Annotated in this window: 54 protein-coding genes, 1 tRNA gene and 1 other RNA gene (1 of these 56 only partly in view); 36 read left to right on the plus strand and 20 right to left on the minus strand. The window is 73.7% G+C overall.

Annotation, left to right across the window (positions count from 1 at the left end; all coding sequences use genetic code 11):
• Nucleotides 1-389: 389 nt before the first annotated feature.
• Nucleotides 390-755 (plus strand): VOC family protein, encoded by a 366-nt coding sequence (locus BLR12_RS25395; protein WP_091382342.1) that lies wholly within the window; start codon nt 390-392, stop codon nt 753-755.
• 3 nt (nt 756-758) lie between these two features.
• On the opposite strand, the gene BLR12_RS21440 is transcribed toward BLR12_RS25395, so the two are convergent.
• Nucleotides 759-1,079 carry a GYD domain-containing protein gene (locus BLR12_RS21440; protein WP_091382345.1) on the minus strand — a complete coding sequence of 107 codons (321 nt, stop codon included), beginning with the start codon at nt 1,077-1,079 and terminating at the stop codon, nt 759-761.
• A gap of 112 nt (nt 1,080-1,191) precedes the next feature.
• Between BLR12_RS21440 and BLR12_RS21445 the strand changes: the two genes are divergently transcribed.
• From BLR12_RS21445 to ssrA, 5 genes are all read left to right on the plus strand, one after another.
• Complete coding sequence (locus BLR12_RS21445) at nt 1,192-2,175, plus strand: GNAT family N-acetyltransferase (RefSeq protein ID WP_255363693.1); 984 nt, start codon at nt 1,192-1,194, stop codon at nt 2,173-2,175.
• Complete coding sequence (locus tag BLR12_RS21450) at nt 2,172-2,597, plus strand: protein-tyrosine phosphatase family protein (RefSeq protein WP_091382658.1); 426 nt, start codon at nt 2,172-2,174, stop codon at nt 2,595-2,597. The genes BLR12_RS21445 and BLR12_RS21450 overlap by 4 nt, the downstream gene beginning before the upstream one ends.
• A gap of 10 nt (nt 2,598-2,607) precedes the next feature.
• Nucleotides 2,608-3,480 carry an SCO6745 family protein gene (locus tag BLR12_RS21455; RefSeq protein WP_091382348.1) on the plus strand — a complete coding sequence of 291 codons (873 nt, stop codon included), beginning with the start codon at nt 2,608-2,610 and terminating at the stop codon, nt 3,478-3,480.
• Between the two features lie 456 nt (nt 3,481-3,936).
• Entirely contained in the window at nt 3,937-5,076 is a 1,140-nt protein-coding gene (locus tag BLR12_RS21460; RefSeq protein ID WP_091382350.1) for a magnesium and cobalt transport protein CorA, read from the plus strand.
• A gap of 58 nt (nt 5,077-5,134) precedes the next feature.
• Nucleotides 5,135-5,511, plus strand: a transfer-messenger RNA (tmRNA) gene (gene ssrA, locus BLR12_RS21465).
• 99 nt (nt 5,512-5,610) lie between these two features.
• On the opposite strand, the gene BLR12_RS21470 is transcribed toward ssrA, so the two are convergent.
• Together BLR12_RS21470 and BLR12_RS21475 are read right to left on the minus strand one after the other, a co-directional pair.
• Nucleotides 5,611-7,317 (minus strand): lytic transglycosylase domain-containing protein, encoded by a 1,707-nt coding sequence (locus tag BLR12_RS21470; protein ID WP_091382352.1) that lies wholly within the window; start codon nt 7,315-7,317, stop codon nt 5,611-5,613.
• A gap of 90 nt (nt 7,318-7,407) precedes the next feature.
• A complete protein-coding gene (locus BLR12_RS21475) occupies nt 7,408-9,510 on the minus strand; it encodes a SpoIIE family protein phosphatase (protein WP_255363694.1) in 2,103 nt (700 codons plus the stop codon).
• A gap of 179 nt (nt 9,511-9,689) precedes the next feature.
• Here BLR12_RS21475 and BLR12_RS24735 point away from each other — a divergent pair, with 179 nt between their 5' ends.
• The gene (locus BLR12_RS24735; protein WP_166527754.1) at nt 9,690-9,854 is read left to right on the plus strand and encodes a hypothetical protein; all 165 of its coding nucleotides are present in this window, start codon (nt 9,690-9,692) and stop codon (nt 9,852-9,854) included.
• Nucleotides 9,855-10,063: 209 nt separating this feature from the next.
• Here BLR12_RS24735 and BLR12_RS21480 read toward each other — a convergent pair whose 3' ends face one another.
• Both BLR12_RS21480 and BLR12_RS21485 read right to left on the minus strand, forming a co-directional pair.
• A complete protein-coding gene (locus BLR12_RS21480) occupies nt 10,064-11,113 on the minus strand; it encodes a potassium channel family protein (protein WP_255363695.1) in 1,050 nt (349 codons plus the stop codon).
• 103 nt (nt 11,114-11,216) lie between these two features.
• A complete protein-coding gene (locus BLR12_RS21485) occupies nt 11,217-12,959 on the minus strand; it encodes a class I adenylate-forming enzyme family protein (protein WP_091382355.1) in 1,743 nt (580 codons plus the stop codon).
• 80 nt (nt 12,960-13,039) lie between these two features.
• On the opposite strand from BLR12_RS21485, the gene BLR12_RS21490 reads away from it, so the two are divergent.
• From BLR12_RS21490 to hrpB, 4 genes are all read left to right on the plus strand, one after another.
• Nucleotides 13,040-13,891: a patatin-like phospholipase family protein gene (locus BLR12_RS21490; RefSeq protein ID WP_091382357.1), complete on the plus strand. Its 852-nt coding sequence runs from the start codon at nt 13,040-13,042 to the stop codon at nt 13,889-13,891.
• A 115-nt stretch (nt 13,892-14,006) separates the two neighbouring features.
• Nucleotides 14,007-15,131, plus strand: coding sequence for a glycerophosphodiester phosphodiesterase (locus BLR12_RS21495; protein ID WP_091382358.1), 1,125 nt, complete (start codon nt 14,007-14,009; stop codon nt 15,129-15,131).
• A 113-nt stretch (nt 15,132-15,244) separates the two neighbouring features.
• Entirely contained in the window at nt 15,245-15,952 is a 708-nt protein-coding gene (locus tag BLR12_RS21500) for a DsbA family oxidoreductase (RefSeq protein WP_255363696.1), read from the plus strand.
• A 599-nt stretch (nt 15,953-16,551) separates the two neighbouring features.
• Nucleotides 16,552-19,038, plus strand: a complete 2,487-nt coding sequence (gene hrpB, locus BLR12_RS21505; RefSeq protein ID WP_091382361.1) for an ATP-dependent helicase HrpB — start codon at nt 16,552-16,554, stop codon at nt 19,036-19,038.
• A gap of 37 nt (nt 19,039-19,075) precedes the next feature.
• On the opposite strand, the gene BLR12_RS21510 is transcribed toward hrpB, so the two are convergent.
• Nucleotides 19,076-19,579 carry a MarR family winged helix-turn-helix transcriptional regulator gene (locus BLR12_RS21510; RefSeq protein WP_091382363.1) on the minus strand — a complete coding sequence of 168 codons (504 nt, stop codon included), beginning with the start codon at nt 19,577-19,579 and terminating at the stop codon, nt 19,076-19,078.
• Nucleotides 19,580-19,666: 87 nt separating this feature from the next.
• Here BLR12_RS21510 and BLR12_RS21515 point away from each other — a divergent pair, with 87 nt between their 5' ends.
• From BLR12_RS21515 to BLR12_RS21540, 6 genes are all read left to right on the plus strand, one after another.
• Nucleotides 19,667-20,224, plus strand: coding sequence for a YceI family protein (locus BLR12_RS21515; RefSeq protein ID WP_091382365.1), 558 nt, complete (start codon nt 19,667-19,669; stop codon nt 20,222-20,224).
• 241 nt (nt 20,225-20,465) lie between these two features.
• Nucleotides 20,466-20,798, plus strand: coding sequence for a hypothetical protein (locus BLR12_RS21520; RefSeq protein ID WP_091382367.1), 333 nt, complete (start codon nt 20,466-20,468; stop codon nt 20,796-20,798).
• A 385-nt stretch (nt 20,799-21,183) separates the two neighbouring features.
• Nucleotides 21,184-21,372, plus strand: coding sequence for a hypothetical protein (locus tag BLR12_RS21525; protein WP_091382368.1), 189 nt, complete (start codon nt 21,184-21,186; stop codon nt 21,370-21,372).
• A 190-nt stretch (nt 21,373-21,562) separates the two neighbouring features.
• On the plus strand, nt 21,563-23,452 hold the full coding sequence (gene typA, locus BLR12_RS21530; protein WP_091382370.1) for a translational GTPase TypA: 1,890 nt from the start codon (nt 21,563-21,565) through the stop codon (nt 23,450-23,452).
• Between the two features lie 282 nt (nt 23,453-23,734).
• Entirely contained in the window at nt 23,735-24,967 is a 1,233-nt protein-coding gene (locus BLR12_RS21535; protein ID WP_091382371.1) for an aldose epimerase family protein, read from the plus strand.
• Nucleotides 24,968-25,155: 188 nt separating this feature from the next.
• Nucleotides 25,156-25,656: a DUF5994 family protein gene (locus BLR12_RS21540; RefSeq protein ID WP_091382373.1), complete on the plus strand. Its 501-nt coding sequence runs from the start codon at nt 25,156-25,158 to the stop codon at nt 25,654-25,656.
• Nucleotides 25,657-26,442: 786 nt separating this feature from the next.
• On the opposite strand, the gene BLR12_RS21550 is transcribed toward BLR12_RS21540, so the two are convergent.
• Both BLR12_RS21550 and BLR12_RS21555 read right to left on the minus strand, forming a co-directional pair.
• On the minus strand, nt 26,443-27,444 hold the full coding sequence (locus tag BLR12_RS21550) for a sulfite exporter TauE/SafE family protein (protein WP_091382374.1): 1,002 nt from the start codon (nt 27,442-27,444) through the stop codon (nt 26,443-26,445).
• Between the two features lie 344 nt (nt 27,445-27,788).
• Nucleotides 27,789-28,346, minus strand: a complete 558-nt coding sequence (locus BLR12_RS21555; protein ID WP_369803485.1) for a sigma-70 family RNA polymerase sigma factor — start codon at nt 28,344-28,346, stop codon at nt 27,789-27,791.
• 77 nt (nt 28,347-28,423) lie between these two features.
• Between BLR12_RS21555 and BLR12_RS21560 the strand changes: the two genes are divergently transcribed.
• The 5 genes from BLR12_RS21560 to BLR12_RS21580 are packed head-to-tail and all read left to right on the plus strand — an operon-like array spanning nt 28,424 to nt 33,357.
• Nucleotides 28,424-29,068 carry a zf-HC2 domain-containing protein gene (locus BLR12_RS21560; RefSeq protein WP_091382377.1) on the plus strand — a complete coding sequence of 215 codons (645 nt, stop codon included), beginning with the start codon at nt 28,424-28,426 and terminating at the stop codon, nt 29,066-29,068.
• Entirely contained in the window at nt 29,065-30,855 is a 1,791-nt protein-coding gene (locus BLR12_RS21565; protein ID WP_091382378.1) for a copper resistance CopC/CopD family protein, read from the plus strand. Before BLR12_RS21560 ends, BLR12_RS21565 begins: the two co-directional genes overlap by 4 nt.
• Nucleotides 30,856-30,887: 32 nt before the next feature.
• The gene (locus BLR12_RS21570) at nt 30,888-31,646 is read left to right on the plus strand and encodes a YcnI family protein (protein ID WP_091382380.1); all 759 of its coding nucleotides are present in this window, start codon (nt 30,888-30,890) and stop codon (nt 31,644-31,646) included.
• A complete protein-coding gene (locus tag BLR12_RS21575; RefSeq protein WP_091382381.1) occupies nt 31,643-32,293 on the plus strand; it encodes an SCO family protein in 651 nt (216 codons plus the stop codon). Before BLR12_RS21570 ends, BLR12_RS21575 begins: the two co-directional genes overlap by 4 nt.
• Nucleotides 32,290-33,357, plus strand: coding sequence for a hypothetical protein (locus BLR12_RS21580; RefSeq protein WP_091382383.1), 1,068 nt, complete (start codon nt 32,290-32,292; stop codon nt 33,355-33,357). The genes BLR12_RS21575 and BLR12_RS21580 overlap by 4 nt, the downstream gene beginning before the upstream one ends.
• Before the next feature lie 120 nt (nt 33,358-33,477).
• Here BLR12_RS21580 and BLR12_RS21585 read toward each other — a convergent pair whose 3' ends face one another.
• Nucleotides 33,478-34,278, minus strand: a complete 801-nt coding sequence (locus tag BLR12_RS21585; RefSeq protein ID WP_091382384.1) for a phosphocholine cytidylyltransferase family protein — start codon at nt 34,276-34,278, stop codon at nt 33,478-33,480.
• On the minus strand, nt 34,268-35,440 hold the full coding sequence (locus BLR12_RS21590; RefSeq protein WP_255363697.1) for a CDP-glycerol glycerophosphotransferase family protein: 1,173 nt from the start codon (nt 35,438-35,440) through the stop codon (nt 34,268-34,270). Before BLR12_RS21590 ends, BLR12_RS21585 begins: the two co-directional genes overlap by 11 nt.
• Before the next feature lie 351 nt (nt 35,441-35,791).
• Between BLR12_RS21590 and BLR12_RS21595 the strand changes: the two genes are divergently transcribed.
• From BLR12_RS21595 to BLR12_RS21620, 6 genes are all read left to right on the plus strand, one after another.
• Nucleotides 35,792-36,547 carry a M23 family metallopeptidase gene (locus BLR12_RS21595; RefSeq protein WP_091382386.1) on the plus strand — a complete coding sequence of 252 codons (756 nt, stop codon included), beginning with the start codon at nt 35,792-35,794 and terminating at the stop codon, nt 36,545-36,547.
• 11 nt (nt 36,548-36,558) lie between these two features.
• Entirely contained in the window at nt 36,559-36,996 is a 438-nt protein-coding gene (locus tag BLR12_RS21600; RefSeq protein WP_091382387.1) for a helix-turn-helix domain-containing protein, read from the plus strand.
• Between the two features lie 10 nt (nt 36,997-37,006).
• On the plus strand, nt 37,007-37,420 hold the full coding sequence (locus tag BLR12_RS21605) for a VOC family protein (protein ID WP_091382389.1): 414 nt from the start codon (nt 37,007-37,009) through the stop codon (nt 37,418-37,420).
• 83 nt (nt 37,421-37,503) lie between these two features.
• Nucleotides 37,504-37,576, plus strand: a tRNA-Ala gene (locus tag BLR12_RS21610).
• A gap of 280 nt (nt 37,577-37,856) precedes the next feature.
• Complete coding sequence (locus BLR12_RS21615) at nt 37,857-38,267, plus strand: hypothetical protein (protein ID WP_091382390.1); 411 nt, start codon at nt 37,857-37,859, stop codon at nt 38,265-38,267.
• Nucleotides 38,260-38,616 (plus strand): helix-turn-helix domain-containing protein, encoded by a 357-nt coding sequence (locus BLR12_RS21620; protein ID WP_176832632.1) that lies wholly within the window; start codon nt 38,260-38,262, stop codon nt 38,614-38,616. The genes BLR12_RS21615 and BLR12_RS21620 overlap by 8 nt, the downstream gene beginning before the upstream one ends.
• Before the next feature lie 178 nt (nt 38,617-38,794).
• Here the strand turns inward: BLR12_RS21620 and BLR12_RS21625 are convergent, their stop codons facing one another.
• The 4 genes from BLR12_RS21625 to BLR12_RS21640 all read right to left on the minus strand — a co-directional run bounded on the left by BLR12_RS21625 (nt 38,795) and on the right by BLR12_RS21640 (nt 43,065).
• Nucleotides 38,795-39,994: a tyrosine-type recombinase/integrase gene (locus tag BLR12_RS21625; protein WP_091382392.1), complete on the minus strand. Its 1,200-nt coding sequence runs from the start codon at nt 39,992-39,994 to the stop codon at nt 38,795-38,797.
• Nucleotides 39,995-40,076: 82 nt separating this feature from the next.
• On the minus strand, nt 40,077-40,382 hold the full coding sequence (locus tag BLR12_RS21630; protein WP_091382393.1) for a helix-turn-helix domain-containing protein: 306 nt from the start codon (nt 40,380-40,382) through the stop codon (nt 40,077-40,079).
• A 937-nt stretch (nt 40,383-41,319) separates the two neighbouring features.
• Entirely contained in the window at nt 41,320-41,529 is a 210-nt protein-coding gene (locus BLR12_RS21635) for a hypothetical protein (RefSeq protein WP_204262315.1), read from the minus strand.
• A gap of 492 nt (nt 41,530-42,021) precedes the next feature.
• Nucleotides 42,022-43,065: an IS110 family RNA-guided transposase gene (locus BLR12_RS21640; protein ID WP_091382395.1), complete on the minus strand. Its 1,044-nt coding sequence runs from the start codon at nt 43,063-43,065 to the stop codon at nt 42,022-42,024.
• A 902-nt stretch (nt 43,066-43,967) separates the two neighbouring features.
• Between BLR12_RS21640 and BLR12_RS25720 the strand changes: the two genes are divergently transcribed.
• The 7 genes from BLR12_RS25720 (at nt 43,968) to BLR12_RS21670 (ending at nt 51,404) form a co-directional block, all read left to right on the plus strand.
• On the plus strand, nt 43,968-44,435 hold the full coding sequence (locus tag BLR12_RS25720; RefSeq protein ID WP_113839310.1) for an STAS domain-containing protein: 468 nt from the start codon (nt 43,968-43,970) through the stop codon (nt 44,433-44,435).
• Between the two features lie 32 nt (nt 44,436-44,467).
• Complete coding sequence (gene arcA, locus BLR12_RS21645; protein ID WP_199589204.1) at nt 44,468-45,706, plus strand: arginine deiminase; 1,239 nt, start codon at nt 44,468-44,470, stop codon at nt 45,704-45,706.
• A gap of 125 nt (nt 45,707-45,831) precedes the next feature.
• Nucleotides 45,832-46,086 carry a hypothetical protein gene (locus tag BLR12_RS21650; protein ID WP_091382398.1) on the plus strand — a complete coding sequence of 85 codons (255 nt, stop codon included), beginning with the start codon at nt 45,832-45,834 and terminating at the stop codon, nt 46,084-46,086.
• Nucleotides 46,087-46,091: 5 nt separating this feature from the next.
• The gene (locus BLR12_RS21655; protein WP_199589202.1) at nt 46,092-47,567 is read left to right on the plus strand and encodes a basic amino acid/polyamine antiporter; all 1,476 of its coding nucleotides are present in this window, start codon (nt 46,092-46,094) and stop codon (nt 47,565-47,567) included.
• 17 nt (nt 47,568-47,584) lie between these two features.
• On the plus strand, nt 47,585-48,136 hold the full coding sequence (locus BLR12_RS21660) for a copper chaperone PCu(A)C (protein WP_091382400.1): 552 nt from the start codon (nt 47,585-47,587) through the stop codon (nt 48,134-48,136).
• Nucleotides 48,137-48,210: 74 nt separating this feature from the next.
• Nucleotides 48,211-50,037, plus strand: a complete 1,827-nt coding sequence (locus BLR12_RS21665; RefSeq protein ID WP_091382401.1) for a glycoside hydrolase family 15 protein — start codon at nt 48,211-48,213, stop codon at nt 50,035-50,037.
• A complete protein-coding gene (locus BLR12_RS21670) occupies nt 50,034-51,404 on the plus strand; it encodes a glucose-6-phosphate dehydrogenase (protein WP_091382403.1) in 1,371 nt (456 codons plus the stop codon). Before BLR12_RS21665 ends, BLR12_RS21670 begins: the two co-directional genes overlap by 4 nt.
• A gap of 27 nt (nt 51,405-51,431) precedes the next feature.
• Here the strand turns inward: BLR12_RS21670 and BLR12_RS21675 are convergent, their stop codons facing one another.
• The 5 genes from BLR12_RS21675 to BLR12_RS21700 form a co-directional block, all read right to left on the minus strand.
• The gene (locus tag BLR12_RS21675; protein ID WP_091382404.1) at nt 51,432-52,271 is read right to left on the minus strand and encodes an IS5 family transposase; all 840 of its coding nucleotides are present in this window, start codon (nt 52,269-52,271) and stop codon (nt 51,432-51,434) included.
• Nucleotides 52,272-52,475: 204 nt separating this feature from the next.
• A complete protein-coding gene (locus BLR12_RS21680) occupies nt 52,476-52,943 on the minus strand; it encodes a universal stress protein (protein WP_091382406.1) in 468 nt (155 codons plus the stop codon).
• Nucleotides 52,944-53,338: 395 nt separating this feature from the next.
• Nucleotides 53,339-54,382, minus strand: coding sequence for a TerC/Alx family metal homeostasis membrane protein (locus BLR12_RS21690; RefSeq protein ID WP_091382407.1), 1,044 nt, complete (start codon nt 54,380-54,382; stop codon nt 53,339-53,341).
• A gap of 103 nt (nt 54,383-54,485) precedes the next feature.
• A complete protein-coding gene (locus BLR12_RS21695) occupies nt 54,486-55,385 on the minus strand; it encodes a S1C family serine protease (protein ID WP_199589200.1) in 900 nt (299 codons plus the stop codon).
• Between the two features lie 223 nt (nt 55,386-55,608).
• On the minus strand, nt 55,609-56,151 hold the full coding sequence (locus BLR12_RS21700) for a DUF1269 domain-containing protein (protein WP_091382410.1): 543 nt from the start codon (nt 56,149-56,151) through the stop codon (nt 55,609-55,611).
• Nucleotides 56,152-56,435: 284 nt separating this feature from the next.
• On the opposite strand from BLR12_RS21700, the gene BLR12_RS25400 reads away from it, so the two are divergent.
• Nucleotides 56,436-56,564: a hypothetical protein gene (locus BLR12_RS25400; protein WP_255363698.1), complete on the plus strand. Its 129-nt coding sequence runs from the start codon at nt 56,436-56,438 to the stop codon at nt 56,562-56,564.
• A gap of 104 nt (nt 56,565-56,668) precedes the next feature.
• On the opposite strand, the gene BLR12_RS21705 is transcribed toward BLR12_RS25400, so the two are convergent.
• On the minus strand, nt 56,669-56,709 hold the final stretch of the coding sequence (locus tag BLR12_RS21705) for a flavin monoamine oxidase family protein (RefSeq protein WP_158548616.1). 1,438 nt of this gene lie beyond the right edge of the window; 41 of the gene's 1,479 nt are visible here — the last part of the coding sequence; the start codon falls outside the window, past its right edge — the gene reads right to left on this strand; its stop codon occupies nt 56,669-56,671.

A 56,709-nucleotide genomic window follows, 5' to 3' on the forward strand; every position in this document is an offset into this window, starting at 1 on the left:
GCCTCGGGGCCGGGGTCGGGGTGATCCGGCGTCAGGAACGACTCTGCGGGCCCTTCCGCAGGCCACCCGCCCACCAACCGCAAGAGATCCGCAAGATGGGGGGATCCCTCGCCCCCGTGCCCTCGCGACCTCACGCAGCGGCTGTGCCGCAGCCTGCAGGGCCCCAGCACGCAGCGCGCCGTCCTCTCGGCTGTACCGGGCCACGGACGTGGCCGCGTCGAGGTCGTCGTGCTCGACGAGAGCGGGCACTGGCCGATGCTGGACGACCCGGTCGGTGTCGGGCAGGTCGTCCTGCCGTTCCCGGCCCGCGCCACGGCCGGGCGCCCGGCGGCTCCGTGAGCGGCGCTCTCCGGTGGCAGGGCGGTGCCCGGCTGTCCAGGCTGGCGCGGGTGAGGCTCTCGGCGACCGTCCTGGACACCCCCGACCCGCCCGGTCTGGCCCGCTTCTACCAGCGGCTGCTCGGCTGGCCGCTGGTCGAGGACACCCCGCAGTGGGCGCGGCTGCGACCCGGGGACGGCGGTCCGGGGCTGTCCTTCCAGCAGGAGGCCGACCACGTGCCGCCGGTGTGGCCGGCTGGTCCGGGCGACCCGCGCATGCAGCTGCACCTGGACGTGGAGGTCGACGACCTCGACGCCGCGGTGGCGGTGGCAGTCGAGGCGGGGGCCACGGTGGCGGGGTTCCAGCCGCAGGCCGGCGTCCGGGTGTGCCTGGACCCGGCCGGCCACCCGTTCTGCCTGTTCCTGCCCGGCTGGTGACCCTCAGCTCGCCCCGGACGCGTAGTGCGGGTGCATCCGGGCGGCCCGGTCGACCTCCTCGGGGGTCAGCAGGACGACGGTGCGGACCGTGGCCACGCCGCCCCCGCTGATGGACAGCGACAGGGCCGCGGCGGCCGCGGGGTCGGGCAGGTCGACCACGGCGTAGACGTCCTCGTCGCCGAGGGCGAAGTCGAAGCTCTCCAGCCGCCCCTCCAGGTCCAGGACGGCGTGCGCGAAGGCGCTGCGGCGCGCCGTGCCGCCCGCGGCCATCACCGCCCGCGCACCCTGGGCCTGGTACCGGGCGATGACCAGGAAGCGGGGCACGGGGCCCTCCTCTCGGCGGCGTGCGCCGATGCTGGCGGCGGGCCGCCCCGCCCGCAAGGGGACGGCCGCAACCCGGTCGACCGGACCCGACGGCGTCCCTACGCTGCGCCCCGTGCCCACGCTGTCCGACGGCCTCACCGCCCGTCCGCTGACCGCGGACGACCTCCCCGCGGCGGCGGAGCTGCTCGCCGCCGCCGAGCCGACCGACGACACCGGGGAGCACCTGGACGCCGACGACCTCGCCGAGTGGTGGGTCAACGACCTGGTGGACCTGCCGCGCGACAGCCGGGCGGTGTGCGCCGCCGACGGCGCCCTCGTGGGCGTGGCCGTGGTGATGTCGATGGGCGGGGTGCGGCAGGACCACCGCGTGCTGCTCGAGGGGCGGGTGCACCCCGGCTGGCGCGGCCGGGGCATCGGGCGGGCGCTGCTGGACTGGCAGCTGGCCCGGGGCGAGGAGGTGCACCGGCGCGACCACCCGGAGCTGCCCGGGCGGCTGACCGTCTCGGTGTACCCGGGGATGGGCACCCTGGAGGCCCTCGTGCGCCGGGCCGGCTTCACCGCCGAGCGCTGGTACGCCGACATGGAGCGCCCGCTGACCGCACTGCCGGAGGTCCCCGCGGTGCCGGGAGTCGAGCTGGCGCCCTACGCCCCCGAGCGGGACGACGAGGTGCGGCGCGCGCACAACGCGGCCTTCACCGACCACCACGGTTCCGCCGAGCGGGACGCGACGGCGTGGCGGGCGTGGTTCACCGGGATGCGCGCCTTCCGGCCGGAGTTGTCGGTGCTGGCCCTGGTCGACGGGGCGGTCGCCGGCTACGTGCTGACCTACGTCTACGACGCCGACACCCGCGCGACCGGCCTGCAGCAGGCGCACCTCGGGCAGCTCGGCGTCCTCCGCGCCGCCCGCGGGCGGGGGATCGCCTCGGCCGCGATCGTCGCGGCGCTGCAGGCGGGAGCGGCCGCCGGCTGCGACACCGCCGGGCTGCAGGTCGACACCGAGAACCCGACCGGGGCGTTCGGCCTCTACCAGCGGCTGGGGTTCGCGCCGATCCGCACCCGCGTCGAGTGGGCCCGGACCTGCCCGGCGGCGCCGTGAGCTGGGCCGATGACGCGGGGCTGGTCGAGCTGCCGCGCGGCGTGCGGGTCCGCGGCCGGCGGCTGGGCGCCCCGGCGTCCCCGGCCGACCGGGCGGTCGTCCTCGGCAGGGGCCCGCTGCCGCCGTGGCCGGCGCGCCGGGTGCGCTGGCCGGACTTCGGGGTGCCGCTGGACCGCGACGACGTCCTCGCCGCCCTCACCGAGGCGCTCGACCGCGCGCGGGCGGGGGAGCGGGTGGAGGTCACCTGCCGCGGCGGGGTCGGGCGCACCGGCACCGCGCTCGCCGCGCTCGCCGTCCTCGACGGGCTGCCCGTCGACGACGCCGTCCGGTGGGTGTGGGAGCGGTACCACCCCCGCGCTGTGGAGACGCCGTGGCAGCGCCGCTGGCTGCGCCCGCTCGGCCCGGCGGACGGCGGTCGTTAAGGTCCGGCGCATGGTCAGCGTCGATCGGCCCGCCCTGCCCGACGTCGCCCGCGCGCACCGCGCCGTCGAGCCGCTGCACAACCAGGTCTACTTCTCGCCCGAGCAGGACGAGTACCTCACCGCGGTCGGGCTGCGTCCCGGCCGGATGTGCTACTTCGCCGGGCGGGCGGCCGCGATGGGCGCGGTCGGGCCGGGCACCGTGGTCGCCACCTTCGCCAACTTCGCGCCGTCCCTCGTGGCCCGGCACCTGCCGCGTGCCTGGACCCTGGCGAGCCCCGAGCAGGTGCTGGCCGCCCGGCTGGACGGCGCCCGCGCCTCGCTGACCCGGCTGCTCGGCGGAGCCGACGCCGCCGCCGCGCCCGAGGTCGCCGAGCTGGACGGCCTGCTGCGGGAGGCCTGCGGGGTGCTCGCACCCGAGGGCCGCCCGCTCTATGCCGGGCACGCCGACCAGCCCTGGCCCGACGAGCCGGTGCTGTCGCTGTGGCACGGGGCCACGCTGCTGCGCGAGCACCGCGGTGACGGGCACGTCGCCTGCCTGGTGCGGTCGGGGATGTCCGGTCTGGAGTCGCTGATCACCCACACGCACACCGGTCGCGGCTTCACCGAGGCCGCCGCCAAGGCCACCCGCGGGTGGAGCGACGAGGAGTGGGCCGCGGCCTGCGCGCGGCTCACCGGGCGGGGGCTGCTCGCCGAGGGCGCGCTCACCGAGGCCGGCGTGGCCCTGCGCGCGGAGGTGGAGGCCGGCACCGACGCGCTCTCCGCGGCGCCGTGGGCACACCTCGGCCCGGAGCGCACCGCGCGGGTGGTCGAGCTGGGCCGCGCGCTGTCGGCCCGGCTGGTCGCGAACGGCGCCTACCCGGCCGGGGTCTTGTCCGGGAGGTAGCGGGCTCGTGCCCGCGCCGGCGTCCTCCGGCTCCGTGCTGCCGGTGCTCGTCGACCTCGTGCTCAGCGTCCGGCTCGAGGCCGGTGGCCACCAGGGCCGGCACGTAGCCGGCCTCGTCCTCGACGTCCGCGACGGTCACCTGGATGTCGGCGACCGCCTCGCGCCCGCCGACGAGGTGGGCGGCCAGCGCGTCGTCGGTCACGTCCCGGACGCTGCCCGCCGGATCCCGGGAGGGCAACCGTCGGCTGCCGTTCACCTGCGCGGGGGAGTCGGCTGGACAGCGCGTGTCACGATGGACGACGGCCCTGTCGCGGGCCGGCCCACGGACGACGGGAGGTGCTGCGCGTGCCCAGCGAACCGCCCAGTACCGGCACCGGAGGCCGCACCGCCTAGCGCCACGCGCGGGAGTGGGCTCCGACGAGTCCTCCCGTTCCCGCGACCGCTCAGGAGCCCGCCGTGGTCGACCGCCGCCGTGCGTCCCTCACCGCCCTGTCCAGCCTGACCCGCCGCCCGCGGCCCGAGCTGGCCCTCGCGCCCGCGCCGCCCGCCCCCGTGCCGGTCGACCGGGAGCGGCCCGCGGTGATCGTCGACAACGCCGTCTACTCGTCGGGACGGCGGGTGGCGACGCCGGACAGCGTCGCGGGGAGCCACGAGTGGCTGGTGGAGGACCCCGAGCGCCTGGTCTGGCTCGGCCTGTACCGGCCCGAGCCCGCGGAGCTCGGCGAGCTGGCCGAGCAGTACGACCTCCCGGAGCTCGCGGTCGAGGACGCGATCAAGGCCCACCAGCGGCCGAAGTTCGAGCGCTACGGCAGCACGCTGTTCGTCGTCCTCAAGGCCGCCCGCTACCTCGACGCGGCCGAGGAGGTGGAGTTCGGGGAGCTGCACCTGTTCCTCGGCCGGAACTTCGCCATCACCGTGCGGCACAGCGAGTCCCCGGACCTCTCCCGGGTGCGGCGGCGGCTGGAGAGCGAGCCGGCGCTGCTGGAGAAGGGCAGCGAGGCGGTGCTGTACGCGATCCTCGACGCCGTCGTCGACGGGTACGCGCCGGTGGTCGCCGGGCTGGCCACCGACATCGACGAGATCGAGACCGAGGTCTTCCGCGGCGACCCCGGCGTCTCGCGGCGCATCTACGAGCTCTCGCAGGAGGTGCTGGAGTTCCAGCGTGCCGCCGCCCCGCTGACCGGCATCCTCGCGGCGATCACGGCCGGCTTCGACAAGTACGGCGTCGACGAGGAGCTGCGCAGCTACCTGCGCGACGTCGCCGACCACGTGGTGTCGGTGACCGAGCGGGTGGAGGCGTTCCGGCTCCAGCTGCGCGACATCCTCACCGTGAACGCCACGCTGGTCGCGCAGCGGCAGAACGAGGAGATCCGCGAGCTCACCGAGGCCTCGATCGCGCAGGGCGAGGAGGTCAAGAAGATCTCCGCCTGGGCGGCCATCCTGTTCGCGCCGACCCTGGTCGGGACCGTGTACGGGATGAACTTCGAGGACATCCCCGAGCTCTCCTGGCAGCTGGGCTACCCGTTCGCGCTGGTGCTCATGATCGGGGTGAGCGTCACGCTGTACGCCGTCTTCAAGCGCCGCGGCTGGATCTGAGGCGCCGCCGGGAACAGCGCGTCGTCCGATGCCGTTAGGCTGTCTGCACAACTACACAGGGGGTGAATGGTCTCGACTGCGGTCGTGTGACCAGGGGAAGCGAGCCGAGGAAGCCGACGATGAGCTCGTTAACCACGCGTCGGAAACAACACAAGCGCCGACTCCAGTCAGCGCGACTTCGCCCTCGCTGCCTGATAGCAGCGTAGGCGGGTCTGTCAGCCCGGGTTCGTCATCGGCCCGGATCCTGGCATCAGCTAGATGACTCACCGTGCGTGCCGGTCGCGGGCGCGCACGGGACACCTCACAGCGACTGGGCCCGTCACATCGACTCGTTCGTGGGATCGATGGGGTCGAGCAGAGACAGAGCGGACTGCGCTCGGAGAAGCCCTGGTGATGCGTCGTAGGACGCGGGTTCGATTCCCGCCACCTCCACCCCTGCAGAGAGCCCCGTGAGGACCACGTCCTCACGGGGCTCTCGTGTGTCCGGGCTCGTCCTGGTCTGTCCGAGACGGCGCCGACCGGTGCGTCGCCCTGTCAGGGCGCGCAGACCAGATCGGCGGCGTCCGCGGCTCCGACGACCACGGTGACCCGGTCGACGGCCCCGGCCTGCGCGGTGCCGGTCAGGCCCAGGGCCTCGGCGAGCGCAGCCGCCACCTCGGCCTCGCCGTCCGGGTACAGGACGGCGGACATCGCGTCCTGACCGGCCGTCACGGCGCCGACCGTGCCGCCCGCCGCCACCACCCGGGCAGCCACGGCGGCCGACACGGACGGGTCGGCGGAGCCGTCGCGGATGTCGACCGTGCCGAGCGACGCCACGGCCGGGGTGGTGCACCCGGGCGTCGTCGTCGGTGGGGTCGTCGCGGGCGGGGCGGTGGTCGTCGGGGGCGTGGTGGCCGGCGGCGTGGTCGTCGCCGGCGGCGTGGTGACCGGGGGCGTGGTGACCGGCGGGGTGGTGACCGGCGGGGTGGTGACCGGCGGGGTGGTGGCCGGCGGTGCCGTCGTCGGCGGCGTGGTGACCGGCGGGGTGGTGGCCGGCGGTGCCGTCGTCGGCGGGGTCGTCGTCCTCGGCGGGGTGGTGACCGCGGGCGGCGTGGTGACCGGCGGGCTCGTCCTGGGCTGGGTGGTGACCGCCGGCGGGGTCGTGGTCGGCGTCGACACCGTCGGTGGGGTCGGAGCCGGCAGGTCCGCTCGTGGGGCCGCGGCCGGCGGGGACGTCGGCGGTGCCGTCGTCCTGCGGGCAGGAGCCGGCGGCGGGCTGGACGACGGCGGGCTCGCGGTCTGCGGCGCAGCCAGTGGGGCGCCCGGGTGCGCCGGCGGGTCGGACGGCGGGGGCACCGCGACGGTCGGCACGATGGGCGCCGGGGTCCCGGCGTACTCGGCGGCCAGGGTCAGCACCGTCGCCGCGTAGCTGTCGGAGTGGTTGTACGCGAGGACGGCGCGTCGCTGGCCGCCGACGGTGGTGAGGTCGCCGCCGGCGGCGCACAGGTAGCGGGCGGTCGCCCGGGCGGCGTCCTGGACGTCGAAGGGGTCGCTGCTCCCGTCGCCGTCCCCGTCGCTGGCGTAGCGCGCCCACGTGGACGGGATGAACTGCATCGGGCCGACGGCGCGGTCGTAGACCGTGTCGCCGTCGAGGCGTCCGCCGTCGGTGTCCCGGATGAGGGCCGTGCCGGTGCCGTCCAGCGCGATCCCGACGATCCGGGGCGCCGACCGCCCGTCGGTCTGCAGCACCGCACCGGCGAAGCGGCCGTGGTCGGACTCGACGCGGCCGATGGCGGCGACCAGCGACCAGTCGATGCCACACCCGGCCGGCGCTGCCGCGGCGGCGGAGTCGTAGGCCGCCTTGGCGAGCGACGGGATCCCGCCGGCCGCCAGGCCCGACGCGGCAGCCGCCGCGCTCGACGGCGCCGCGGTCGAGCCCGGGGCGTCGGACGGCGGCACCGCGGACGGCGCGGCGGCGGTCGGCGGGGAGGTGTTCTGGGCGGCCGCGTGGGCGAACGCCTGGAACGCGGCCGGCGGCTGGTCCTGCGCGGTGCTCGCGGCCGGTGCGACGGCGCCGTCCCCCTGCGAGGACGCCATCAGGCCGGCGGCGACCACCACGGCCGCGCCGCGCCACAGTCCCGGCCCGTGCCGCCGCGGGGCCGGCACCCGAGCGGCCGGCGCCTGCCGCCGGTGGCGTGCACGGCCGGCTGCCCCGGAGTTCTTCGACATCGACCCGTCCCCCATGACCTCACCGGCACGCACCGCTCCTGGCGCGGGCCAGTCTCTCTCCGGCCCGGCCGTGCGCGCGCCCGCCAATCCGGGGGGTCGGGAGCGTCCGGCAGCCCCGGGGTCTCAGCCGTCCGGGAGGCCGGGTGGGGTGCGGTTCGGTCCCGCCTCGGCCGGCCGCGGCTCGCGCTGGTCGTGCAGCCGGACGGCGACCAGCGCGACGTCGTCCTCCGGGTGCGGCGGCAGCATGCGCTCCTGCAACCGGTCGACGAGGTCGTCGAGCGGGAGGTCGTCGGCGGCCAGGCCGGTCAGGGTCTCCTGCAGCCGCTGCAGCCCCACCTCGATCGGCTGGTCACGCGCCTCGATGAGCCCGTCGGTGTAGAGCAGGATCGTCGCGCCGTGGCCGAGGAGGGCCTCGTGCTCCCGGCGTGCGGTCTCCGGGACCACCCCGAGCAGCAGGTCGGCCTTCTCCCCGGCGAGGAACTCGACCTCGCCGTCGGCGGACACGACCACGGCCGGCGGGTGGCCGGCGCTGGACCAGCGCAGCCGGGTGAGCCCCTGGTCGGCGAGGTCCGCCTCCTGTTCGAGGCGTCCCACCAGGGCCGTGGCGATGATCCCGGTCCGCAGCGTCTCCAGGACCTCGTCGGTCCGGCGCAGCAGCTCGGCGGGGCCGGAGCGGTCGGCGGCGCCGAGGCTGCGCAGCACGGTGCGGGCCTGCCCCATGGCGGCGGCGGCCTCGGTGTCGTGGCCGATCACGTCACCGATGACCAGGACGCTGGCGCCGTCCGGCTGCATGAACGCGTCGTACCAGTCGCCGCCGACGTCGGCGGCCTCGGCAGCAGGTGTGTACCGGACGACGATCTGCACGTGGTCCGGCTGCACCGGGCGGGTGAACAGCGACCGCTGCAGGCCGGCGGCCAGGTCGCGCTGCTGGCGGTACAGCCGGGAGTTGTCCAGCGCCAGACCGGCCCGCCCGGCGACGTCCGCCGCGGTGTCCCGGTCGGTGGCCGACATCGGCCCGCGGGCCGCGCCGTTGAACAGGGTCAGCAGGCCGACGGTCCGCCCACGACCGCGCAGCGGGAGGACGACGAAGGACTCCGGCGCGAGCTCGGCGACCCGGTCCTGCGCATCGCCGGGGACCAGCACGCCCTGGACGGCGGCGGTGGCGCCGGAGTCGACGACGACGCTCCGGCCGGTGACCAGCGCGCGGAAGAGGAAGGACTCCTCGCGCAGCGCCGGGATGCGCCGCTCCGCGTAGGCGTCCAGCGTCGTCCGCAGGGCCTCGTCGGCGTGCGCCCAGCCGACGTCCCGCAGGCCCCGCCGGCCCCGGGCCGGGCCCTCGTCGTCGACGAGGGTCACGACGCACCAGTCGGCCAGCGCGGGGACGACGAGCCGGGCGAGGTAGGCGACCGCGCGCTCGGCGTCCAGCGTCCCGGTGAGCTGCTCGGTCACCGCCGCGAGCAGCGCGCTGCGCCGGGCCGCCCGCTCGGCCTCCTCCTGCACGCGGCGCCGATCGGTGACGTCGAGGAAGTAGAGGGCGACCCCGCCGTTCTCCGGCACCGCCCGCACCTCCACCCAGATGTCGAGCGGCTCGGGGTAGTGCGCCTCGAAGGTGACGGCCTCGCCGGACTCCGACGCGCGCCGGTAGTGGTCCTCGAAGACGGTCCCGACGGCGGCGGGGAAGTGCTCCCAGACCGTGCCGCCCAGGAGCTCGCCGCGGGGGCGGCCGGTGATGCGCTCGGCCTGGGCGTTCACGTACGTGATCCGCCAGTCGGCGTCCATGGCGAGGTAGCCGATCGCCAGCGACTCCAGGGCGGCCTGCACGCGGCCGCTGCTCTCCCGCTCCGCGGTGACGTCGTGTGCCGCGCCCACCAGGCGGACCGGTCGGTCGTCGGCGTCGGTGAGCATCCGCCCGCGCGCCGAGAGGTGGCGCACCCGGCCGTCGCGCAGCGGGACCCGGTACTCGGTGGCGTAGGCGCCGGTCCGGGTCAAGGCGGCGTCCACCTCCGCGGCCACCCGGGGCACGTCGTCGGGGTGGATGTGCCGGTAGGCGTCGGCCAGACCGCCGCCGAAGTCCGCGGGGTCCACGCCGAGCAGCTCGAACATCCACCGGTTCCAGGTGAGCCGGCCGGTCGCGACGTCCACCTCGAAGGTCCCGATGCGAGCGGCGTCCACGGAGAGGGCGAGGAGCGCGCGACTGACGTCGTCCCCGTCGCCCGTCCCGTGCACGTGACCATTGTGGACGGGCAACGGCGGGTGTCGCCGGGCGTGTGCCCACGGTCGCACCGGCGGGGGTGGTCGCCCGGCCGGTGCCTCATCCACCCCATCGGGGTGACATCGGTGTTGCACGGCTGGATTGACACCCCGCAGGTGCCGACCCTCCTGGCACCCGACGGAAGGAGCTCGTCATGCGGAACATGGCGTGCAGGGCCGTGGCCCAGGCCTCGCTGGTCGCGACGACGGCCTCGCTGGACGACGAGCAGCCCTGGCCGCTGCTGCTGGTGGCCGGGTGGCTGACCACCGCGGCCGACCTGGTGCAGCAGGCCGACGCGCTGGACGCCGTCCTCGTCTGACGCCCCGGGCTGCGGGCCCGGGCCCGCCTCCGTGACGACGTCGGCCGTGCATGACGTGGCCGCACGGTGGGTGGGGTGCGGACATGGCGCAGGTCCGCCTGGAGACGCGCCACATCCGCACACCACTCCGGCTCGGGAACTCCGGGTCGCCCGGGCCAGCTCCGCCGACCTCCCCGTACCGACCCGGGGACGGGCCGGCAGGGGAGTGGTCAGCTGGCGGCGAGCTGACCGCCCGGCGGGTGGGAGCGGACCACCACGAGCACGTCCTCGGTCTCGAGCGTGCCGATCAGCGGGTCGTCGAAGCGCAGCGTGCGGCCGCCGCGGGTGACCGACAGGACGACGTCCCGCAGCTGCCGCGGACCCAGACCGACCTCGCCGGCCGTGACCCGCCGCTGGTGCAGGTCCAGGCCCTGGCCGCCGGTGACCAGGTCCTCGACCGTGGCGACCACCCGCGGCGCGTCGGTGGACAGCCCGAGCAGCCGGCCCGCGGTGGCCGAGGTGGTGATGACCGTGTCGGCGCCGGACTGCCGCAGCAGCTGCGCGTTCTCCTCCTCGCGCACCGACGTGGTGATCGGCACGCTGGCGTTCAGCTGCCGGACGGTGAGCGTGATGAGCACCGACGCGTCGTCCCGGTTGGCCGCCACGATCACCGCCCGGGCCCGCTCGATCGAGGCCCGCCGCAGCACCTCGGTGCGGCTGGCGTCGCCCACGATGCCGGTCAGCCCCAGCGAGTTGGCCTCGTCGATCGCCCGGGGTTCCGGGTCGACGACGACGATCTGGTCCAGCGGGGTGCCGACGGCCTGCAGGGACCGGATGGCGCTGCGGCCCTTGGTGCCGTAGCCGCACACGATGACGTGCTGGCGCACGTGGGACCTCCAGCGACGGATGCGGAACTCCTCGCGGGTGCGCGTGGTCAGCGCCTCGAGGGTGGTCCCGATGAGGACGATCAGGAACAGGATGCGCAGCGGCGTGATGACCAGGATGTTGACGAGCCGGGCGCCCGGGGTCAGCGGCGTGATGTCGCCGTACCCGGTCGTGGACAGCGACACGGTGGCGTAGTAGAAGGCGTCGAGCAGGGTGATGCCCACCTCGTCGCCGTCCCGGTAGGCGTCCCGGTCCAGCCACACGATGAACACCGTGGCCAGCAGGACGGCCGCCGCGATCACCACCCGGCGCGACACCTGGCGGAACGGCGAGAGCTCCTCGTGCGCGATGCGGACGCCGGAGTGCTCGGTCGCCGGATCCATGTCGCCGTTCACCCGCGGGACGATAGTGAGCCATCCGGCGGCCCGCGTGCGCGCCGCACCCGTCCGGGTGAGCGGACGGGTGCTGCGACGGCAGCGGTGGGGTCGGAGCGGGGCCTCAGCCCCCCGTGACGGTGGACCGCTCCCGCGCCGCCAGCTCCCGCTTGAGCACCTTGCCCGCGGCCGACACGGGGATCGCGTCGATGAAGACCACGTCCCGCAGCCGCTTGTACGGCGTCACCCGCTCGTTGACCGCGGCCATCACCGAGGCGGCCGTCAGCGCGGCCCCCGCGTCGTCCGCCCGGCGCACGACGTAGGCCACCGGCAGCTCCCCGGCCTCCTCGTCGGGCCGCCCGACCACCGCCGCGCCGGCCACCCCGGGGACGCCGAACAGCACCTCCTCCAGCTCGCGCGGGAAGACGTTGTAGCCCTTGTGGAGCAGCATGTCCTTGGTGCGGTCGACGATCGCCAGGTAGCCGTCCCCGTCCAGCACCCCGACGTCCCCGGTGTGGAACCAGCCCTCGGCGTCGATCGCCTCGGCCGTCGCCTCCGGCCGGTGCGCGTAGCCGCGCATCACCTGCGGCCCGCGGATGCACACCTCGCCGCGCTCCCCGGCCGGCAGCGGGGCACCGCCGCCCAGCGGCCGGATGCTGATCTCGGTGTCGAACAGCGGCACGCCCACCGTGCCGGCCCTGCGCGTGCCCGACCGCCACACCGGGTTCCCGGTGGCCTGCATGGTGACCTCGGTGAGCCCGTAGCCCTCGCCGATCACCGCGTTCGGCAGCACCGCCTGCAGCCGCTCGATCAGCGTCACCGGCAGCGGCGCCGCCCCGGAGGAGACGGTGCGCACGCCGGACCAGTCGGCCGCCAGGAACCCCGGCACCTGCAGCAGCGCCACGAACACCGGCGGTGCCCCGCCGATGGATGTCACCCGGTGCCGGATCGCGTCCTCGACGTAGCGCACCGGGTCGAAGCGCACGTGGACCACCGTCGTGGTCCCGCCCATGACCATGCCGTTGAGGTAGCCGATCACCCCCATCGCGTGGAACCACGGCGTCAGGTTGACCAGCCGCGCCCCGCCCAGCCGCGTCGGGTACTCCTCGGGCCCGGCCACCTGGCGCAGCGTCACGTCCCCCGCCTCGTCGAGCTCCGGCAGCGAGCCCGACGACCAGCACGCCGACTGCAGCACGTTGGTGACGACGGCGCGGTGCGGCAGCTCCACGCCCTTGCTGACCCCCGTCGTCCCGCCGGTGTAGGCCAGGTGCGCGAGGTCCGCGGCGGGGTCGACGCCGGCGTCCAGGTGCCGGTCGATCGGGTCGCCGGCGAGCAGGTCGGCGAGGTCGACCTCCCGGGCCTCGAGCTCCAGGCGCGCGTCGAGGTCCAGCGTGTGCGCCTCCCCGGTGACCACGACCGTCTCCACCGGGGTGGTCGCCAGCGCCGACCGCACGAGCGGCAGCACCTGGTCCCAGGTGACCAGCACCCGGGCACCGGCGTCGGTGAGCTGCGCGGCGAGGTCGGCGGCCGGCAGCAGCGGGTTGGTGGGGCAGAAGGTCGCCCCGGCCAGCAGGACGCCGTAGTAGACGGCCGGGTACTGGCGGCAGTTCGGGATGTGGACGGCGACGACGTCCCCGCGCCCGACGCCGTGGTCGGCCAGCCAGTTGGCGACCGCGTGCGCCCGAGCGCCCAGCTCGGTGAAGCTCAGCGGGACGTCGTGGTCGACGAACGCCGTCCGCTCGCCCCAGCGGCGCACCGCCGCCCGCAGGATCGAGCCGACCGGCACCGACGGGTACTCCAGCGAGGGCGGCAGACCGGGTGGCCTGCGCTGCACGGTCGGACCCGGTGCGTCCTGCGGAGCGGTCATGCGGATCCCTCCTGTCCGGAACCCAGCGTGGCGCACGTCACTACGCGTGTCGAGGGCCGACCGTGGGTGAGGATGGCGCCATGACCGACCAGCGGACCGCCCTCGTCCTCGGCGGCGGCGGGATCACCGGCATCGGGTGGGAGATCGGTGTCCTCACCGGGCTGGCCGAGGCGGGGGTCGACCTGACCGGTGCGGAGCTGGTCGTCGGCACGTCCGCGGGCTCCGTGGTCGGTGCCCAGGTGGCCGGCGGTGCCGACCTGGAGGCGGTGTACGGCCGCCAGCTCGAGCCACCCACCGGGGAGAAGGTCGCCCGGATGACCCGCGCCGCCCTCGCCCGCTACGGCTGGGCGGTGCTGCGCAGCCGCGGGGACGACGTCGCGTTCCGCCGGCGGATCGGTGCGCTGGCGCTGGCCGCCGAGCGGGCCGGGCTCACCCCGAGCGAGCAGGAGCGGCTCGACGTCATCGGCTCCCGGCTGGTCGGCCGCGAGTGGCCCGACCGCGACCTGCGGGTCACCGCCGTCGACGCGGAGACCGGCCAGTTCCGCGTCCTCGACCGCACCTCCGGCGTCCCGCTGCTCCAGGCGGTGGCGGCCAGCTGCGCCGTCCCCGGGGTCTACCCACCGGTCACCATCGACGGCCGCCGCTACGTCGACGGCGGCATGCGCTCGGCCGCGAACGCCGACCTCGCCGAGGGGTGCGACCGCGTCGTCGTCCTCGCGCCCGTCCCGCGCGGCATCGGTCCGCTCAGCAGCGTCGACGCCCAGGTGACCGGGATGGTCGCGCGGGTCGCCGTCGTCTCGCCGGACGCCGCCAGCCGCCGTGCCATCGGCCGCAACGTCCTGGACCCCGCCGCCCGCGCCGGCTCCGCGCGGGCCGGGCGGGCCCAGGCGGCCGCGGTGGCCGCCGAGGTCGCGGAGGTCTGGCAGGGCTGAGGGACGCCGGTTCACCTCCTGTTCGCGCGAGTGCCCACGTCGCGGTCACGTCGCCGGGCTGGGATCGTCCGGGCCGACGGCGACGGTCGCCGTCAGAGCCCGGGGGAGTGAACCCATGCCACGTGCCCATCGCCGGACCGCGCTGCTCGCCGCGTCCGTCGTCGCCGTCCCGCTGCTGCTGGCCGGTCCGGCCACCGCCGCTCCGCCGGAGCGGGAGGACCGCGGCCCCGAGGCCGACGAGCTGCTCGTCATCGGCCACCGCGGTGCGTCGGGCTACCGGCCCGAGCACACCCTGGCCGCCTACGAGCTGGCCGCCCGGATGGGCGCGGACTACATCGAGCCCGACGTCGTCAGCACCGCCGACGGCGTGCTGGTCGCCCGCCACGAGAACGAGATCTCCGGGACGACGGACGTCGCCGAGCGCCCCGAGTTCGCCGACCGGCGGACCACCAAGGTGATCGACGGCGTCGAGCTGACCGGCTGGTTCACCGAGGACTTCACGCTGGCCGAGCTGCGCACGCTGCGCGCGGTCGAGCGGCTGCCCGGGATCCGCGAGGAGAACACCCTCTACGACGGGCTCTACGAGGTGCCCACGCTCGACGAGGTGCTCGAGCTGCGCGAGGAGCTGTCCCGCGAGCTGCGCCGCGACATCGGCGTCTACATCGAGACCAAGCACCCCACCTACTTCGACGGCATCGACCTCTCCCTCGAGGAGCCGCTGGTCGAGGACCTCGACGAGGCCGGGCTGGACCGCCGCAGCTCGCCGGTGTTCGTGCAGTCGTTCGAGACGGCCAACCTGCTCGAGCTCGACGAGGTGGTCGACGTCCCGCTGGTGCAGCTGATGTCGAACACCGGCGCGCCCGCGGACCTGGTGGCCGCCGGCGACCCGCGCACCTACGCCGACCTGGCCACCGCCGAGGGGCTGGCGGAGATCGGGGAGTACGCCGACGGGGTCGGGCCGGACAAGAACCTGGTTATCCCGCGGGAGGACGACGGCACGCTCGGCGAGCCGACGTCCTTCGTGGCCGACGCGCACGCCGCGGACCTGCTCGTGCACCCGTACACCTTCCGCAACGAGAACGAGTTCCTCCCCGCCGACCTGCGCGACCCCGGCGAGGAGCCGTCCGACTACGGCCAGGCGATCGACGAGCAGCTGGCGTACTGGGAGGCCGGCGTGGACGGGCTGTTCACCGACAACCCCGACACCGGCGTCGTCTCGCGGGAGCTGTTCGAGGACTGAGAGAGGACCCCTTCCTCCCCACCCCTCGCTCCGCTCGGGGCGGTGCCCTGGAGGGGCCGGGCGTCCCGGCCGGAATGCGAGCAGCCGGCCGGGACGTTCGCCGGGACGTGAAGGTGGAGATCTGGTCCGACGTCGTCTGTCCCTGGTGCCACATCGGCAAGCGCCGGTTCGAGGCCGCCCTCGAGCGGTTCGCGCACCGCGACGAGGTCGAGGTGGAGTGGCGGTCCTTCGAGCTCGACCCCGGTGCGCCGTCGGCCGCCGCGGGTGACCCCGTCTCGCCGACCGAGTACGCCGAGCGGCTGGCCCGCAAGTACGGCACCTCGGTGCCGGGCGCGCAGCAGATGACCGACTCCATGACCCAGCAGGCCGCCGCCGAGGGGCTGGACTTCCGCTTCGACCGGGCGGTGCGCGCCAACACCTTCGACGCCCACCAGGTCATCCACCTGGCCGGCGAGCGCGGTGTGCAGGACGCGGTCAAGGAGCGGCTGCTGACCGCCTACTTCAGCGAGGGCGAGGCGGTCGGCGACCGCGAGACCCTGGTCCGCCTCGCCGCCGAGGCCGGGCTGGACGCCGACGAGGTCCGCGCGGCCCTGGCCGACCAGCGCCACGCCGGCGCGGTGCGGGCCGACGAGGCCGAGGCCCAGGCGCTGGGCATCAGCGGGGTGCCGTTCTTCGTCGTCGACCGGAAGTACGGCGTGAACGGCGCGCAGCCGGCCGACGCGCTGCTGCAGGTCCTCGAGCGGGCCTGGTCCGAGCGCACCCCGCTCATCCCGGTGATCACCGGCGGCGAGGTCTGCGGTCCGGACGGCTGCACGGTCTGAGGTGGCTCACCGGCCCAGGCGGCCTCCCGGGCCCGGGTCACCGCCTCGGCGCGGTCGGCCACCGGGAGCTCGGCGGAGATCGCCGCCACGTGGTCGATGACCGTCTCGGGGGACAGCGACAGCGCCCGCGTGATCGAGCGTCCGGGCGCACCCGCGACCTGCTCGACGGCCCCGTCGCCGGTGCTCGCCGTGCCGGCCACCTCCAGGTCGGGCTCCGCGTCGAGCAGGGCGACCTCGCCCCGCCGGCACCGCGGGTGGTCCTCCACCACCAGGATGCCTGCCCGGCCGACCGCGGCAGCCAGCCAGCTCCGACCGCGCGGCGCTCGGCCCGGCGACGACCAGCAGCGGGCCGAGGACGGCGACCGCCCAGGAGGTGGCGAGGACCGCGACGCCGCTCGGCGTGCGGCGACGGTCGGTGCGGGGACCGCGGTCGTGGTCGTCGGGTCCTCCCGGCCGGGGTCGGTGGCGACCACGTTCCCGACGGGGGACTCCCGGGCGGCAGGGTGCACCTTCCCGGACCGACCGGGAGGACCGTCCTGCCCGTCGGTCACCCGGCGTCCCCGGCTGGGGTGGCCCGGCCGCTCCGGGACACTGGTGGCGTGCTGCCACCGCCGGGGACGCCGGGCACCGACCTCCCCGTGCGGGCGGTCCTCCCGGCGCTCCACGCCGCGCTGGCCGGGGTCGGCAGTGCCGTCCTGGTCGCACCGCCGGGCACCGGGAAGACCACCCTGGTGCCGCTGGCGCTGGCCGGAGGGCTGCCGGGCCGGGTCCTGGTCGCCGAGCCCCGCCGGCTCGCCACCCGCGCCGCCGCCCGCCGGATGGCCGCGCTCCTGGGCGAGCCGGTCGGCCGCGCGGTGGGCTACAGCGTCCGCGGGGACAGCCGGCGCAGCGACGCCACCCGGGTCGAGGTGGTCACCACCGGGCTGCTGGTGCGCCGGCTGCAGGCAGACCCGGAGCTGGCCGGGGTCGGCGCCGTCGTGCTCGACGAGTGCCACGAGCGGCACCTGGACACCGACCTCGCCCTGGCCTTCCTGGTCGACGCCCGCGCCGCGCTGCGGCCGGAGCTGCGGCTGCTGGCGATGTCGGCGACCGCGCAGGCCGGCCGGCTGGCGGCGCTCCTCGGCACCACCGCGCCGGCGCCGGTGGTGGAGGCGACCGGGACCCTGCACGACGTCGAGCCGGTGTGGTGCCCGCCCGAGCCCCCGATCGCCCCGCCGCACGGCAGCCGCGTCGACCCCCGGCTGCTCGACGCGGTCGCCGCGACGACCCGCCGCGCCCTGGCCGAGACGCCCGGCGACGTCCTCGTCTTCCTCCCCGGTGCCGCCGAGATCGCCGGCGTGGGCGGCCGGCTCGGCGGGCTCGACGCCGACGTCCGTCCCCTGCACGGCCGGCTGCCCGCGGCCGCGCAGGACGCCGCGCTCGCCCCCGGGCCACGGCGGCGGGTGGTGCTCGCCACGGACGTGGCCGAGAGCAGCCTGACCGTGCCCGGCGTGCGCGCCGTCGTCGACGCCGGACTGGCCCGGGTGCCGCGTTTCGACCTCTCCCGCGGGCTGGGTGCCCTGACCACGGTGCGGGTGTCGCGGTCCTCGGCGGTCCAGCGCGCGGGGCGCGCCGGCCGCGAGGGGGTCGGCCGGGTGTACCGGCTGTGGGCCGAGGCCGAGCACGCCCGGTTGCCGGCGGCGCCCGAGCCGGAGATCGCGGTGGCCGACCTCACCGGGCTGGCCCTCGAGCTCGCCTGCTGGGGCGCCCCCGACGGCACCGGCCTGGCCCTGCCCGACGTGCCGCCGGCCGCCGCGCTCGCCGTCGCCCGGGACACCCTGCGCGAGCTGGGCGCGGTGGACGACGCCGGCCGGGTCACCGCCCGCGGGCGCTCGCTGACGGCCGTCGGCGCCCACCCCCGGCTGGCGCGGGCGCTGCTCGACGGCGCCCCGCTGGTGGGTCGCCGCCGCGCGGCCGAGGTGGTGGCGCTGCTGTCGGCCGACGTCCCCGGGCGCTCCGACGACCTGGTCGCGGACTGGCGGGCCCTGCGCCGCGACCGCGGCGGTCCGGGGAGCCGCTGGCGCGAGGAGGTCGACCGGCTGGCCCGCGCCGTCCCGGACGCAGCCGACCCCGGCGTTCCGGACGAGACCGCAGCCGGCCTCGTGGTCGCCCTCGCCCACCTCGGGTGGCTGGCGCGCCGGCGGCCGGGCGGTGGGCGCACCTACCTGCTGGCCGCGGGCACCGGCGCGGAGCTGGCGCCCGGCACCGCCCTGACCGGCGCCGAGTGGCTGGCGGTGGCCGCCGCGGACCGGCAGCCGGGCCGACGGGACGCCCGGGTGCGCCGGGCGGTCGCCGTCGACGAGGGGACCGCCCGGGAGGCCGGCGGGGTCACCGACGGGCCCGAGGTGGCCTGGCGGGACGGCGACGTGGTCGCCGCGCGGGTCGAGCGGCTCGGCGCGATCGTGCTCACCGAGCGCCCGCTGCCCGACCCCGACCCCACCGCCGTGGCCGCCGCGGTCGCCGAGGCGCTGCGCCGCGAGGGCCTGGCGCTGCTGCGCTGGACCCCGGCCGCGACCTCGCTGCGCGAGCGGCTGGCCGCGGCACGTGCCGGGCTGGGGTCGCCCTGGCCCGCGGTCGACGACGAGTCGCTGGGTGCGGCCCTCGCCGGCACCCCGGCGGTCTCCGCCGCCCGCAGCCGGGCGGACCTGGCCCGGGTCGACGTCGTCGCCGCCCTGCGGGGGCTGGTGCCGTGGCACCTGGCCGGCCGGCTCGACGAGCTGGTGCCCGAGCGGGTCGAGGTGCCGACCGGGTCCCGCGTGCGGGTCGACTACGGCGATCCCGAGGTGCCCACGCTGCAGGTCCGGGTGCAGGAGGTCTTCGGCTGGGCGGCCACCCCGGTCGTCGCCGGTCGTCCGCTGCGGCTGCAGCTGCTCTCCCCGGCGTCCCGGGTTGTCGCCACCACCGCCGACCTCGCCGGCTTCTGGGTCACCGGATACCCCGCCGTCCGCAGCGAGCTGCGCGGCCGGTACCCGCGCCACCCGTGGCCCGAGGACCCGGCCACCGCTCCCGCGACCCGGCGGGCGGCGCCTCGCGGCCGACCGGGCTGACCGCGGTCCTCGCCGGGTCCCGGGACGGCGCCTGCGCTCAGCGCGGGCCGAGGTGGCGCAGCAGCGTCTCGCCCAGGTCGCGCATCGCCGCGACCTGCTCGGGGGAGAGCTGGTCGAACAGGTGCCTGCGCACGCCCTCCACGTGCACCGGGGCGGCGGCCTCGAGTGCTGCGAAGCCGTCGTCGGTGAGGACGGCGAGCTGGCCGCGGCCGTCCTCCGGGCAGACCTGCCGGCGCACCCAGCCACGCTCCTCCAGCCGGGACACCGCGTGCGAGAGCCGGCTGCGCGAGGACAGGCAGCGGTCGGCCAGCTCGCTCATCCGCATCATCCGGCCCTCGGTCTCGGACAGGGCGACGAGGATCTCGTAGTAGGCGTGCGAGATGCCCGTCGCGTGGGTCAGCTCGCGGTCGAGCCGGTCCTGCAGCAACTGCGCGCTGTAGAGCCAGGCCCGCCAGGCCTGCTGCTCCTCGGCATCGAGCCAGCGCGGCTCCCCGGCGGTGGAGCCGGGGTCTCCGGGAGCGAGCGACACGTCGGCGGGCATACCCCCGAGGGTACTGGCGGAATAGATGAGCCTTCAACTAGAGTTCCCCACAGCATACGGTTCAACGCTCAACCACCTGGAGGCACCATGACCACCGTCACGCAGATCCCCGGTTACGTCGTCGGCACCTGGGACATCGACGCCAGCCACTCGACGGTCGGGTTCTCCGTCCGCCACATGATGGTCAGCAAGGTCCGCGGCTACTTCCGTGACTTCTCCGGCGAGATCGTCACCGCCGAGGACCCCACGCAGTCCAGCGTCACCGCGCGCATCAACATGGACTCGATCGACACCCGCCAGGAGCAGCGCGACGCGCACATCCGCTCCGCCGACTTCTTCGACGTGGGCAACCACACCGAGATGATCTTCCGCTCGACCGCCGTCGCCACCGACGGTGCCGACTGGACCGTCACCGGTGACCTGACCATCAAGGGCGTCACCAAGCCGGTGACCCTCCAGCTCGAGCTCAACGGCTTCGGGCCGGACGCCTACGGCGGCACCCGCGCCGGCTTCTCCGCCAAGACCGAGATCTCCCGCAAGGAGTACGGCGTCGACATCGACATGCCGATGGACGGTGGCGGCGTGGTCGTCGGCGACAAGATCAGCGTCGAGCTCGAGATCGAGGGCGTGCTCCGCACCGCCTGACAGAGGACCCCTCTGCCCCCACGCCGCGCAAGCTCGGCGCGGGACCCCGCAGAGGGGCCGACACCAGGGCCCCGGACGCCGAGTCGCGTCCGGGGCCCTCGTCCGTCCGCTCCGAGTGCGCAGTCGCGGTCGCCCGGGCCGGCGTGGCCGCGCGTGTCGACGACCGCAACTGCCCACTCGACGGTCCTGCCCCGGTCGACCGGTGACCGCCGCCGTGGCCACGGCGGGGGAGACTGGGTGCATGACGAGCTCGACCCTGACCCGCACGCGCGCCCGCATCCCCTCCGCCCTCCTCGTCGCCCTCGGCCTGGCGGCCGGCTTCGGCGTCGCGCAGGGGACCGGGATCCGGGCGCTGGGCGGTGCGCTGTTCGTCGGTGCCGGGCTGGGGGCGGCCTGGCTGTGGGCGAGGCACCGCGGCTGGGCGGTGGCGCTCGGGCTCGGCGCGCTCTACGTCGGCGCCTTCGTGCTCGCCCACGTGCTCGCCCTCGGCGTCGGGATGGCGTCCTGGCTCGCCGTCGGCCTGGTGACCCTCGCCGCCGCCGGCATCACGTACGCGGTGGCCGACCGCGCCTGAGGTGCCCGTCGCGCGCGAGGCACCTCGCGATGGCGCGTGCGGACGGCGTTCGGCCAGGCTGACCGCGTGACCCGTCCACCACGCCGTCGCCTGTTCGTGCTCGCCCGGCCGGCGGTCGCGGCAGGGGCGCTCTACGGTCCGACCCTGCAGGCCCTCGACGTCCTCTCGTTCGACGAGGAGTGGAGCTGGCAGGAGGCCGCCCTCCGCGGCGCGCTCTTCGCCGTGGGGGTGCTCGTGGTCACGGTGGTCGTCCGGCGCCAGGCCGAGGAGCTCGTGGAGCGGGCCGCCGTGGCGCGAGTGCTCTCGGCGGGGGCCCTCCCGGACGGGGGCGGACCCGAGGACCGCGCGCCGCCGGCTGCAACGGGAGCGGGTCGCCGCGCCCGGTGTGTCCGTCGTCCTGGCGGCCCTGGTCGCCGCCGCGACCCTGCAGCCGGCAGGGCCGGCCGGGTGGGGCTGGCTGTACGCCGCGGTCCTCGTGGTGGCCGGGATCGTCGTCGGCGTCCGGCAGCACCGGCGCGTGCAGACCACCGAGCGGCTCCTCGCCGAGCCGGAGGATCGACTCGCCCGCGCGTGAGGCTGCTCACGGATCGCCGCTCGGCCCCCCGCCGGGTCCCGCTGCGCACGTCTGGGCGGAGGGGGGCAGGGGCTCTTTCTACTACCATGGGAAGGTCGCCGGGCCGGCGGCTGTTGACCCTGGTGTCTGGGCGCTCCGCGACAGAGACGGACGCGCCGACCCCCTGATCTCTCCCGAGGTGCCCTCCCGCATGCCCACCCGCGACGACCTGCGCAACGTGGCGATCATCGCCCACGTCGACCACGGCAAGACGACCCTGGTCGATGCCCTCCTCCGCCAGGCGGGTGCTCTCGGGCGCGCCAAGGGCGAGGGGACGGACAACGACTCCACGCAGGACCGCGTCATGGACTCGATGGACCTCGAGCGTGAGCGCGGCATCACCATCCTCGCCAAGAACACCGCCATCCACCTGGCCGACGAGGACGGCAACCCCGTCGTCGTCAACATCGTCGACACCCCCGGCCACGCCGACTTCGGCGGCGAGGTCGAGCGCGGCCTGTCGATGGTGGACGGTGTCGTGCTGCTCGTGGACTCCTCCGAGGGCCCCCTGCCGCAGACCCGCTTCGTGCTGCGCAAGGCGCTGGCCAAGCAGCTGCCGGTCATCCTCGTGGTCAACAAGACCGACCGCTCCGACGCCCGCATCGGCGAGGTCGTCGACGAGACCTACGAGCTGTTCATGGAGCTGCTCGAGGACTCCGGCATGGACGTCGACAACCTCGACTTCCCGATCGTCTACTCCAACGGCAAGACCGGGCAGGCCTCGCTCACGCGGCCGGAGGACGGCACGTCGCCCGACAGCCCCGACCTGGCGCCGCTGGTGAAGACGCTGCTCGACACCATCCCGGCCCCGGTGTACGACGCCGAGGAGCCGCTGCGCGCGCAGGTCACCAACCTCGACGCCTCGCCCTACCTCGGCCGGCTGGCGCTGCTGCGCATCCACTCCGGCACGATGAAGAACGGCCAGCAGGTGGCCTGGTGCCGTACTGACGGCACGGTCAAGAACGTCAAGATCACCGAGCTGCTGGTCACCGAGGGCCTCACCCGCACCCCGGCCGAGAGTGCCGGGCCCGGCGAGCTGGTCGCCATCGCCGGCATCGAGGACGTCATGATCGGGGACACCCTCGCCGACCCGGGTGACCCGCGCCCGCTGCCGCCGCTCACGGTCGACGAGCCCTCGATCTCGATCACCATCGGCATCAACACCTCGCCGCTGTCGGGCAAGTCGGGCAAGAAGCTCACCGCCCGGTTGATCAAGAACCGTCTCGACCAGGAGCTGGTCGGCAACGTGTCGGTGCGCATGCTGCCCACCGACCGCCCCGACACCTGGGAGATGCAGGGTCGCGGCGAGCTGGCGCTGGCGATCCTCGTGGAGCAGCTGCGCCGCGAGGAGTTCGAGCTCACCGTCGGCCGGCCCACCGTCGTCACCAAGGAGATCGACGGCAAGCTGCACGAGCCGGTCGAGCGGGTCACGATCGACACCCCCGGCGAGTACGTCGGCACGCTGACCCAGGCGCTCGCCGTGCGGCGCGCGCGCCTGGAGAACCTGGTGCACCACGACACCGGCTGGGCGCGGATGGAGTACATCTGCCCGTCGCGCGGCCTGATCGGGTTCCGCACCGAGTTCCTCACCGAGACCCGCGGTACCGGCGTCCTCAACCACAACCTCGAGGGCTACGAGCCGTGGCTCGGCGACATGCGCGCCCGGCCCACCGGCTCGCTGGTGGCCGACCGCCAGGGCGTGGCGACGACGTACTCGATGTTCTCGCTGCAGGAGCGCGGCCAGCTCATGGTTCAGCCGGGCACCGAGGTCTACGAGGGCATGATCGTCGGTGAGAACTCCCGTCCGGACGACATGGACGTGAACATCACCAAGGAGAAGAAGCTCACCAACATGCGCAAGTCCACCTCCGAGGAGCTGGAGCGGCTGATCCCGCCGCGCATCCTGAACCTCGAGCAGGCGCTGGAGTTCTGCGCCGAGGACGAGTGCGTCGAGGTCACCCCGGCCACGGTGCGCATCCGCAAGGTCGTCTTGGACCAGACCGAGCGCGGCAAGGCCAAGAACCGCAAGCCCAAGCCCTAGGAGGACCCCGTCCTCCCCACCCTTCGCAGGCTCACGGTGGGACCCGGGACGGGGCCGCCGGCGCCATCGGCGGGTGGCCGCCCGACACGCCGTCGGAGCGGGCCACCCGCCGATCCTCGTCCCGGAGTCCGTTGACACGCCTCTCCGGGCCTCCCTAGCGTCCAGCGGCGTCTGGGGCCGCACCACGGGGGAGCCGAGCGCACGCCGTCCCAGGGCGGGTTCGGCAGTGGTCCCGCCACCGTGCGACGACGCCGGTGGACCGCCACGGACACCGGAGCTCCCATGCCCGCAGAACCCACCGCCCGCCCGTTCCTCCGCGGCACCCGCCCGCGGCGCCGCCGCGCGCTGGTCGCGGTGGTCGGCGCCGGCCTGCTGACCGGCGGCCTGGCCGCCCCCGCAGGGGCCACGGACGACGACGGCGGAGGCGGGCCGACCGCGAGCGCCGAGCCCTTCGGCACCACCGCGGACGGCACTGCGGTCGAGCGCTGGACGCTGTCCAACGGCGACGTGACGATGCGCGTGCTCACCTACGGCGGCGTCATCCAGACCCTGGAGGTGCCCGACGCCGAGGGCGAGGTGGAGAACGTCGTCCTCGGCTTCGCGGACCTCGCCGGCTACGAGTCCGACGCCGACCCCTACTTCGGCTCGCTCATCGGCCGCTACGGCAACCGCATCGCCGGCGGCACCTTCACCCTGGACGGCCAGACGTACCAGCTGCCGCTCAACGACGGGCCGAACACCCTGCACGGCGGCCCGGTGGGCTTCGACGACCGCGTGTGGACCGCCACCGACGTGACCGACGACGACGCGGCCGCCCTGCAGCTGGAGCTGGTCAGCGAGGCCGGTGACCAGGGCTTCCCCGGCACGCTCACCACGACCGTCACCTACGCGCTGGACGACGAGGGCCGCCTCGCCGTCCACTACCAGGCCACGACCGACGCCCCGACCGTCGTCAACCTGACGCAGCACACCTACTGGAACCTGGCCGGCGAGGGCTCGGGCGACGTGTACGACCACGAGCTGCAGCTCGACGCGAGCGCCTACACCCCGGTCGACGAGACGCTCATCCCGACCGGCGAGATCGCGTCGGTGGAGGGCACCCCGTTCGACTTCCGGGAGCCCACCGCGATCGGCGCGCGCATCCGCGAGGCCGACCAGCAGCTGCTGTACGGCCAGGGCTACGACCACAACTGGGTGCTGGACCGCGAGGACGACGGCGCGCGGGAGGGCTCCGACGGCGAGGACTCCCTCGAGCAGGCCGCGGTGCTGCACGACCCGGACAGCGGCCGGACCCTGACCATCTCCACCACCGAGCCGGGCATCCAGTTCTACTCGGGCAACTTCCTCGACGGCACGCTCGTGGGCACCGGTGGCGGGGTCTACCGGCAGGGTGACGGGCTGGCGCTGGAGACCCAGCACTTCCCGGACTCGCCCAACCAGCCGGACTTCCCCTCCACGGAGCTGCGCCCGGGCCAGGTCTACGAGAGCACCACGGTCTTCGAGCTCTCCTCCTGAGCCGACGGCACCCCCGCGGACGCGCAGGTCCGCGGGGGTGCCGTGACCGTTGCGTGACCAGCCGTGACGGCGGGCCGGGGGACGCCGACCCGCCCGCGACCCGCTCACCGGGACGTGCCCCGCGGCCTGCCTAGGTTCTCCTCGGGGGCGTGTAGGCGGACCCCGGGGGCGATGAGGAGGCGACGCTGATGAGGACCACCCGGCACACGCTGGCGGCCGAGGGGCACCGCGGCGGGATCGACGTCCGGGTGAGTCTGCGCAGCGACGTGGGGTCCGGCGAGCAGGCCTTCGACGGCGCCTGGTTCCCGCGCAGCCGGGACCTCGCCGTCGAGCTGCCCGAGCTCGTGGCGGCGCTGGACAAGCGCGGGCTGCACATCGAGCGGTTCACCTACCCGCTCGACGTGTGGTCCCCGGCGCCTCGGAAGGTCGTCGTCGGCGGGCGGGTGGTGCGCACCGGCGGGTTCCGCAGCATGGACGCCGGCGTGGTCTGCCTGACCTGGGCCGGCAGCACCCGGCGCGCCGACCTGCTCGTCGTCCCGCCGGACACCGACGTCATCACCGGCGCCCGGGCGCTGCGGCTGTGCACCAGGCGCGGGCTGCCGCGCTCGCCGCAGATGGTGCTCGCCGCCGCCCGGTCCACCCCGATGCCGCAGGTGCCGCCGGTCCCGCCGTACACGCGGGCGGTCTGAAGCCGACGGCCCACGCCGACCGCGAACCGGCTGGACGGCGGGGGAGTGGGCTGAGCTGGGCTGGAGAAGGCCCCCCGTCCTCCCCACCCCTCGCAGTCTCGGGGCGGTGCCCTGGAGGGGGCCGATCGACCGCGGTCACGAGGTGGCGACCTCCACACCGCGCGTGCCGGGCTGGTCGTGGGCCCCGACGACCGGGTGGACCGGCTGGGCTGGTGGCTGCGGCGGATCGCGCGGGGTGGGCGCGTCGTCGTCCCGGCGGAGGGACTGGAGCAGGCCATCGCGGCCGTCGACGTCCGCGACCTGGCCGGCTGGCTGGTGGAGGTGGCCGAGCGAGGCGTCCCCGGTCCGGTCAGCGCCACGGGACCGGTCGGCATGACGATCCTCGGTGGACTGCTCGACCTGTGCCTCGAGGTCACCGGCGGCGACGCCGAGTGGGTACCGGTGCCCGAGGCCGAGCTGCTCGCAGCCGGCGTCGAGCCGTGGCTGCGCCTGCCGATGTGGCTGCCCGCGAGGACGCCCACACCGCCTGGGAGGTCGCCGCGTCCCGGGCCCGCGAGCCGGGCCTGCCGAGCCGGCCGCTGGGTGAGACCGTCACCGACACGTGGTCGTGGCTGCGGGATGCCGGGGGCTGCCGCCTCCACCGCACGGCCTGCCCCGCCCGGGCCTGCCGGCCGACCTCGAGGCGGCGCTGCTCGCCGGACCGGTGGACGGCGAGAGGCCCCGCCCGGCGACTACCGGACGGGGCCTCTCGCGGCCGCTTGCTGGACCCCTGGACGGGGTCCTCCTTCAGTCCCGGGGGTCGCTGGGCCGGCCCGCGGTGAGGTCGCGCCGCAGGTCGGCGGCGTCCGCGCCGTCGGCCGGCAGCTCGATCTCGTCGCGCAGCGAGGCCGCCTCGGCGGCGAGGGCGTCGGCGGACTCCAGCGCGCGGTCCTTGCGGAACTCGCGGAAGGAGTGGACGACGGCCGCGACCCAGACCGCCGCGATGACGGCGTACGCCACGAAGCGCACCGGGTCGGAGGCGTCGATCCAGTCGCTGCGGAGCAGGGTCCGGGCGTTGGTCAGGACGATCACGCCGCCGACCAGCGAGCCGAGCATCCGCGGCGGCACGTGCCGCACCAGCCACGCCGCGATCGGCGCGGCGACCAGCCCACCGGCGAGCAGCCCCAGCACCCACAGGGCGTTGATGCCCTGCGAGCCCAGCGCGAACAGGAAGCCGAGGCTGGCGGCGAGCGCCACCAGGAACTCCGAGGTGTCGATCGAGCCGATGACCTTGCGCGGCTCCATCCGGCCGCTGGCCAGCAGCGCGGGGGTGCCGACCGGGCCCCAGCCACCGCCACCGGTCGCGTCGACGAAGCCGGCCACCAGGCCCAGCGGGCCGAGGAAGCGCTTGCGGACCGGCTTGCCGAGGTGCCGGCGGTCGATCCCGCGGAGAGTGAACCGCACCAGCAGGTACACGCCGAGCGAGAGCAGGATCAGCGACATGACCGGGGCGGCGACCTCGGTCGAGAGGCTGGACAGCACGGTGGCCCCGAGGAAGGCGCCGATCGCGCCGGGGACGCCGACCTTGGCGACGACCTTCCAGTCGACGTTGCCGAACTTCCAGTGCGCGAGGCCGGACGCGAGCGTCGTGCCGATCTCGGCGAGGTGGATGGTGGCCGACGCGGTGGCCGGGTTGGTGCCGATGGCGAGCAGCAGGGTGGTGGACGTCACGCCGTAGGCCATGCCGAGGCTGCCGTCCACGAGCTGCGCACCGAGGCCCACGAGGGCGAGCAGGACGAGGGTCTTCACGGGCTGGTGTCTCCGGATCCGGGAGGTCCGCGGGCGCGCCGGCAGGCGCGGCGCAGCGCGGGAGAGCGGGAGGTGCGCGCGGAGCGCGGGAGGTCAGCAGCCCGGACAGCGGGCGGTGCAGACGCGCAGCAGGTCGACGTGGATCCGCCCCACCAGGAGCACAGTCGTCGCCGCCACGGCGCAATGTCTACCAGATCGGTGCACTAATGCCCAAAGCACGTCCCGGTCAGTGGGACGGCCGGTCCCCTCGCAGCAGAAGGACCCCGTCCTCCCCACCCTTCGCAAGCTCAGGGCGGGCCCCTGGACGGGGCCGGCGAGCTTGCGGGGGGCGCGGGGGTCCTTCCTCAGCCGTGCGCGGTGACCGATCCCCCCTCGCCGAGGGCCTCCACCAGGTCGGCACGGGCCCGGGCCACCCGGGAGCGGATCGTGCCGACCGGGCAGCCGGCGACCTCCGCGGCCTCCGTGTAGGGCAGCCCCAGCAGCTGGGTGAGGACGAAGGCCTCGCGGCGGTCGGGGGAGAGCCGGCCCAGCAGGTCGGTGACCGCGGCGCCCTCGCCCACCCGGTCGGCGGTGTCGCCGCTGCCGAGCGCCTCCAGCTCGGCGTCCTCCCGGACCAGGGTCAGCCGGCGGCGGCGCCGGGAACGGACGGCGTCGGCGCACACGCGGCGGGCGATCGACAAGAGCCAGGTGCGCAGCGAGGAGCGGCCCTCGAAGCGGTGCAGGGACCCGAAGGCCCGCAGGTAGGTCTCCTGCGTCAGGTCGTCGGCGGACTGTCGGTCGCCGAGCGCGGCGCACAGCCGCCAGACGTCGGACTGGGTGGCCCGGACCAGCGCCGCCGCGGCGAGGGAGTCGCCGTCCACGGCGGCAGCCGCCAGCCGCTCCAGGTCGTCCACGCGTCCCATCCTCCCCGTCGGACCGCCGTCCCGACTCCCCCGGAAGCAGGGGGAACCAACCGGCCCCGGAGGACGACCACCCCATCATGCAGTGCACCCCGTACCGCGAGGCGGTCTCCGCCCGGCTCGACGGCGAGTCGCCCGGCCTGCCCCCGGACGACCTGGACGCGCACCTCGGCGCGTGCCCCGGCTGCGCCGCGTGGGCGCGGCAGGCCGAGCTGGTCACCCGCCGCGCACGGCTGGCCTCCGCCCCGGCGGTGCCCGATCTCACGGCCACGGTCCTGGCCGCGCTGCCCCGCGAGCTGCCGGGCACGGCCGCGGCCGCCCGCGCCCGGCTGGCCACCGCCGCGCTGCGCCTGGCGCTGCTGGCCGTCGGCGTCACCCAGGCCGCGTTCGCCTGGCCCGCCCTGGTCGCCGGCACCGGCGCGATGAGCGCGCCGGTGCACATGGCGCACGAGAGCGGCGCCTGGAACCTCGGCGTCGCGGCGACTTTCGTCGCCGTGGCCGCCGCCCCCCGGCTGGCCGCTGGTGCGCTGCCCTTCCTCGGCACGTCCGCCGTGCTGCTCGCCGTCCTCACGGCCGCCGACCTGCGGGCCGGGCACGTGCACGCCGACCGGGCCGCCGCCCACCTGCTGCTGCTGGCGGGGGTCGCCCTGGTGGGCACGGTCGCCTGGCGCGGGCGGCGCCGGAGGTCGCTGCCCGCGGTCGCCCGCGAGCGGGTGCCGGCATGACCCGCCGGGCCCCCGCCCCCCTGCTGCTCCTGCTGGCCCTCGTCGGGCTGTGGCTGGGGGCGGGTGTGGCCACCGCGCCGCCCGCCGCCGCGCACGCCGAACTGGTGTCCACCGACCCGGGGGAGGGCGCCCGGCTGGAGGAGGCGCCCGAGCAGGTCACTTTGACCTTCACCGAGGGCGTCTCCTTGGGCGCCGGGTACGCCCGCGTGCTGGACGCGGCGGGCGAGCGGGTGGACGCCGGCACCGCGACCGTCGAGGGCGACAGCGTGGTGGTCCCGCTGCGCGGGGACCTGCCCGACGACGGCTACCTCGTCACCTACCGCGTGGTCTCGGCCGACTCGCACCCCATCTCCGGTGCCTTCTCCTTCGTCGTGGGGGACGGCGAGCTGGTGCCGGCCGACGTCGCCGCGGGCGCCGGCGGCACCGACCCGCTCGTGGCCGCCGCGCTGCCTGCCGCCCGCTGGCTCGGCTTCGCCGGGCTCTCCCTCGGCCTCGGCGTGCCGGTGCTGCTGCTGGCCGCGTGGCCGGCGGGCTGGGCCTCGGCCCGGCTGCGCCGGATGGTCACCGGCGGGCTGGCCGCGGTGGCGGTCGGTGCCCTGCTCGGCCTGCTGCTGCAGGGCCCCTACGCCGCCGGCAGCGGCGTCGCCTCCCTCGCCGACCCGGCGCTGCTCCAGGCGACGCTCACCTCGGCCAACGGGGTCACCCACCTGCTGCGGATCGTCCTGGCTGCCGGGGTGCTGCTGCTCCTGCGCTCCGTGTGGCGGCGCGGCGCGGCACCGTCCCGGCCGCGGGTGGTCGCCGGTGCCGCGCTCGCCGTCGGGCTCGTGCTCACCGTCGCCACCGTCGGCCACCCCGTCGCCGGGCCGCTGCCGGGCCTCGCGGTCGCCGCGGCCGCGGTGCACGTCGCGGCGATGGTCGTGTGGATGGGCGGGCTGGCCGGGCTGCTCGGCGGCGTCCTCCGCGAGGAGGCCCCCGCCGACGACCTGGCCCGGGCGCTCCCACCGTTTTCCCGCCTGGCCGCCGGGTCGGTCACCGCGCTGGTCGTGACGGGCGTCGTCCAGTCCGTGCGCGAGGTCGGCTCGCCCGCGGCCCTGGTGACGACGTCCTACGGCTGGCTGCTGCTGGCCAAGCTGGCGCTGGTGCTCCTGCTGCTCGCCGCGGCGGGGGTCTCCCGGGTGTGGGTGCAGCAGCACCTGGGCGTGCGGCGCTCCCGGCCGGCACCGCGCCGGCGGGTCACCGCGCACGCGTTCGCCGCCTCCGAGGAGCCGGAGCCGGACCCGGTGGTCACCTCGGCCGCCGGGGCCCGCGCCGAGGTGCAGGCCGCCGCGGCCGCCGCCGAGCGCCCCGCACTGCGCCGCTCGGTGCTCGTCGAGCTGGGCGTCGGGCTCGTCGTCCTCGGGCTGTCGGCCGTGCTCGTCGGCACGCCGCCGGCCCGCGCGGAGGTCGCCCGGCCGGTGGACGCGACGCTGCCGGTGCAGACCGCGGCGGGGGAGTCCGGCAGCGTGCAGGTGTCGGTCGACCCGGCCGCGACCGGCCCGAACACGCTGCACGTCTACCTGCTCGACGAGCAGGGGCAGTTCACCCAGCCCGTCGACATCCGGGTGACCCTCACCGAGCCGGCCCAGCAGATCGGCCCGATCGACGTCGCCCTGGAACCCGCCGGGCCCGGTCACTACGTCGGCGACGGCATGGCCGTCCCGAGCGCCGGCACCTGGACCCTCGCCGTCACCGTCCGGTTCGACGAGTTCACCGCCGGCACCGCCAGCACCACCTTCCCGGTCCGCTGACCGGGCGTCCCACCCCACCCGACTGGAGAACCGTGCCCCCGTCCCTGCCCCGACCGCTCGCGCGCCTGGGCGTCGTCGTCCTGGCCCTGCTGACCGCGCTGGCCGCCGCGCTCGCCGGAGCCGGGTCCGCCGCGGCGCACGTCGGCGTCTCCTCGACCGACGCCGCCGCCGGCGGCTTCGGCAAGCTGACCTTCCGCGTGCCCAACGAGAGCGACACCGCCAGCACCGTCGCGCTGCGCATCTCGATCCCCGAGGAGTCCGCGCTGGCCTCGCTGCAGGTGCAGCCGGTGCCCGGCTGGACGGTCACCACGACCACCTCCGACCTGCAGACGCCGCTGGAGGGCCACGGCGAGCAGGTGACGAGCCACGTGTCGGTCGTCGAGTTCCGGGCCGAGGACGGCGGCGGCATCCGGCCCGGCGAGTTCCAGGAGTTCGCCCTCTCGGGCGGGCCCTTCCCGGACCGCGCGCAGCTGGCCTTCCCGGCGGTGCAGACCTACGGCGACGGCACCGAGGCGGCGTGGATCGAGCCGACCGTCGAGGGCCGGGCCGAGCCGGAGCGCCCGGCGCCCGTGCTGACGCTCACCGCTGCCGCGACCGCCGCCGACGCCGGTGGCGACGCGGCCGGCCACGGCACCACGACGGCCACGGACACCGCGGCGGCGGGGACCACGAGCCACACCGACGCCGGCCCGGGCGCGCTGGCGCTGCTCGTCGCGATCGCCGCCCTGTTCACCGGCCTCGCCGGCGTCGTCCTCGGCTGGCGCGCCGGCCGTCGTACCGTGTCCTCGTGAGTCCGTTCTCCCGCAGCCGGCTGGCCCTCCTCACCGTCTCGGCCGGGCTCGTGCTGGCCGGCTGCGGGGGTGGTGCGGCCGCCGACGAGGGCCACGACGACCACGGCGCCGTCGCCCAGGTCGAGGGCCCGGAGGACCGCTACGCCGGGATCGACCTGCCCGACCCTTACCAGCGGCCGTCGTTCACCCTCACCGGCCCGGGCGGGCAGCCCTACGACTTCGCCGCCGAGACCCGCGGCATGCCCACGCTGCTGTTCTTCGGGTTCACCAACTGCCCGGACATCTGCCCGACCACGATGGCCGACGTCGCGGTCGCGCTGCGCGGGGTCGACCCGGCGCTGGCCGAGCAGGTGCAGGTGGTGTTCGTCACCACCGACCCGGCGTTCGACACCCCCGAGGTGCTGGCCGAGTACCTGGGCCGCTTCGACGCCGACCTGCCGACCCGCTTCACCGGGCTGACCGGCGACCAGGCCGCGATCGACCAGGCGCAGCTGGCCGCCGGGGTGCCGCAGGCCGAGGACAACGGCCGGCTGCACTCCTCGCTGCTGCTGCTCTACGGCACCGACGACCTGGCCGACGTCGCCTTCGACGCCGGCAACACCAGCCGCGACATCGCCGAGGACCTCGCCCTGGTGACCCAGGCGTGAGCCGGCGGGCGGCCCGCCTGCTGGTCGTCGTCCTCGGCGCGCTGGCCGCCCTGCTGCTCGCCGGTCCCGCGCAGGCCCACGTCGGCGGCGGGGCCGCGGGCAGCGACTTCGACGGGCGCCTCGTCGCGGTGGAGCCGGCGCTGCCCGGTGTGGACGTGCGGGTGCTCTCCTTCGGCGACGAGTTCGAGGTGGTCAACCCGACCGCGACCGAGGTGCAGGTGCCCGGCTACTCCGACGAGCCCTACCTGCGGATCGGTCCCGATGGCGTGTGGCGCAACGCCAGCAGCCCGGCCACCTACATCAACCTCGACCGCTTCGGCCGGGTCACCCTGCCGCCGCACGCCGACCCGGACGCCGCGCCGGACTGGGTGCAGGTCTCGACCGAGCCCGGCTACGTCTGGCACGACCACCGGACGCACTGGATGAGCGAGGACGTGCTGCCGCCCGCGGTGGCGGCCGACCCCGACCGCGAGCACCTGGTGTCGTCGTGGGTGGTGCCGCTGACCTACGGCGGCACGGACGTGCAGGTGCGCGGGGAGCTGACCTGGAGCCCGCCGCCCCCTGCCTGGGTCGTGTGGCCGGTCTACGCGGTGCTGGCCCTCGCGCCCCTCGCCGCGGCGCTGCTCGCCCGCGGCCCGGGCCCGCTGGCCGTGCTGCTGCTGGTCGGCGGGGTGGCGGCGGTGTACCACGCGGCGACCACGCCCGAGCCCGCGGCGAGCGTCGCCTCGCACGCCGGCGCCGTCGTCTCGGCGCTGCTGCCGGGGCTGGTCGCCGCGGCCGTCGCGGTGGGCGCGGCCGTGGCCGCCCGGCGGGGCCGCGGTGGGCTGACCGCGCTGCTGGCCGTCGTGCTGGGCTGGCTGCTGCTGGTGCAGGGGCTCCCCGACGTCGACGTGCTGTGGACGGCGAACGTGCTGGCGCAGGGGCCGGTGCTGCTCTCCCGTGCCGCGGTGGCGGTGCTGGTGGCCCTCGGCGCGGGGTGCGTGGTCGGCGGGCTGGTCGCCACCCGGCGGTTCCGGGAGCACCCGCACCGGCCGGCCGACGAGTCGCTGCCCCTCGGCAGCTGAGACCCGCCGGCCGGTTGGCCCGTCCAGGGCACCGCTCCGATCCCGGTGACGTCGTGGAACGGCCGCCCTCCAGGCACCCGCGCCGAGCCTGCGAGGCGTGGGGGGAAGGGTGGTCCTCTGTCAGGCCGGGTCGTCGCTGACCGGCTGCAGATGGCTGCGCTCGGCGAACAGCGCGTTGGCCCGCTCGAGGTCGGCCTCGAAGTCCACCTCGACGGCCGCGTAGGCCGAGATGTCCAGCGGCCGGATGCGCAACCCCGCCGAGGCGATCGCGGTCTCGATGCCGCGCTCGAAGTAGTCCTGCTCGGCACAGGTCGCGAGGTGCTCGACCAGCACCTGCTTGTCGGCGGCGCAGACGTGGTTGATGCCCACGGCCTCGCCGAGGCCGCCGACCACGGTCTTGGACAGCTCGGCGATCCAGCCCTCGGCGTCGACGGTGTACTTGACCTCCTCGTCGGCGACCGTGGAGGTGTCCACGCACACGAAGCTCTCGTCGGCCCGCAGCGCCAGCAGGGCGGTCTCGAGCACCGCCGGGTCGAACACGACGTCGCCGTTGAGCCACAGCACGCCGCCGTCCCGGGTGGCCCGCAGGGCGCGCAGCAGGCTCTGCGAGGTGTTGGTGACCCGGTAGTCCGGGTTGTAGGCGAACCGCACGTCGGGGACCGCCCGCATGACCCGCTCGGCCTCAAAGCCGACGACGACGGTGATGTCGACCGAGGAGCCGAACACCGCGCGCAGGTTGTCCAGCTGGCGCTGCAGGATGCTCCGCCCGTCGTGCAGCGGGGTCAGCGGCTTGGGCCAGGGGCGGCCCAGCCGGGTGCCCATCCCCGCGGCGAGGATCACGACCTGGTCGGGGACGTCCAGCGCCGGGGCGGCAGGCGCCGGCCCGGTCAGTTCGGCGGTGGTGGCGCGGTCAGCGAGCACGGTCGTCCCCTCCTCGGGTGGTGGTCCCGGCGGTCGCCGGGGGGAACAGCAGGTCGAGGACGCGCTCGGTGGCGTGCCCGTCCTCCAGGTGGCAGAAGGTCTGCCGGAACTCGGCGTAGCGCCCGGCGTACCGCCGGCGGATCCCGTCGAGGTCGGCGATGGCGTCGACCAGCGCCGTGCTGGTCGCGAGCATCGGACCCGGCGCGACCTCCTCGAGGTCCACGTAGAAGCCGCGCAGGTCGTCCCGGTAATGGACGAGATCGTAGGTGAAGAACAGCAGCGGCTTACCCGTCACGGCGAAGTCGAACATCACCGACGAGTAATCGGTCACCAGGACGTCGGCGGCGAGGTACACCTCCGCGGCGTCGGGCTCGGCAGAGACGTCGACCGCCGGGACGCCGGCCGGCAGCTCCAGCCGGTCGGACACGATGCTGTGCAGCCGCGTGAGCAGGACGTGGTCGCCGCCGAGCCGCCGCGTGAAGTCGGCCAGGTCGATGGGCAGCTGGACGCCGGTGCCGCCGGTGCCGTCGAGGACCTGGTCGTCACGCCAGGTGGGGGCGTAGAGCACCGCCGTCGTCCCCTCCGGGATGCCGAGCCGGGCCCGCGCTCGGCCCCGCACGGCCTCCTGGTCGCGGCTGCGGAGCACGTCGTTGCGGGGGTAACCCGTCTGGTGCACCTGCCCACGGAAGCGGAAGGCCCCGCGCAGCCGCTCGGTGCTCCAGGCGTTGGCCGACAGCAGGTGGTCCCAGCGGGCGACGTCGAGGTCGGATGCGTCGAGCCACCCGGGCCGGAACGGGGCGTCGTGGTGGATGCGCTTGAGCGGGGTGCCGTGCCAGGTCTGCAGGTAGACGGTGCCCGGCTGCTTGTCCCAGTGCATCGAGATGCAGTCGTTGGCCACGACGACGTCGGCTGACTCGAGGGCGGCCCTGGCCTCCGGCGTGCCGTAGAGGACCGTGCCGACGCCGGGCGGGAAGGTGTCCTGGGTGGCCGGGGTGCAGAGCCAGGTGTGCGTGGCCTCCGGGACGCCGCGTGCGAGGAGCCCCTCGTAGAGGGCCCGCGGGTTGTCGGCGTAGAGGCCGCGGAAGCTGGACCAGACGACCTTCACCGGCGGCGGCCTCGGCCGCATGCGGCCGGACGGCGTCCACGCGTCGTCATGCGGCATCTGGTCCTTCTCGTGCGGTTCGGCGCTCACCCCTCTGCCGGCGGTTTCGGCCCGGGTCGGCGGGGGTCTCGCCGCTGGTGAACGGGAGTCGTCGACCGGGTGGTGCAGCGTCGACAACAAGTACACGCACAGGGGTGCGGCCGTCGAGTCCGGCCGTCCTGCCGATGCCGAATCGAGGCCCCACCGCCGTTGCACCCCAGCGCGAGACGCGTGGGACGTGTGCGATGTCACTGTGGCGTGTCCTCGCGGACACGCCGTACGACCGGTTACGGATCCATCACGGAGTGTTTGGATCGCCGCAACCCCCTCGAGCCCGGGAACGGGCGGTCTTCCCCACGAACGGGTAGGTGCATGGCCGGTCGGCGTCGCGCTCAGCGCCCCGGGGACCTCGCGGTCCCCGCTCCCTCCCGGGCCCAGCGGACGGCCTCGGGCCCCCGCCGCGGCCCGCTGCTGCTGGCTGCCGTGGTCGTCGGTGGCCTGGTTGCGGGGGTCACCGGCGTCTCCAGCGCCTCCGACACCCCGACCGGGCCGACCTCGGTGCTCGCCGCGCAGATGGAGCTCGCCACCGCGGGGGACGACGTCGAGACGATGCCCATGGCCTCGATCACCGAGGCCGAGGCGCAGGCCCGGCTGGCCGAGGTCGCCGCCTCCCGGGCCGAGCGCGCCGCGGCCGAGGCGGCCGCAGCAGAGGCGGCCCGCGAGGCCGCGCGACCCAAGGCGGTCCTGCCGGTCGACGGCGCCCGCTTCACCAGCGGCTACGGCGGCCGGTGGGGCACCTTCCACTACGGCATCGACCTGGCCGCCCCCATGCACACGCCGGAGTACTCGGCGATGGACGGCGTCGTCCTGCGGGCCGGCTCGGCCAGCGGCTTCGGCCTGGCGGTCTACGTGCTGCACGAGAACGGCGACGTGACCGTCTACGGCCACATGGACGAGATCCTCGTCGAGCCGGGGCAGTACGTGGAGGCCGGCGAGACGATCGCGCTGCTGGGCAACCGGGGCCAGTCGACCGGCCCGCACCTGCACTTCGAGGTGCACCAGGGCGGGATGAACGGCAAGCGCATCGACCCAGTCCCGTGGCTGGCCGAGCGCGGCGTCGACATCTGATCCCTGGTGGGATGGACGGCGTGGGCACCGCCGTCGAGGACACCAACCGGCGGCTGCTCCGTGCCCGGGACGCGATGGACCGGGCCTACGCCGAGCCGCTCGACGTCCGCACGCTGGCCCGGATCGCGCACGTCTCCGAGGCGCACTTCATCCGGACGTTCCGCGCCACCTTCGGGGAGACGCCGAACCGCTACCTGCAGCGGCGGCGGGTCGAGCGGGCCATGTTCCTGCTGCGCGCCACCGACCGGAGCGTCACCGACATCTGCATGGACGTCGGGTTCTCCAGCCTCGGCACCTTCAGCCGCGTCTTCCGGGACGTCGTGGGGGAGCCGCCGTCGGCCTACCGGCGCCGCGGCCCCTTCCCGCCGGTGCCCACCTGCTTCGCCATGGCCTGGGCGCGGCCGAGCGGAGCAGTTTCGGAGAAGCCCGCGGGGGACCGGGTTCCCTAGCGTCGTCCCCATGCTGACCGCCATCACCATCACCCAGATCTACGTGCCCGACCAGGACCGGGCGCTGGACTTCTACGTCGGGCAGCTCGGCTTCGAGGTGCAGTCCGACGTGGACTTCGGCCCCATGCGGTGGCTCACGGTCAACCTGCCCGGCCAGCCCGACCGCGCCGTCCTGCTGGAGGAGCCAGGCTCGGCGGGGATGAGCGAGGAGACCGCCGCTCAGGTGCGCGAGCTCATCGCCAAGGGGGCCGCCGGGGGCCACCTGTTCTTCCAGACCGACGACGTCTGGAAGACCCACGCCGAGCTCAAGGCGAAGGGCGTCGAGGTCACCGAGGAGCCCGAGGACCGCGGCTACGGCATCGACTTCGGCCTGCGTGACCCGTTCGGCAACCACCTGCGCATCGCACAGGTGAAGCGGGCCTGACCCGCCCCACCCCCTGCGCCGGGGCGCCGTCGCAGCCCTGTACAGTTGCTGCTGGCCCGGACGCACCAGACCGGGTCCGGTTCGGGGCTGTGGCGCAGCTGGTAGCGCACCACACTGGCAGTGTGGGGGTCAGGGGTTCGAGTCCCCTCAGCTCCACCCCGATGACCAGGCCGTTCCTCCTCCGGAGGGACGGCCTGAGTCGTGTTTGGTGCCAGCATGGTGGCCACCGGAGCAGATGCGGCGTCGGGTCAGGCAGACAGTGCGTCCCATCCGGTCGCCGCGTCTCACCCGGCGCTCTGCCCGCCCAACTCGCGCGGGTGGGAGCCCGGTCGGGGGTTGAGACGACAGCCGTCATCAGCCGGCTTGCCGGCTGGGAGGGCCCGGGGCGCCCGCTGAGTATGCTGGAGTACTAGTACTACCGTGTTATATTCTTGGCGTGTTGATCGACTGGACCGGCGAGTTCGATCGCTGGTACGACCAGTTGATCGAGCGCGCCGTAGGTGGTGATGAACGTTCGTTGGAGCAGCTCGCACTCGTCGACGCCGAGCTCGGCGTCCTGCAAGAACTCACAGCTGTACCGGATGCGGACACGCCGACGCTGCGCCGGGTTCACCAGTCGCGCCGCCACCAGGTCTGGCGGGTGGCCCATCCCTTCAGCCCTGGTACCGCGATCCGCTTGATCGTCTGGTTTCCGCCCGATCGCCCCGGCGAGGTCGTCCTGGTGTTGTTCGGCGCCGACAAGGCCCGCATGGGCGATGTCTTCTACGACAGCGTTGGGCCGCGGGCCGACGCCGCTATCGAGAGCTACCTGCTTCGCACCCGTACCGAGGGAGACAGTGATGAGTGAACAGGCCACGTTCGTCGGGGCCGAGCGCGCTGCGGAGAAGATGGCGCGGGCCCGTGCCATCCCCGGTGTGGCGGAGCGCTCCGCACAGGTCCGGGCCGAGATGGTCGATACTGACCGAGTCCACGCAGCAGGTCTCGCAGAGATCCGGAAGGCCGCCGATCTGACGCAGGTCGCACTGGCTACGCAGATGGGGGTGGCCCAGACGGTCATCAGTCGCCTGGAGCGTCAGCACGACATGCTCCTATCCACGCTGACGCAGTACTTGACGGCCGCTGGCGACCATCCACGCATCGTCGTGACGGTGGATGGTCAAGACATCGAATTGGACTTGGCCAACCTTGTCGGGTGAGCGCGCGCTGTGCCGGGTTGCCGCGGGGGCGCAAGTCGAAAACGCCCTCTACGACCGTCGAGCCGCCAACTCGCCCACTCGAGATGCCTGATTCGCGAGTCTGATGCGCTTATCGGCAAGGCGAAGCGCCGCCGCTAAGCCAGCGTGGCAACCACCGGAGCACACGCAGTGCACCACGTCAGTCCCACAGCGCCTGGCCCATGCGGTCCGCGGCGTCCCGGCCGAGGGCCGGCATGACGTGGCTGTAGGTGTCCGTCGTCGTGCGCATCTGTGCGTGGCCAAGCACCTCCATGACGACCCGCGGATGCACGCCCTCGGACAGCAGCAGGGTCGCCGCCGTGTGCCGCCCGTCGTGCAGGCGGACCTCGCGCACGCCCGCCTCCTGGAGGAGGGCTTTCCAGGCTCGCCAGTCCGATTTGCGTTCGATTGGCCGGCCGTTGGGCTGCCCGAAGACAAGGTCGTGGTCCTCCCACAACGAGCCGGCGGCGATCCGCTCCTCGAGTTGGGCCGCCCGGTGCGCCCTCAACGCCTGCACGAGTGGTGTGGGCAGCGCCAGGTTGCGGCGGCTGCGGTCGGCCTTCGGTTCCTCATAGATCAGCCCCCGCCCGCTGACCCGGTGCAGTCCGCGTCGGACGCTCAGCGTGCCGTTGTCCAGGTCCACGTCGCTCCATCGCAGCGCGAGGGCTTCGGACTGACGCAACCCGACGGCCAGCGCCACGGTCCACCGGGCCGCGTTGCGGTGGGTCAGCGCGGCGGCCATGACCTGCTTGACCTCCGGCGCGGTCAGCGGCAGGGCGGTTTCGGGTCGCCTGACCGCAGGCGGATCGACGAGGGTGGCAACGTTGCGCGCGACCTTGCCGCGCTGAGAGGCGATACGCAGGGCGCGGGACAGGACCCGATGGGCGCGCAGGATCGAGGCCGGGCCCAGGCCCTTGTCGCTGAGCGCGGCATAGAGACGCTCCAGGTGCTCTGGCTGCAGCCGGTCCAGCCGGTGGTGCCCGATGCCCGGGCGCAGGTGCAGCCGCACGGTGCTGCGGTAGCTCTCTAGAGTCCGCGCGCGGACCTTCCGCGCCGCGATGTTGTCCAGCCAGTGGTCCAGCCACTCACCGACCGTGGGTGCGCGGCCGGCCGCGTCCACCATCCCAGCGTCCCGCTTGGCCTCGAGGGCACGGACCTTGGACACCACGTCGGCGCGCTTGGCGCCGGAGGCGTGGCGTCGGTCGCGCCGGCCGTTCTCCTTCTTCCCCATGGAGACAAAGCCGTGCCATCGGCCGTCCTCGTCCTGGTAGATGGAGGACTCGCCGCTGGCACGCTTCCTCTGCTCCAACGTTCGTCGACGCCGCGCGGGCGTGCTGTCTGATTCCTTGGCGTCCGTCATCGGTCGCTCCCTGCGTCGCTGGTTCAGACTCGGCGTCGAGTGTCGTGGTGCGCGCTGACCTGTGGTGCTGGGAATCCACAGGTCAGGCTCGTTCCACCGGGTCGGAGGTGAGCTCGAACAAGCCGCGCTGACTCGTGCTGGTTCGCCGGTGCCGGCGCGGGTGAGCCGGCGCGCTCGGCGCGGGAGCCTCGAGCCCTCGGACGTAGCGCTCGAGCTCAGCCCGGGGGAGGCGGCAACTGCGTCCGATGTGCACCGGGCGCAGGTCGCCGGCCTTCATGAGGGTGTAGATCGTGGTGCGGCCGACGCGGAGCAGCTCAGCGGCCTCCTCGGGGGTGAGCAGCAGCGGCTCGCTGGGCGCCGGCTCCCGAGGTCGCTGCGCGTGGCCCATGTCGCCCTCCTCGTCGGCTGGCCTCGTGCGCCGGCATTCGGCGCGGCAACCCACCTGGAGAAGGCGCCATTTTCGGCCGATTGGTGACACTGCCGCGGCAATCTCCTGATTTTCTCCGGTTTTCTTCGTGTGCCAGGGGCCGCGGCCTCCGTGCGGCCGCTAGGCCGGCCGCGACAGCGGGACGGCCCGGGGTGACATGGCAGAACGCAGGTGACCGCCCGGTGTCACCCCGGAGGGCGGTGGGCGTCACCCCGTCCAAGGCATGAACCGGCGCCTGCTCGGGCGGGGTCGTGGCGCCATGGGCTGCTATTTGCCAGCACGGCGTCGCGCCTGCGGGGGGCTGCGGTGGCCGGGCATCGGACGCCCCGGTCGCCAAGCGTCCGGACGAACTCGCGGAGCAGGTCTGTCGACAGCGCCCAGGCCGGGCGTCGCAAGAGCAGAGCTGCATCGGCGCTCCAGACCGTGTGCAGGTCGTGCTCGCGCACCGGCTATCCCGGGGCGCTTCGCACCGGCCGCTCGGCTCCTCGCCTGCGGCCGGCTCCACGGACGCGGCCGTGCAGGCGTCTGGATGGGACTGCAGTGCCGCAGGCTGGCTCGCTTTCCCGGCCGCGCCGCTCGCCACGGTCGCCGGCCGAGCAGCGCTTCTGCTAGGCCCGTGCTGCTGCCTCCCCCTATCCCGTCCGCCCGAGCCGCGCAGCCAGATCACGAGCCGACACACCTGGTGCATCCAGGCCGAGCGAATCCGTTGTGACGAGAACTGCGCTGGGTTCGGGCGGTTCGCTGAGCGAGCAGGAGATGGGGTGACGTCTGTGTGCGTCGTCGACCTCGGACGACGCCGGTGCGATCGGTCCGCGGTTCGGTGCACCGGCTCTCCAGGGCACGTGCTCCGGCGCAGTCGTCTTCTGCTACTACTGGAGAAAAACTGGAGGTTCGCGGCTCAGCGCACGTCGGGGGCGCCGGTCCGGCCGGCCCGCCAGCGGTAGGCCTCCAGTACGGGCTGTAGTGACCGACTGAGGCCGGGCAGGTCACGGTCGTAAATGCGGCCGTCGTCCAACTGCCGGGTCAGCTCGCCGAGCAGTGCCGGCCAGTCCCGCCGGGTCGGCTCCAGGGGGACGCCGACTTGCACCCGCCGTTCGACCACCTGCACCGCGGATCGGCCGGAGGCCGCCGCGCGGGTCTGCTCCCAGGCTCGGTGTCGGCAGGTGGCCGAGCACCACTTGGGGATCGGCCCCCGGCCGCGCGGCGTGATCGGCCCAGCACACCATCCGCAGGTCGTCGCGGCGGTGCGCCGTTCGCGCCCTTCCGCCGAAGCGCCGGTCTGTTCTGCATCGGCGGACACGGTCGGTGCCTGGGCGACGTGTTGCCGCCGTTGCTGCTCACGAGCTCGGCGGCGGGCCCGGTGCTCGGGGGTTCCGATGGTTCCCATGGCACAGAGTCTGCAGACGACCCTGCAGTAACTCGTCACCACGAGTTCCAGGACCGCAAGTGAGCTCCTATGTGTCAACGGCGGTCGGGCGTAGCGTCCGGGCTGGCGGTGGGTGCGGTGGACTGGCCGCAGCGAAGAGCAGGTCTGGGACTGTGAACCTGTCGCGCAGCTGGCTTCGGCCGTATTGACGCGTCCCGTTTGCCGCTGCCGCACTCACCGTCCTGCCGCGGTCGGTGCCCGCCCGGCGGAGAGGTCGTCGTGCAGGGTCTTGTAGACCACGTCGGAGAGACGGCGTTTGAGGCAGCGCAGCGCTTCGCGTCCGGTCTTTCCTTCGGCGCGTTTGCGTAGGTAGTAGGCGCGGCCTTCGGTGTCGGCGCGGATTTGGGTGATGGCCATCGTGTAGAGCACCCGGTTGAGCGTGCGGTTGCCTGACCGGTTGAGCCGATGGCGGCTGGTGCGACCGGAGGAGGCGGGGATCGGGGCGGTGCCGTTGGCGGCGGCGAAGGCGTGCCGGGAGCGGTAGCGGCGCACGTCGGCGACCTGGCCGAGGATCGTCGCGGCGCCGACCTTGCCGAGGCCGTAGAGCTCGGTCAGGCCGGTGTCGACCTCGGCGACTGCGGCGGTGATCAGGTCGGCGACCTCGCGGATCTCCACCGTCAGCTCTGCCAGGCGGGTGAGCCGGCGGCGGGTCAGGACCGCGCGGACGTTGGTCTGGCCGGTGAGCAGCTCGGTGGCCTTGGTGATGAAGGTCGGCGCGGTCAGCCGCGGGATCTTCACCTGATATCCGGGCAGCAGGCCGTGCAGCTCGGCGTGGGTGCGGTTGGCCAGCGCGGTGCGCTCGGCGACCAGCTGGGCGCGGTAGTCAGCCAGCGCCCGCAGATCGGCGGCCCGACCGATCGCCAGCCGCACCGGCGGCAGGCCCGGCTCGCGGGCGGTGATCCGGGCGATCGCGACCGCATCGGTGGGGTCGGTCTTGCCCGCGCCCGGCCGGGCTGAGCGCTCCCGGCTGGTCAGCGACGGTGGCACCTCGACGACCTCGACTGGGCCGGTGAGCACCAGGTGCACCGCGGCGCCGCGGCCGTAGTTGCCTGAGCCCTCGATGCCCACCCGCTGAACGTCATGATTGGCGAGCAGTTTCTCGAGCGCGTCGAAGCCGGCCTCGGTGTTGGCCAGCTCGGTGACCACCACCGGTCGCCCGGCGCCGTCGATGACCGCCACGGCCAGCGTGTCCTTGTGGGTGTCGATGCCGGCATGCACGCCGACTCCTTCCGCCGCGCCTCAGCTCGCGAGGCACCGATGTCCGGGCGCAGCGCATGCACTTGGTGGCTGTGGCAGCCGGCGCTCCTATCAGGCGTCAACCGCCCGAGACATCGGCGAACGTCACCGGCGGGCACTCACTGGTACAGGCCACTGGATCGCGCTGGGCAGCATGAGGTCGAGCCTCGCCGGTGACGCCCCCGAGCACCTCGCCATCGGTGACGAAGCGGCCGAAGTACACCAAGTGCATGAGGTGTGTCGGCTCGTGATCTTGATTGGGAGGGGAGATCTCCAGTGCTGGTCGATCGGTCGGGTAGGGGGCGAGTGACGGGTTGGATGGCGAGCTGCTGACGGTTCGGTGGAAGGCCTCGGTGGGAGCCCCTGGGAGGGGTGTCCGCCTGTGGCCCCCCCTCGGCAAGGTCGTCGTTGAGGCTCTTGCCGCTGGATCGCCGCAGCCGCATTCCCGCTGCCTGTCCCGCCCCGGGGCGGTTCACCGTGTGATGAATGAGAAGGACGGCCGTCCCCTACGGGCAGCGGCTGAGCATGGGAACCGATGACATACGTGAGGGGACCTTGCTCACCGGACGCCACTGATGGCTGATGGCGTGGCGTGGCGTGTAGGCGGAGGCGATTGCCGTCGATCCGCCACACGGGCACTGTCGTGATCCTGTCCACGGTCGCGGGCTGGCGTTCACGACGTCATCGCACGTATGGGGTTGCCCTCGCGGTCCTGCCTTGATCATCGGACGCGTTGCGGCAGGTACCTGCTGGCCGCGTCCAGTTGCGCGTCGGGGGTTGCCGCTCTACCGTGAAATCGGTCGAGCATCGGGCCGTTCAGCACATACATTGTGTGCGGGAGCGCCCGGATAGGGCTTAGGCCTCCGGCACCCGGAGGCAAGTTCATGCGTCTGGTTACTGCTCAGCCGCCCACCGCCGAGACCTTTGATCACCGCGTCTTGTGGGTGGATGCACTCGCGGGGTGGGTCGGACCCATTGGCGATCTCGACCGCCGTCGCGCCAGTTGGCTGTTTGATGCACTGGCTGTACTGCCTCTCACAGGCAATTCAACCGTCGCGGTGGACGGCTCCGCGATCTCGTTCTGCGATGATGAAGGGCTGCGGGTTTCCGTCTGCGCACAGACGCTTGCCACCACGCGTGCGTGCCGAATACGGCTGGTCAACCCCACGCCTCATCTCCCGCTAATACCGAAGGCGGCCGGCGCGTCCGAGCCTATTGAGGGCGATCTACCTCCGACAGCCGCGGCTGTCGAGCGACTCGTCGAACTAGCTCTCCTCCCGTGGGGGCACCTCGTCCCGCCTTGGTCCGGTGGCCACCGGTCCTCTCTCAAGCGAGGAGCGCGCGGACGATGACCGATACGACTATTCCCAGGACGGGCGCAGACGTGCCGGTCGCCGCCTACGGCGTGCACTCCGAGGTCGGCGTGCTTCGCAAGGTCCTAGTCTGCGCACCGGGTCTGGCCCATTCCCGACTCACACCACGCAACTGCGACGACCTGCTGTTCGACGACGTCCTTTGGGTCGACAATGCCCGCCGGGACCACTTCGACTTCGTCGCCAAGCTGCGCAGTCGCGGTGTCGAGGTCGTGGAGTTGCACGACCTGCTGACCGAGACGATGGCCATCCCCGGGGCGAAGGCGTGGCTGCTGGACCGCAAGGTCACGGCCAACGAGGTCGGCCTCGGGCTCGTCGACGGGACGCGGGCATTCCTCGAGTCCCTGGACGACCGCCGGCTGGCAGAGCTCCTCATCGGTGGGCTGGCCACGGTCGACCTGCCCGCCGACTTCCGGTCCGGGTACCTGGCGCTCGCCCGGGAGCAGCTCGGCGTCCGCGAGTACCTGATGCCGCCGTTGCCGAACACCCTCTACACCCGCGACACCACCTGCTGGATCTACGGCGGGCTCACGCTCAACCCGCTGTACTGGCCGGCCCGGCACGACGAGACGCTGCTCTACAAGGCCATCTACACCTTCCACCCCGACTTCGCCGGCGCCACGGTGTGGTGGGGCGATCCCGAGCGGGACTGGGGCCTGGCCACCATCGAGGGCGGCGACGTCATGCCGATCGGCAACGGCGCGGTGGCCATCGGCATGAGCGAGCGCACTTCCCGGCAGGCCATCACCCAGCTCGCTGCAGCGCTGTTCGAGCACGGCGCCGCCACCCGAGTGATCGTCGCCGGCATGCCCAAGATGCGGGCCGCCATGCACCTGGACACGGTGTTCACCTTCGCCGACCGTGACGTCGCCACCGCCTACCGGGAGATCGTCGACGGCATCCATACCTTCAGCCTCCGGCCCGGCGACAAGGAACCGGTCGAGGTCACCGAGGAGAAGCGGACCTTTCCCGACGTCGTCGCCGACGCGCTGGGTCTGTCCGAGCTGCGGGTGCTGGAGACCGGGGGTGACGAGTACGCCAACGAGCGCCAGCAGTGGGACAGCGGCAACAACGTCGTCGCCGTCGCCCCAGGGGTGGTCTTCGCCTACGACCGCAACACCTACACCAACACCGTGCTGCGCAAGGCCGGCATCGAAGTGATCACAATCGTCGGCGCGGAGTTGGGCCGGGGTCGTGGCGGCGGGCACTGCATGACCTGCCCGATCATCCGCGACCCCGTCGACGTCTGAGCCGATCGCTCGTCGAGCCGGGCACCGTCCGGCTGCTACTGAGGAGAGCTCCGGTCAGACCAGTCGGTGAGTCCGTCACCGAGCCTGGCGTCCGGGGCCTCGGCTGCCCGATTGAGAGGGACGCCATGGAAGAGCGAGATGTCCTGACGGCGCGACGGCCGACGTTGCTCGTCGATGCTCTGCTGGACCTCGTCGCCCTGGCGGTCCTGATTGCAAGTTCCCTCGTGCTGTTCGGTTTCGACGCGCTGGACGGACCACTTCAGGTGGCTCTGGTGGGATGCGCCGCGATCGCGGCGCTATGCGTTCTGTACGGAGTCGTCGGCTTCAAGATCGAAAAGGTCGAGCCGGTGGCGCTCGGCCGAGCCCCAGGACAGGAGTGACTGCGATGGTCGACACGGCCCCACGGGCTGCCGGCGCGGTTGCCGACGCCCCGGTCGCGACGCCGGGAAAGATGTCGCTGCCCACCCTCACCGCGATGGTGGTCGGCAGCATGGTCGGCGCGGGCGTCTTCTCGCTGCCGGCGCGCTTCGGCGTGGCAACCGGCGTCCTCGGATCGCTGATCGCCTGGACGATCGCGGGGACGGGCATGCTGATGCTCGCCTTCGTGTTCCAGAACCTCGCGATCCGCAAGCCCCAGCTGGACTCCGGGGTCTTCATCTACGCCAAGGCCGGGTTCGGCGACTACGTCGGGTTCAACTCGGCGATCGGCTTCTGGGCCAGCACGGTCTCCGGCAACGCCTTCTACTGGATCTTCATCACGGCGACCATCGGCGCGTTCTTCCCAGTGTTCGGTGACGGCGACACGGTCCTCGCGGTGGCGCTCGGCACGGTCGGTGTCTGGCTCTTCCACTACCTGATCGCGCGGGGCGTTCGTGACGCCGCCATCGTCAACCGCATCGTGACGGTGTTCAAGATTCTGCCGATCCTCACCTTCATCGTCGTGCTGTTCGTGGCGTTCGACGCCGGCGTCTTCGCCGACAACTGGATCGCCACCGGCTACGGCGACCTGGGCTCGCTCGACGAGCAGATCCGCAACACCATGATCATCACGACGTTCGTCTTCATCGGCATCGAGGGCGCCAGCGTCTACTCGCGCTACGCCAAGCGGCGCCAAGACGTCGGCAGGGCGACCGTCCTGGGCTTCCTGAGCGTGCTGTCGATCTTCGCCCTGGTGACGCTGTCGAGCTACGGGGTGATGCCGCAGCCGGAGATTGCCGCGACCCGCCAGCCGTCGATGATCGGCCTCTTCGAGTCCGTCGTCGGCGACTGGGGCCGCTGGTTCATCAGCGCGGCCGTCATCGTCTCCGTCCTCGGCGCCTACCTCGCCTGGAGCTTGATGGCGGCCGAGGTGATGTACATCCCGGCCCGCAATGAGGACCTCCCGGCCTTCCTGGGTAGGGAGAACGACAAGGCCACGCCGATCACGGCACTCGTCGTCAGCTCGCTGGCGGTCCAGGGCCTCCTCGCCGCGACGCTGGTCCTGACCGATGCGCTGAACTTCATGCTCGATCTGTCCACCTGTTTGGCGCTGATCCCCTACTTCCTGACCGCCGCGTACGCGCTGAAGCTCGGCCTCACGGGGGAGGGCTACGAGGACGTGACCGCCAGGACGCGTCGGAAGGAGGCGATCATCGCGGGGATCGCCACCGCCTACACGCTGTTCCTCTTCGAGGCCGCCGGCCTGAAGTTCCTGCTGCTGGCCACGGTGATTCTCGCCCCGGCCACCCTACTGTACGTCAAGGCGCGCAGCGAGCACAGCCGCCGGCTGTTCAGCCCCACCGAGATGGTGCTCTGCGCCGTGATCGTGGCCGCCGGCATCACCGGCGTCGTCGGCTTGTGGACCGGCTTCATCACCACCTGAGCCCCGGAGGAGCTGACATGAACCGCACCGGAGTCGCCGTGGCGGCCCTGCTCACCCTGCTGGTGCTGGCCGGCTGCACGTCGGCGCGCGCCGACCCGCCGAACCTCGACCGGGCCAGGATCGGGCTCGACAGCGTCGACGGGCGGGTAGGAGACCTCCGGCTGCTCGGCGTGTCCGTCGCGTCCCCCGGGACCCGCGGCAGCCTGCACATCGCCGGGGACGGCGCCGCTCTCCTGCTGACGATCGCGAACGGCGGCGAGGCCGACGATGAACTCACCGGGGCCTCGGCCGAGGTCGCCGAGGCGGTCGTCCTCCGGGACGGCGACCAGGAGGCGGAACCGCGCCTGGAGGTGCCCGTGCCCGCCGGCGGGGTCGCGGCCCTCCGCGAGGTGAGCGGCCTCCACCTGGAGCTGACCGGGCTCCGTGGGGCCCTGCGCAGCGGCTTCAGCGTCCCGGTCACCTTCGAGTTCCGCGACGCCGGCTCGGTAACCCTCTCCGTGCCGATCCGCACTTACACCGACGTCCGGCCGGACAGGTTCACGGAGCCCGCCGACGCGGTCGGCCGCTGACCGGGCTGTCACCCCTGGAAGACAAAACTCGACGACGTGGTCAAGGTGCTCATCAAGTTCTAGGAGGGTCCGCGGTGCTCGACCTCGATCCCGGCTTCCGGCCGATCCGGCTCCACGACGGCTACCCGCCACTGGCCGACCTCGGCCTGATCGGCGACGGAGCGACCGCGGCGTTGGTCGGACTCGACGGTGTTATCCGGTGGATGTGCGTCCCCGACTTCGACTCCGAACCGCTGTTCTGCTCACTGCTGGACTCTGCTCGCGGCGGCTCGTTCATCGTGGTACCGGAACGGCTGGTCGAGGCGCGGCAGCGATACGAGCCGGACACCGGCGTCCTGATCACCGAGCTGCGCAGCGACACCGGGCTCGTGCGACTCACGGACGCCCTGGCGTTGCGCTCCGGGGCCGATCTCACCGACGATGCCCCCGCCGACCGCGGTGAACTCGTCCGCTCAGCGGTGGTGCTCTCCGGGTACGTCCGGCTCCGCGTCGCCGTGCAGCCGCGCGGCGGCGCGCAGCCCCGCCCGGCGTTCAACGGCCTGGCCGTCGAGTGCGCCCGCCAGCCGGGACTGCGGCTGCACCTGCGGTCCAATCGCCCGCTTCCCGGGTTGCTGAGCACCCACGACCTGCAGCAGGGCGATCGGCTCGACCTGGTCCTCTCGTGGGGCCGCTTGCATCGGCACCACCCGCTCGACGCCGAGGCGAGGCTCGCCGAGACGGCCGACGGGTGGCGGCGGTGGATGACCGGCTTCTCCTACGACGGCCCGCAGCCGGACATGGTCCGGCGGGCGGCGATCACGCTCAAGCTCTGCGACCACTGGGCGCACGGGTCGCTCGTCGCGGCGCCGACGTCGTCCCTGCCGGCGCCCGTCGGGGGGATCCGCAACTGGGACTACCGCTACACGTGGGTCCGCGATGCCGCCTACGCCGTCTTCGCGCTGCGCCGGATCGGTTTCGTCAACGAGGCCGATGCCTACCTCGGCTGGGTCCTCGACGCGTTCGAGCGGAGCCGGCAGCCGAGGATCATGTACACCATCGCCGGCGACCCGATCCCCGACGAATGGGAGGACGTCGAGCTCGAGGGATATCGCGGCTCGGCGCCGGTGCGTTGGGGCAACGGCGCGGCCGACCAGCGCCAGCACGACGTCTACGGCGAGGTCCTCGACTGCGCGGACCAGTGGGTCAAGGCGGGCGGCCGGCTCGACCCCGCCCTGTGGGGTGGGCTGAGCGGCATCGCCGACGCCGCCGGCCGGGCGTGGCGGCAGCCGGACCAGGGCATCTGGGAGGTGCGCAGCAGCGGCCGGGTGTTCACCTACTCCGCCGCCATGTGCCAGGTGGCGCTGGACCGGGCCGCGGCGACAGGTGAGCAACTCGGTCTCGCCGGACCCCTCGCGCGCTGGCGGAGGGAGGCCGCCGATCTCCGGGAGACCATCCTGACGCGGGCGTGGAACGAGGACGCGAAAACCCTGTCCGAGCACCTCGACGGTGGCGACAGCCTAGATGCCAGCCTGCTGGCGCTCCCGCTGCGCGGCGTGATCCCGGCCGATCACCCGAGGATGGTCGCCACGACCGCCGCGATCGCCGAGCGACTGTCGGCCGGCGACGGCCTGCTCTACCGCTACCGGCACGACGAGTCCCCGGACGGGCTCGCCGGTGACGAAGGTGCGTTCCTGCTGTGCAGCTTCTGGCTCGTCGACAACCTGGTACTCCAGGGGAAGCTGGATGAGGCCGAGGGGCTGTACGCGTCGCTGTGCGCCAGGGCGAGCCCGCTCGGCCTCCTGTCGGAGCAGATCGACCCGTCGAGCGGTGAACTCACCGGGAACTTTCCCCAGGCGTTCAGCCACATCGGAGTGATCGCCAGCGGGGTGAACCTGGCCAGGGCGATGAGGAGGGGGAGGTGATCGAGCGCTTCGTCCTCCTCGGGGCCACCGGCGACCTGACGGCGCGATACCTCCTGCCCGGGCTTGCGGCGCTGGGCAACGGCGGGCACCTCGGCGACGGGTTCCGGCTGATCGGCGTGGGCCGGGAGGACTGGGGGAACGAGCAGTTCCGCGGGTGGGCGCGTGCCCAGCTCGGTCAGCACGGGGGGCAGTTCCCGGCCGCTGACCGGGACGCGATCGTGTCGGCGGCCGAGTACCACCGGGCCGACGTCACCGACCCGGCCGCCCTGCGCGCCGTAGTCCGGGGTGCCGAGCCGATCGCGGCCTACCTCGCCCTTCCGCCGTTCCTGTTCGCCCCCACCGTCTCGGCGCTGCACGGTGCCGGGCTGCCGGAGGGGAGCTCGATCGTGCTGGAGAAGCCGTTCGGTGAGGATCTCGCCCAGGCGGTCGAGCTGAACGCCCTGCTCGCCCGGGTCGTCCCTGAGGAATCGGTGTTCCGCGTCGACCACTTCCTGGCCATGACGACCGTGCAGAACGTCCTCGGCACCAGGTTGGCCAACCGGGTGCTGGAGCCAATCTGGAACAGCGCGCACATCGCGGAGATCGACGTCGTCTGGGACGAGACGCTCGCCCTGGAGGGTAGGGCCGGATACTACGACGGCGTCGGCGCGCTGAAGGACATGCTGCAGAACCACCTGCTGCAGTTGCTCTGCCTGGTGGCGATGGAGCCGCCGATCAGTCTCGACGCCCGAGACCTGCGGGACCGCAAGGTGGACGTGCTGCGCTCGATCCGCCCGCTGAGCGCCGACGACGTCGTCCGTCACACACGTCGGGCCCGCTACACGAGCGGGCTCGTCGACGGCGTATCCGTTCCTGCGTACGTGGAGGAGGACGGCGTCGACCCGGCCCACCGGACGGAGACGTTCGCCGAGCTGGAACTCCGGTTGGACAACTGGCGCTGGCGCGGCACCGTGTTCCGGCTCCGGACCGGCAAGGCGCTCGGGCGGAACCGGATGGAGGTGGCGGTGCACTTCCGGCCGGTGCCGCACCTGCCCCGTGGCATGCGCGGCGACCCGCAACCCAACGTGCTGCGCTTCGGGCTCCAGCCCGAGAGCGTCGTCGTCGAGATGTCCGGCGTCGGCGCCCGCGCGCACACGCTGGTCCCGCTGACCCTCGCCGCTGAACTCGAACCGGCCGAACTACCCGCCTACGGTCGGCTGTTGCTGGACGTGTTCCACCGTGACCCTGCCCTGTCGATCCGCGGTGACGAAGCGGAGGAATCCTGGCGCGTCGTTACACCCGTGCTCGACGCATGGGCCAAGGACCTGGTTCCGCTCCAGGAGTACCCCGCCGGATCGGACGGGCCGTTCGATCAGCGCGAGCGCTGAACTGCGCTTAGGGCCTCCGCCATTAGGTCAGCGGATCCGTGGTGATCTTGGACGGGTGTCCCATCGATAGCGGTACCAGGCGGCCCGCAGCAACGCACGGATTGTGACGATCGCGGTAGCGAGGGCAAGGAAGGCGTCAACACAGACCTGGCGGCGTTCGGTGCAGCGACGCAGCCGGCCGAAGTCGTTGAGCCAGGAGTTGGTCCGCTCGACAACCCACCGCCGGCCGACCTGGATCGGCGCGGGTGTACCGCGCGCGGCGATCTGCCCGGCGAGGCCTCGCTCGTCAAGGGCTTCCCGGCAGGGCCGGTAGTCATAGCCGGCGTCCAGGTGCACGGTCACGTCCGCTGGCAGGGGTTGGAAGTCCTTGAGCGCGTCCAGGGTCTCCCCGAGCAGAGCGTCGTCGCGGGTGTTGGCCGGCGCGGACACCGTGGCCATCGGCACGCCGGCGCCGTCGCACAGCTGGGACCGCTTCATGCCGCCCTTGCCGCGGTCTACCGGGCTGCGACCGGCGCACTGTCCACCGCAGGGCGCCTTGGTGGTGCAGCCGTCCACGGCCAGGTCGGCCAGGTCCAGGCCGATCATCGTGTCGTAGGCGTCCAGGCAGGCCAGCCGTAGCCGGTCGAAGATGCCCAGCCTGATCCATTCGTCCCGGCGGCGGCGCATGGTGGTGGCCGAGCAGTCGGCGTCGGCGATCCGGTCGTAGCCGGCGCCGAACACCAGCGCGGCGACCAGGTGGTCGAACACCACGGCGTCGGCGATGCGCGGCCGGTGACAGCCCAGCGGGTGCTCATCGACACGCGTGGGCAGCAGCGCGAGGAACTGCTCGCGCAGCGGGTCAAGGATGCACGATGGGACGGCAGGCACGAGCGGTCCACAGCTCACGGAGCGTCAGCACCTTCGCGAGCGTGGCCCTCGTGCCTGCCCCCGACGACCAGCCACGCCGAACGTGGTGATCATCCCTACTGGCGGACGCCCTTAGCAGTCTGACGTCGGCGTCGATCGGCCAACGGGCCGCAGACCGGCACGGCCAGGTCGCCGTCGACCCGGCCGTCCGCCCGCGCGGTCCGGTCACTCCGGTGGGTCGACGGGGCCGCGGACGACGACGACCGGGCAGGCGGCGCGGGCGATGACGTGCTGGCTGACCGAGCCCAGCAGCATCCCCGTGAACCCGCCACGGCCACGACTGCCGACGACGAGCAGAGCCGCATCTGCCGCCGCGTCGACCAGGACCTGCCCCGGATGACCCATGACCGCGCGCTGGGACACCCGGTCGGCATCCGACGAGTCCACCGCCCTCGCGACCGTGTTCTCCAGCATGCTGGTCGCATCGCCTTCCCAGTCGATGGCCATGAGGGCACCGGCCCCATCGACCCCGACCGCCGGGATCCTCCAGGAGATGACCGCCTCGACCGGCTGGCCGGTGAGCCGCGCTTGGCCGAGCGCCCAGCGCAACGCCTCCTCCGAGTGCGACGAGCCGTCCACTCCCACGACGATGCGGCCGGAACCGGACTGCGGATCGGTGCCCGGAGTGCTCATGGCGTCGTGCTCCTGCCGGTCGACGACGGGGCGGTGTCTTCCCCATCGCACACCTTGCAGAGCCGGACACGCCAGTCAAGGCCGTAGGAGCACCCGATGGTCACGGAGGACCGAGATGTCACAGCCGAAGACCACGTACGAGGTGGGCTACTTCGTGGGGAGCCTTTTCTCCGCGTCGATCAACCGGATTTTGTCCCGCTCGCTGATCCGTCTCGCACCTGCGGACTTGCGGTCCACCGAGATTCTGATCGGCGACCTGCCGCTGTACAGCCCGACGAGGTAAGACCTGATCTCGAGACCGTTCACGAGTCCCCGTCAGCATGGATCAAGGGCTGCGCATCGGCGCCGGTCTCCACCAGGACCGCCCATGGAGGGTCGCGCAGGGGGCTGGTGCGTCAGGAGCCGTGGGCACCGATTCCCTCGCCGGTGGACCCGGGACGGGCGTGCCGGTCCTTGGTTCCGGTTGCGCGCAGTGATCCGGGGTGGGCCTTGGCGGTGGGGTCGCGGCGTGTCTTGAGCAGGCTGGCCACCGTGACGACGGCCAGGACCACGACGATCACGCCGAGGCTGAGCGGGGTGGGGATCTCGGGCACGCTGGGGTCGATGTCGACGTGGGCCCAGTGCAGGATCAGCTTCACGCCGATGAACGCCAGGATGAACGCCAGCCCAGCGGACAGGTAGACCAGCCGGTCGAGCAGTCCCTTGACGAGGAAGAACAGCGCGCGCAGGCCGAGCAGGGCGAAGGCGTTGGCGGTGAAGACGATGTAGGGCTCATCGGTCACCCCGAACACCGCGGGGATGGAGTCGAGGGCGAACAGCAGGTCCACGCTGCCGATCGCGATCAGCACGACCATCAGCGGCGTGACCATGCGCCGGCCCTCGACCCGGGTAAGCAACCGGCCGCCGACGTAGTCGGGGGTCACCGGCAGCAGGCGGCGGGCGGCCTTGACCATCGCGTTGCTCTCGATGTCGGGGTCCTCGTCGCGGTGCCGGAACAGCTGGACGGCGGTGTAGATGAGCAGCAGGCCGAACAGCAGGAACATGAAGGAGAACAGCGACAGCAGGGTGGCGCCCAGCGCGATGAAGATCGCCCGCATGACCAGCGCGAGCACGATGCCGAAGGTCAGCACCTTGTGCTCGTGCTCCTCGGGGACGGCGAAGGTCGTCATGATGATGACGAAGACGAACAGGTTGTCGACCGACAGGCTCTTCTCGACGACGTAGCCGGCGAAGTACTCGGTGCCCGGTCCGCCGCCGTACTCCGTGGTGAACCAAATCCCGAAGCCGATCGCGAGGGCGATGTAGAAGATCGACCAGGCGGTGGCCTCGCGAAAGCCGACCCGGTGCGGACGGACCGCGGCCAGGACGAGGTCCACGGCCAGCAGGGCGAGGATGAGCACGATGGTCAGCGTCCAGGTCAGGCCACTGATGTCGGTCACGCTGTCTCCTTGATCGGCTCCGCTCCCGACCTGTGGGCGGAGGCTCCCGCGCCGGCCAACGAGACTGCGTCGGGCGGCGACTGTGCCGAGGGCGGCAGTGCCCTCAGGGGTTGCTGGTGACGGGTCGGTCCACGAGCGTGAGTTCGACCTCGCGTTCTCTCTGACCGGGGCGGGTGACCGTCAGGGTCAGGACGTCGCTGGGGCTGTGCGGGCGCAGCGCGGCGAGGAAGTCCTCAGGCGTGGGCGTCGGCTCCCCGTCCACTGCGGTGACGACGTCGCCGGGGGCCAAGCCCGCCTGCTCGGCCGGGCCGCTGGCGGCGACAGCGGCGACGATGACCCCCTCCAGGTCGCCGAGCCCCAGCTGCGCGGCGATCTCCGGGGTGATCGGCACGGGCACGAGCCCGGCATAGGCGTGCTGGGCGCGACCGGAACGTTGCAGCTGGTCGGCGATGTCGACGGCGGTTGCCGCCGGGATGGCGAAGCCGAGGGCGACCGCGCCGGCCTGGGGTGGGATGTAGGCGACGTTGATGCCGATCACCTCACCGGCAGCGTTGAGCAGGGCGCCACCGGAGTTGCCCGGGCTGATGGGGGCGTCGGTCTGGATGAGGTCGACCAGCGCCTGGGACTGCACTGCGCTGCCAGGGATCTCCCGGTGCAGGCCGGAGATGATGCCGGCGGTGACGGTGTTCGCAAAGCCCAGCGGGCTGCCCACGACGACCGCGAGGGTGCCCACCTGGGGCAGGTCGGTGCGGAACTCCGCCGGTGGCAGGTCGCGCCGGTCGGCCTGCACCAGGGCGAGGTCGGTGACCGGGTCGGTGGCGGTAACGGTGCCCGGGACGCGCCGCCCGTCGGCGAAGGCCACCTCCACGTCCGAGGCGCCGCGCACGACGTGTTCGTTGGTGAGGATGAGCCCGTCGGCGGTGTAGACGACCCCGCTGCCGTTTCCGCCGGCAACCAGCACGGTCACCACGCTGGGCTGCGCCCGCGCGAGGACCTGCGGCACCTGTTCCAGGCCTCCGGCGGCCGCCTCGGCAGGCTGCTGAGCGGTCGTCGTGGCGCTGGACGCCTGCTGGTCAGCCGAGGAGTCGGAGCCGGTACAGCCGCCGGTGAGCAGTGCAGCCGCGACTACGCCTGCCGCAACTGCTGACCGCGGTCGGGCCACCACGTGGCGGCACACACCCGCAGACGGCGCCCCGTCTCGAGTGGTACGCGGGGACGACATGGGGTCACAACCCGGTTGCCGCCGAGGCACCGACGGGGTGGTTCTGCTGTAGAAGCGCGACCAGCTCACGCTCGGAGTCGCGGCTCAAGTTGGTCTGGATCACCGTCGGGTTGTAGGGCCGGATCGCCTCAACGACCCGGTCGACGGTGGCGTTGCGGGCCAGGAAGAACACTGCCGCCCCACCGGGCTGCAGGGTCTGCCCGATCTCACGGATCAGGTCATCGGGGATGCCGACATCGGCCAGCGACCCACCCAGGGCTCCCGACCCGGCACCCACCCCCGCCCCCACCAGGGCGCCGGCGAGCGGGTTGAGCAACAGCAGTCCGATCAGCGACCCCCACAGCGCGCCGCTGGCCGCTCCGTAGCTGGCTCCAGCCGCGGTCAGGTTGACCGACTGGTGCAGCTTGATCTTCCCGTCGGGAGTCCGCTCCACCCAGGCGGCGTCGGCCAGCTCCAGCAACTGCTGCCGATCGAGTTCCCCGGCGAGCTCGAAGACCTTCTCAGCGGTCTGCGGGCTGTCCACCCCAAACACGAGCAACTGACTCATGCGCCTTCTCCTCGTCCCGTGACCCCGCTCCGAGGCCAGAGCCCTCCATGGGCGCCGTCCGAACTCTCCAGCGGAAGTCTTGCCAAGGATGCCACATGCTTGAGGCTGACTGCTCAACCGCCACGGGCCATACCCGGCGCGACGGAGAGCATTCACCCGACAATGAGTCCTTCGGCTCCGTCCGCACCGACAGCGAGCCTCAGCGCTCCTCCCTCAAATCGATGGAGACAGCGCTGAGCTTCCCCCCATAGCGTGAAGACATCGCGTCTGTGAGGAGGGCAGCGATGACGAGGCAGTACCAGAAGCTCGACGAGGACTTCAAGTCCGGCGCGGTCCGGCTGGTGTTCGAGACCGGCAAGCTGAACGCACAGGAGGCCCAAGGAGCTGAGGTCAAACAGGGTTCGCCCCGGTGAGCCCACGACGCGCAGCTGGCGTAGACCGCGCTGGCCATGGCGATCGCCGTGCGCGGCGGCAAGGAGGTGATCGCCGGGGTCTTCGCCGTCCGCTTCAGCGCCGATCACGGCATCGCCTCCGGACATTCGAGCCGGATGATTTCCC

The sequence above is a fragment of the Geodermatophilus sp. DSM 45219 genome (genome assembly GCF_900104025.1).
Classification (GTDB): domain Bacteria; phylum Actinomycetota; class Actinomycetes; order Mycobacteriales; family Geodermatophilaceae; genus Geodermatophilus.

Excerpts from the sequence above, each read along its gene's own strand:
- BLR12_RS21455 (WP_091382348.1), top strand. The coding sequence starts at position 2,608 with ATGGTCAGCGTCGATCGGCCCGCCCTGCCCGACGTCGCCCGCGCGCAC.
- BLR12_RS24735 (WP_166527754.1), top strand. The coding sequence starts at position 9,690 with ATGCGGAACATGGCGTGCAGGGCCGTGGCCCAGGCCTCGCTGGTCGCG.
- BLR12_RS21485 (WP_091382355.1), bottom strand. The coding sequence starts at position 12,959 with ATGACCGCTCCGCAGGACGCACCGGGTCCGACCGTGCAGCGCAGGCCA.
- BLR12_RS21490 (WP_091382357.1), top strand. The coding sequence starts at position 13,040 with ATGACCGACCAGCGGACCGCCCTCGTCCTCGGCGGCGGCGGGATCACC.
- BLR12_RS21495 (WP_091382358.1), top strand. The coding sequence starts at position 14,007 with ATGCCACGTGCCCATCGCCGGACCGCGCTGCTCGCCGCGTCCGTCGTC.
- BLR12_RS21510 (WP_091382363.1), bottom strand. The coding sequence starts at position 19,579 with ATGCCCGCCGACGTGTCGCTCGCTCCCGGAGACCCCGGCTCCACCGCC.
- BLR12_RS21515 (WP_091382365.1), top strand. The coding sequence starts at position 19,667 with ATGACCACCGTCACGCAGATCCCCGGTTACGTCGTCGGCACCTGGGAC.
- BLR12_RS21520 (WP_091382367.1), top strand. The coding sequence starts at position 20,466 with ATGACGAGCTCGACCCTGACCCGCACGCGCGCCCGCATCCCCTCCGCC.
- typA (WP_091382370.1), top strand. The coding sequence starts at position 21,563 with ATGCCCACCCGCGACGACCTGCGCAACGTGGCGATCATCGCCCACGTC.
- BLR12_RS21535 (WP_091382371.1), top strand. The coding sequence starts at position 23,735 with ATGCCCGCAGAACCCACCGCCCGCCCGTTCCTCCGCGGCACCCGCCCG.
- BLR12_RS21540 (WP_091382373.1), top strand. The coding sequence starts at position 25,156 with ATGAGGACCACCCGGCACACGCTGGCGGCCGAGGGGCACCGCGGCGGG.
- BLR12_RS21555 (WP_369803485.1), bottom strand. The coding sequence starts at position 28,346 with ATGGGACGCGTGGACGACCTGGAGCGGCTGGCGGCTGCCGCCGTGGAC.
- BLR12_RS21560 (WP_091382377.1), top strand. The coding sequence starts at position 28,424 with ATGCAGTGCACCCCGTACCGCGAGGCGGTCTCCGCCCGGCTCGACGGC.
- BLR12_RS21565 (WP_091382378.1), top strand. The coding sequence starts at position 29,065 with ATGACCCGCCGGGCCCCCGCCCCCCTGCTGCTCCTGCTGGCCCTCGTC.
- BLR12_RS21590 (WP_255363697.1), bottom strand. The coding sequence starts at position 35,440 with ATGCCGCATGACGACGCGTGGACGCCGTCCGGCCGCATGCGGCCGAGG.
- BLR12_RS21595 (WP_091382386.1), top strand. The coding sequence starts at position 35,792 with ATGGCCGGTCGGCGTCGCGCTCAGCGCCCCGGGGACCTCGCGGTCCCC.
- BLR12_RS21600 (WP_091382387.1), top strand. The coding sequence starts at position 36,559 with ATGGACGGCGTGGGCACCGCCGTCGAGGACACCAACCGGCGGCTGCTC.
- BLR12_RS21605 (WP_091382389.1), top strand. The coding sequence starts at position 37,007 with ATGCTGACCGCCATCACCATCACCCAGATCTACGTGCCCGACCAGGAC.
- BLR12_RS21620 (WP_176832632.1), top strand. The coding sequence starts at position 38,260 with ATGAGTGAACAGGCCACGTTCGTCGGGGCCGAGCGCGCTGCGGAGAAG.
- BLR12_RS21625 (WP_091382392.1), bottom strand. The coding sequence starts at position 39,994 with ATGACGGACGCCAAGGAATCAGACAGCACGCCCGCGCGGCGTCGACGA.
- BLR12_RS21630 (WP_091382393.1), bottom strand. The coding sequence starts at position 40,382 with ATGGGCCACGCGCAGCGACCTCGGGAGCCGGCGCCCAGCGAGCCGCTG.
- BLR12_RS25720 (WP_113839310.1), top strand. The coding sequence starts at position 43,968 with ATGCGTCTGGTTACTGCTCAGCCGCCCACCGCCGAGACCTTTGATCAC.
- BLR12_RS21650 (WP_091382398.1), top strand. The coding sequence starts at position 45,832 with ATGGAAGAGCGAGATGTCCTGACGGCGCGACGGCCGACGTTGCTCGTC.
- BLR12_RS21655 (WP_199589202.1), top strand. The coding sequence starts at position 46,092 with ATGGTCGACACGGCCCCACGGGCTGCCGGCGCGGTTGCCGACGCCCCG.
- BLR12_RS21660 (WP_091382400.1), top strand. The coding sequence starts at position 47,585 with ATGAACCGCACCGGAGTCGCCGTGGCGGCCCTGCTCACCCTGCTGGTG.
- BLR12_RS21680 (WP_091382406.1), bottom strand. The coding sequence starts at position 52,943 with ATGAGCACTCCGGGCACCGATCCGCAGTCCGGTTCCGGCCGCATCGTC.
- BLR12_RS21700 (WP_091382410.1), bottom strand. The coding sequence starts at position 56,151 with ATGAGTCAGTTGCTCGTGTTTGGGGTGGACAGCCCGCAGACCGCTGAG.
- BLR12_RS25400 (WP_255363698.1), top strand. The coding sequence starts at position 56,436 with ATGACGAGGCAGTACCAGAAGCTCGACGAGGACTTCAAGTCCGGCGCG.